The organism is Arthrobacter sp. LAPM80 (assembly GCF_046736435.1).
In the GTDB taxonomy this organism is placed as follows: Bacteria; Actinomycetota; Actinomycetes; order Actinomycetales; family Micrococcaceae; genus Specibacter.
Genome location: NZ_JBCHVD010000001.1, coordinates 114,941 through 172,611, shown reverse-complemented (window position 1 = coordinate 172,611; position 57,671 = coordinate 114,941). Strand labels below are relative to the sequence as shown.

The following is a 57,671-nucleotide window of genomic DNA, read 5'->3' as shown; positions in this document are numbered from 1 at the left end:
CCAGCGCCTCAAGAGCACGCCTATCAATACCGCGTTGAGGGCCCCGATCATGGCAAAAAAAACCCTGGCCGCGCCGATACCTGCAGTATCTGAAAAAAGCTGCCCAATAAAGGCAAACGGCACCATCAGCAGTGCTATCCCAGGAGGGTGAACCAGGACGAAATCCCTGTACGGCAGAAGGCCCGCCAAGAGATTCACCCCGGAGGCATAGTGAACACCATCGTCGTACCCGCGAAACCCGCCGAGGGTTCCCGACGTCAAGAGCGGAATTAGCCTGAAGAGGAAAGCAACTATGCCCACTGCCGCAAGCACGATTGTCATGCTCTTTACTGACCTCGGGTTCTTGTGAAGCTTTCGGGTATTCCTTCTTGATTTTGGCTCAAGACTTGAATCGCTCATGAATATCTACTTGCCCGACGAGAGTTCTTTGGCGACTTGCTGGGCACGGGCCAGCCACGTATTGGCATGCCGGATTTCTAGGGCCTGGTTTTTCACCTGTGAAACTTTTTGCGGCTGCTCGGCTAAATCATCAAGTAGCTCAGTGAGCGCCTTCTCCTTGAAAGGAACAACCCAGCCGTTTCCGTTCTTCTCCACGAACTCAGCCACATTTGTTCCGCTATTGACAATGACAGGCTTGCCGAATCCGATGTACTCAGCGAATTTGATGGGGGCGGCAAAGGACCGGTAGATGCTTGGCTCAATAAATAGCATGCAAATGTTGGCCTTGGCATAGTAAGGGATCAACTCACGACCATGCTTGTGTACGATTTGAATTCGCTCATTCAAAAGAGGCTGATAGTCGGCGGCTACCTGCTGCCATTCTTCTTCCCTTGTACAAATGGTTAGAAGGGCGTTCCTAGAGGCAGCTACAGCTTTGACGCAGTCTTGCATGTTGTAGTAGCCGCCCAGCCCGCCAACATAAAAGAGGTTGACCTGATCGGACTCCGTGGCCGGGACATCCGCGATCTCACCGCCAGGTGGCAATGCCGCATGACGAGACGCGGGAAAGTGAGGAACAAACTTTCCCATGCCCAGCGATGGCAGATAAAGCCGATCAACGGCGGTTTTGTACCGCAGCAGGTCAAGGTTGTATAGCGCCCTCGTTACCGTGTGAACCAGAACGTTTAGCCGCTCTTTGTACTCCGGGAAACGCCAATAGATGTCCCGGTAGAACAGGCCAACCTTGATCCCGTGCCTCCGGCAATAGCGCATAAATGAGATGTCCATTAGCGGATGGTGCGGCAAATGATCTTTGTCAGTCAACGCCGTCGGCATTGTGTGACTCTCCGAATAAACAAAATCAAAGCTCTCGCCGCCTGCAATGCGGGCCTTGAGCTTCTTGATCAAGACACGGCGTTGCTTGGACTCGCCCGAAACTAGCTCAACGTCATAACCGCTGTCCTTGAACGCCTGGAGCATGCGCATGGGACGAACTCCGCTTCCGGTCTTGGCGTCCGGGTTGAGTGGATAGGGTACGTGGTAGATCATGCTGGCCATGGCTGCAAGGCTTTCTAGTTTGTGGTTGGGTGCTGTCTTGCGGGTTTCCTGCGTAGATGCCGCCGTGCGTAGGCGGCTGAGGATCAAACGCCCAGTATTGTTTGGTCCGGTTCTGGCTGTCGGTCGTATCGATACCCAACCCATAGCGCGAGCATTGTGAAGATGATCAAGATTCCGGCCATCGCGAACGCGACGATGGTCAAGTTCGCCACGATGTCACCGCTTAGGAAGTACAGCAGGGACAACGGAACTGCGGTGTAGAAAATGGCGTGAATCAGCATCAGATGCTGCGTTTCTGTGACAACGAATATTGTCGAAATCGGTGACGTAATCAGACTCATGAAAAGCCACGGAACCAGTGCCCTAGCAATGAGTCCGGCCTCGGCCCATTCTGCGCCAAGGACAACAGGGAATGCCCAGGGCGACAACCAGTAGATGAGTGCAAAGGGAACGACGCCCAGAATGGCAGAACGGAACACCGAAGACTTGGCAAAGGCAAACATTGTTCCGCGTTCCATGACTGCAAGGCGTTGGAAGAAGACTTGCGCCAGGGCCCCATTGATCAGGCCAAGAGGTACTTCCAGGAGTTTCCATGCCATGAAGAACTGACCCAGCAGCGGGCCGGAATAGACGATTGCAATAATGATGTTGATGCCGTTGGTCCGCACTGCGTCGACAAGCGCGTTTGGGCCGTTGAGCAACGGCATCCTACGGTAGCGGCCAAAGAGCCCGCGTATAGTCTTGTGGGATTCATCGAGTCCCTGACGCACGTCCCGGCCTTTATGCCGGAGAGTGAGAAGTGCTGCGGTCTGCCCGATGAGCGTGCCAAGAATGAGACCGGCAACACCACCAATCTTGCCCAGGGCCAGCAACAGCTGGGCAATTGCAGTTCCGCCACTCTGCAAGACACGGTTAATGCCGATGGCCTTGTAGTCGCTGCGACGATTGAGCCAATACGTTAACGCACTGATTTCTGCCAGCGTGAAGATGCTCAATCCAACGAGCCACAGCCACGGAGCCAATTCAGGCTTGCCCATGGCATCGGCTATCAGGGGTGCACCGATTCCGCACACGAGTGTTGCGGTGATACTCACCGCAAGGATGAGCCGGGAAACGCCCTTCTTGAGGACCTTCGCGTCTGCGTCGCTCTTGGGCAGCATGATGGCCATGTCATAACGCAGGGCTGCGATGACAGTCACCGTTGCAACGATCGAGGAATAGAGCGAAAACAACCCATAAGCCTCGGGCGAGTACAACCGTGACAGAACCGGTGTCAGCAACAGCATCAGGAGCTGAGCTGCGGCGGTTCCAGTGAGAAGTGTGACTATGTGCCGCAGAAACTCACTTCTTCGCCATCTGGCAATTCGACCAGCACCATCATTTGTCACGGACTAATCGGTTTCCCGTGGCTAGCTATGACCTCGGCGGCGGCAAGCTTTCCCGAAGCCTGCAGCGATGCGTTGTTGGCAACCCAGCTGCTCCGCTGTGCTCGGCTCTGGTCTGGATCGCGCAAGAGCTTGAGCATCGCCTCAGCCACGGCACTCGCAGTGTACTGCGTGGCGATGCCTAGTTCATTGTCATGAACCACTGCGGCACCATCGCCTTGACCGGCGAAAATGACGGGGGTTCCGCAGCCAGCCGCTGCGTAGATCTTCGTGGGCTTTGCAAAGTCATAGCCCTGCTCAGGTTTGATACTTACAAGAGCCCCTGTTGCACCCCTGATCCAAGCAGCAGCCTGTGCGGGTGGAACAACGCCACCAAAATGTACTTTGCCTGGCACCGTTGCTTCCGCTAGTTCTTTCAGATGCGGCTCATCTGTGCCTTGGCCAAAGAAGTGGATTTCAGTTTCAGGATACTCAGTCAGCACTTTCCCTAGCGCTTCAATGAATATTCCGGCGCCTTGCCATTCACTCATCGTCCCCGTGTAAATGAAGTAGGGGTTCTCAGCATGGGCTGTGGCCCCGCTGGGTCCAAAGACGGATGTATCGACACCGTTGCCAACAACATGAATCCGTTCATAGGGCACACCAAATTTGGCGACCTGTTCAGCCACCGGTTCAGACACGGCAACAACCGCCGTTGCCCGGCGCAGCACGAATCCTTCGACGGCACCTAAAACGTTTTTAACGATCGAGGAGACGTCCATGGCAGATAATGCTTCACTCCAGATGTCGGCCGCATAGTACACAAAAGGGCGGCGACACAGTGCAGATGAAAGCGCCACAACAACGCCAGTTGTTGGCGGCGGCTCGGAAACAACAACATCTGCCCGGGTAAGCAACAGCCTGAAAAACAATGGAATATCAAAGCTGAGGTACTGAACATAGCCGCGCACGTATCCGCTCGCATCACGAAGAACAGGCCAGCGGCTCACCTTGTAGACGGGCTTAAAGACAGGTGCCTCTGGTGGAAGCTTGGTTGTCAGCACCGTGACTTGCGCGCCTTGTTGAACGAGCCCATCGACAAGTGCCTTCAAACGGAATGCTGCGGCCCCCACTTCTGGCGCAAAAAGTCTCGTTGCAACAACGACCTGTATCGGTTTCTCCTTTGCCACTAGGCTGGCATCCTTACAACCTTGCCAAGTCTGGCCGATTCGAGCACGGCCTCAGCCACGATGAGTGTGTCCTGGCCTTCGGCCATGGTGACAACGTCATTGCCTTTCCCTAGGACTGCATCCCTGAACGCTTCGTGTTCAGTCCGCAAGGGCTCGGGTTTAGAGATTGCCAGTCGGGTGACATTGCCTTCGGAGACTCCCCTGAAGGCTCCGATGGAATCCCATTCAGTTGCGACGGTGCCGTTCTCGAAGAAAGTCAGGTCCGCAGTCACAGTGTCTGCCACGAATGCGCCCTTCTCACCCGTGACGACTGTCAGGCGTTCCTTCATGGGGGAAAGCCAGTTCACCAAGTGGTTAGTGATAACACCGTTGGCGAGCTTTCCTGTGGCCGAAACCATGTCCTCATGCGGTCGCCCGCTACGAGTTGTGGTCTGGGCGAAGACCGACTCGTAGCGGCTTTGAGCCAGCCACGCAGTGAGGTCGATGTCGTGCGTACCAAGGTCCTTGACCACGCCAACGTCGGCAATACGGGAGGGGAACGGCCCCTGCCTGCGTGTGGCGATTTGGTAGACCTCACCCAGTTCGCCGTCGGCAATGCGCTTTCGCAACGACTGGAGAGCTGGATTGAAGCGTTCTATGTGCCCAACCGCACCCACCAGGCCCTTGGCCGCGAATGCTTCAACGAGACGCTGGCCGGCAGGTGCGCTGGCTGCGATTGGCTTCTCCACGAGCGTGTGGATGCCAGCGTCGGCTAAGGCAAGTCCGACTTCTTCATGCATGCCTGTGGGTACGGCCGCAACGGCCATATCTATGCCCGCTGCAATTAGTTCTTCAACGGTGTGCAGAACGTTGAGTTCCCTAGCGACACCATGAGGATCCCCGTAGGCGTCTGCCACTGCCACCAAGTCCAGGCCGTCAACTTCACGGATGACGCGGGCGTGATGGCGTCCCATCATGCCCAGGCCGATAAGGCCAACGCGCAGATTCGCCATGTTTAGGCACCTGCCTTGACGATGGTGTTGACTGCGCTCACGATGCGCTCAAGATCGTTCTGCGTCAGCGACGGATGAACCGGCAACGAGAGGACTTCCTTGGCGGCAATTTCAGTGTTGGGCAAATCCTCGGTCCGGTTAAAGGACGGCAGGCGGTGGTTGGGGACGGGGTAGTAAACCCCTGAGCCAATGTTGAACTCCGAACGCAGGCGCGCATGCAGCTCGTCGCGGCCCTCAGCTACACGAATGGTGTACTGGTGATAGACATGCTCGGCTCCTGCGGCAACCTTGGGCGTTCCCACGCCTTCTAAGTTGGCGGTCAGGAAGGCTGCATTGTCTTGGCGCTGTTTGGTCCAGCCCATGACCTTTGTCAGCTGGACACGACCAATGGCTGCATGCAGGTCCGTCATGCGGTTGTTGAAGCCCACCAATTCATTTTGGTACTGGGTCTCCATGCCCTGGTTGCGCAGCAGACGCAGGTTTCGCTCAACCGTGGCGTCGCCAGTGGACACCATGCCACCCTCACCCGAGGTCATGTTTTTGGTGGGGTACAGGCTGAACATGGCGAACTTTCCAAAAGTTCCAACCTTCTTGCCATTGAAAGATGCACCATGGGCTTGAGCAGCATCCTCATAGAGGTCAATGCCGTGTTTGTCAGCAAGTACGGCGAATTCCTCGGCGGCAAAGGGGTGCCCATAAAGGTGTACGGGCATGATGCCCTTGGTCTTTTCAGTAATGAGCGATTCCACATGCGCAACGTCGAGATTGTAGTAGTCAAGCTCAATGTCGGCAAAGACGGGGGTAGCGCCAGTCAAGGCAACGGAGTTGCCGGTGGCGGCGAAAGTGAAGGACGGCACGATGATCTCGTCCCCGGGGCCAACCCCTGACGCCAACAGGCCCAGGTGCAGACCTGAGGTGCCCGAGTTAACGGCTACGCTTGCGCGCCCGTCAAGGAGGACCTGGGAGAATTCCGTCTCAAAGTCGGCCACCTGCTTACCCTGCGCCAACATGCCTGTGGCCATGACGGCGTCGACCGCTGCGCGCTCCTCGTCGCCGATGATGGGCTTAGCTGCGGGAATGAAGTCCTGGCTCATGCGTTGTCCTCTACCTCTTTCAAGGAGTCTGAATCTCCAACATACTTGGCACCGGTTTCCGGGCATACCCAGAAACCATCCACCTTTTTCAACGGGAACCCTGCTTTGCCCACCCATCCCAGACGCCGGGCGGGTACGCCCGCCATCAGGGCAAAGGGTGCAACATCTTTTGTCACCACGGAGCCGGCCGCAATGGTGGCCCAGCGTCCGATTGTCAGCGGGGCAATGCACACTGCGCGCGCTCCGACTGATGCGCCTTCTTCGATGGTCACACCAACCGGGGACCAGTCCGCGGCGCTCTTTAGTGAGCCGTCAGGGCTCACGGCACGCGGATAGGTGTCATTCGTCAGCACAACTGCCGGGCCAATGAAAACACCTTTGCCCAGTACGGCAGGCTCATAAACGAGAGCGTAGTTTTGGATCTTGGTGTTTTCACCGATTTGCACATCCGGACCAACATAAGCCCCACGGCCAACCACGCAATTAGCACCAAGCTTGGCGCCCTCGCGGACTTGAGCTAGATGCCAAATTTTGGTGCCCTCGCCAAGTGTCGCAGTCTCCGCGACATCGGCACTGGCTGCAATGCTACTCATGCTGTGTTTTCCTCTCGATGTACACTGATTCCAAAAGTTGCGGGTGCCTGTGCCATTATCTCAGTCATTTCACGCCACCCTGCGCAGGCGATGAGCGGGGCCTCTTGGATGCGGTGATTGACTCATAGATCTCTGAAAACTTGCTCGCTACCGCGGAGCTCCCCAGATTATCCCCTAGCGTGGCGGAAATTTCCTCGGGCGAAACGTCCGCAAAGATCTCCAACGCTTGTTCCACTCCATCGGCAAAATCAGCGGCTGCATTTCCGCTAACAAGCACACTGTTCTTAGCGCTCAGGAAATCCCTCACCGCTGGCAGGTCAGTAACAACTGCAGGGACGCCTTGTGCCACGGCTTCTGCAGCGGCCATGCAAAATGTCTCGTGTGCTGAGGGAAGGATAAACACGTCGGTCTTGCGCATCTGGCTGGTGACTTCCTCCGGTGCCACCATGCCTGTGATGGAAAAGTGCTCTCCCAGCCCGAGTCTTCCTGCTTGAGCTTGAAGATCGTTGCGCAACGGCCCGTCGCCCACCCAGGTCAAGGACGCATCAATGCCCTTCCCTCGAAGAACACCCAGCGCATCAAGGGCAAGCTCTGGACGCTTGCCTTCAATAAGACCGCCGACGCCCACGAGGCGTACACCGCCGTCGAGCCTTCCAGAACGCGCTGCCAAAGGCGGCTGTCCCTGAACCACATTCGGCACGACGTGCACGGCGCCCTTTCGTGCGAAGACCTGCAATTGCCTCGACTGCGCCTGGCTGACGGCCGTCACCGCTTGTGGCAATTTGAGTATGTACCTCAACCACGCCACCGCCGCCCATGCCTTGGACACGCTGGCTGGATCGGCCATGCCGCTCCAGTGCTCGGTGTGCACCCATGGGGTCCGAGCAAAAGCACTGACAGGGGTAGCTAGGGCGGCCGCGCTGAACGCCATGGTGTGCAGGACATCAGCATCGCGCAGGGCACGAGTCAGCAGCCTTGCGACAGCTAAGTACCTCCACGGTTTCGTCGGCGAAAACGGAACACTGGTCACAGTGACCCCGCCGTACTGTTCCGAAACGACCTTCCCCCGGCCACCGAGCCGGACATGGATGACTTGCACCTCATGGCGGGCAGCGATGGCCTGGACATGGCTCAGATTAAAGGGCGCCTGATGAGGTGCCGCGGCATCGGGGAACCACGTGGCTAGGACGAGGACTCGCACGCTCGTATCAGGCCTTTCCGATGACGCGGTAGGTTACGCCAGCCCAGGTCTCGGCCGAGCTTACGCGGCGGCCGTCAATAAACGCCTTGACGCCCGGAAGGTCAGCCGGGGACAGCTCACGGTATTCGGCATGATCCGCCTGCACCACTGCAGCATCAACGGGCTCACCCAAGTGGTAGGGCAGGAGTCCGAGCTTGCTTAGTTCAGCATCCGTGTACATGGGGTCGTGGACAAGGGCAGTGCCACCGCGACGGTTGATGGACTCAACCGCGTCGAAAACGCCTGAGAACGCTGTCTCCTTCACTCCCCCACGGTAGGCTGCACCGAGTACGACGACGCGTGCCCCGCTGAGGTCCCCGAAGGCACCTTCAAGTAGTCCGATCGTGTAATCGGGCATGTCGGCATTGGCCGCACGTGCGGCGCGGACAACCGTGGCATCAGGATCGTTCCACAGGTACAGGCGCGGGTAGACGGGGATGCAGTGCCCGCCGACGGCGATGCCTGGCTGGTGGATGTGACTGAACGGCTGGGAGTTTGAGGCCGCAATGACTTGGTAAATATCGATGCCTGTTTTGGCGGCGAAGCGGGCGAACTGATTGGCGAGGCCAATATTGACGTCGCGGTAAGTGGTTTCAGCCAGCTTGGCCAGCTCTGAGGCCTCCGCCGAACCTAGATCCCAGACTCCGTTGCCACGCTCCAGATCGGGGCGCTCGTCAAAGTCCAAGACGGCTTCGTAAAATTCAATGGCCTTGGCAGCGCCAGCCTCAGAAAGCCCGCCCACAAGTTTGGGGTATTTGCGCAGATCCTCGAAAACACGGCCTGTTAGGACACGCTCGGGTGAGAAGACTAGGTGGAAGTCCTTGCCCTCGATCAGGCCAGAGCCAGCCTCCAGTGCCGGCTTCCAACGGGTGCGGGTGGTCCCGACAGGCAAGGTGGTCTCATAGGCCACCAAGGTGTTGGGGGTCAGGTGGCGGGCCAACTCGGCCGTTGCCGTGTCCATCCAACCGAAATCGGGCTTGGCCTGGGAGTCAACAAACAACGGGACAACCAGCACTACGGCGTCGGCACCCGGGACCGCATCAGCATAGTTGGTCGTCGCACGGAGCTTTCCGGCCGGCACCAGCCCGGCTAGCTTCTCTTGCAGGTGTGCTTCGCCCGGGAACGGCTCCTTGGCAGCGTTGACAAGGTCAACCACGCCCTGGTTGACGTCGACACCAACCACTTCGTGCCCCTTGGAAGCGAATTGAACTGCCAGCGGCAGGCCGATCTTGCCAAGTGCAATAACAGCAATCTTCACGTTGTTTTTAGCCTAATCTCTAGATTTTTCCGGGCTGCGAAAAGGCCTGCCCGACAAGTGTGCTGGCTCTTAGAATATCCAGCTTTAGTGGTTCGCAGGCTCATCGTAAGGTCAGCGCCGCCTGGTAAGCGGTTTAAGTTGTGCACGCTGGGTCCTCGGGCCGCAGGCTGCTCGTGTGGCGTGAGTGTATAGGAGGACGGCTACAGACACCCGTCAATCTTGTAGAGCTTGGACGGACCTACTTGGTCCAAGAGAGTGAGTCCTGGCATTTTCGCCAAGTCATCAGAACTGGGGAACGGCATACCCAAAAGGCTGACTTGGCGGCTGCCAAAGTCGAAGAGGTAGAAGGCATCAAGCTTCCGGATTGCATCGCAAATGCCAGGGTTCTCACCGAGTTCGGTGAAGTGATCCAGAAGTATCCGTACCTCGGGGCTTTGGAAAGACGATATAGCCGGGAGAATCACCCTCCTGCCTTCTAAAGCATAGAAGAGCGACGCTCCCGTCGCCGGCTGGGCTATGACTGTTGCGTCATTCGGGACAATATCAACTGCACGCTGGAGCAGCGCCAGCTCATCGGGTGAAAGTAGCATTGATTCAGCAGACATAGCGTAATCGCTCGTGGTCTTCGCCTGAATGTTTCTTAGCTGATCATTCTGGGCGCTCACACCGATGAGTACCCCCGCGACGACTGCCACTGCCATCAAGGCGGCCGCAATCGGCTTCAGGGCGAGAACAGAAGGAGGGATCCACGCCATAACCAGATCGTAAATCCACACGATACCAATGACTACAAGGGGCAAGACAACCACAGGGAGCATCATCCCCAGCCGATAGCTGTCGTTGAAGAAGACTCCAGTAATCGCTTGGCGCAGCGGTCCCACAGGGAAACTTGATACGACCACGAAGAACATGATCGCCACGGCATAGATTCCCAAGAGCCACAGCTGGTTCCGCCTAAAGCAAACAGCAACGACACCAAGGAGGGTAAGGATAAAGATTGGGAGCGAAAAAGTGATGAGGAGCGGTGCCGTGGCTAGGGCTTCACGCAACGCTGTGGAAATGGTGAGTGTGGGTGGCCAACTCGAACCCCACAGGCTAGGGCGGATACGATCCCACGCCAAAACGAACAGCACCAGGTAGGCCAGAACTCCTAGAACCGCCAGGCCCAATCGTCCTGCCGGAAGTTTGCCGCGGCGGGCCATTGTGAAACAGCGGATCAGCCAGAACAACACCATGGGGACTGCGAACGCAGCAAGTGCCATCGGTATGTTGGGGTGTGCCAGTGCCAACCCTGGGATTCCCACCGCAAGGATCACCGCTGATAGGAGCCGGCTAGGACGCGGGGGTACGGAGATGTTGAGGATGTCAGCGACCATTCCCACAAACGCAGGCAGGAGTGCGATCGCAAGAAAGTTGGGGTAGAGAACTCCCCAGTCCACTGCAAGATACGGGAATGCTCCAAAGGAACCCGCCATGATGCCTGTCATGAGCAGAATCGCTGGTCGCGTTCCACCGACACGGGTTGCCAGATACATTGCCGAAATGGTCCAGACCAAGGCTCCAATCACCACGTTCACCGCGTTGACGGCGACCGGTATCGGAACACTTGTGATCTGCGCTGTCAAGGCAACCAAGTTATGCCAGGCGAAGGGATATGTCCCGGATGGGCCGTTCTGCACCATGCTGCCGACCACCAAGGATGATCCATTGCCGGAGTCGAGAATGGCCCGCACAGCGCTCAGATGGTAGACATTGTCATAAGTCTGGGAGATGTTCTCCGGGCTGCCGAACATTCTCACGAACCGCACAGAAATGACGGCTCCGCCGAAAGCCATGCCGCCAAGGGCCGCTGCAAGGATCGCGGTTGACGAGCTGCCCCATTTGGCTGTGGTTTTCTTGCGCCGGCGCGTCAGCATGAAGTATCGAACACACCACGCGAGCACGGAGACACTCAGGGTCAGCCCGGCCAGGACCAACGGATTCCAGCGAACGTGAACTGCAGCTGCGGCAATCGGGCCAACCACGGCGAGTGACACCGACAAGGGAGCCGCCGCTGCCGCCCATGTAAGACCCCGGACACCAAAAGCTCTCGCGAGTATCGCACCAGGGACAAAGATCACTACGGCGGCAACCAAAAATGTTGGTACCGTTTCAAGCCAAGTCATTTAACTACCGTCTTCTCCAAGGAACCTCTGAGCTCCTGATCTTTCGTCTCCTATCGGTACCTCACCGCAGGACCTAGACATGCCGCCGGACGCGCGGCACGTCTAAAAACACTACGGGAAGCCTATCGGCAAGAACTCATTGCCTGTCCGGATGCGGGGAAGATCACGATCAAATCATCAGAAACCGCAAATCCTGCCGGTCTACTCGCTGGCGTAACCGTTCGGGTTGTCCTTCTGCCAGCGCCAATGGTCAGCGCACATTTGAGCCAAGTTGCGATGTGCTGACCAGCCCAAATCGGCTAGGGCGGCCGAGGGATCTGCATAGCTGACGGCGGCGTCGCCGGGGCGGCGGGCGGCGAATTCGAACGGGATGGGCTTTCCCGCGGCATCACCGAAAGCCTGGATGACTTCAAGCACGGAGGACCCATTGCCTGTTCCCAGGTTCCAGGTGAAAACGCCTTCATGGCTTGTCAGGTACGACAGTGCAGCGAGGTGACCTGCGGCGAGATCCATGACATGGATGTAATCGCGCACACCCGTGCCATCCGGTGTGGGGTAGTCATTGCCGAAAACCATGACCTTTTCACGACGTCCAACGGCTACCTGCGCCACAAAGGGCAGCAAGTTGTTGGGAATGCCTGTGGGGTCCTCGCCGATGCGCCCGGATTCGTGCGCGCCCACAGGGTTGAAGTAGCGCAGCAGAGCCACCCGCCAGGTGGGATCGGCCGCACCGAGGTCGCTCAGGATATCCTCGATCTGCTCCTTGGTGCGCCCGTAGGGGTTGGTCGCGTCGAGCGGCATTTTTTCAATCAGCGGCACTTCTTCGCTGGCACCGTAAACGGTTGCCGAGGAGCTGAAGACGAGCGAACGGACGCCGTGCCTGTCCATGGAAGCCAGCAGGTTCAGGGTGCCCACAATGTTGTTCTGGTAGTAGCGCAGAGGTTCGGCCACCGACTCCCCCACGGCTTTTAGGCCGGCAAAGTGGATGACAGAGTCAAAGGCCGAGGCGGCGAACAGCGCGTCCAAGCCGGCGGCGTCGAGTAAGTCGAGCTCAACAAACTTGGGTCGCCTTCCTGTCAGCTCTTCAACACGCTTCAATGACTCCGCTGAGGAGTTTGCCAGGTTGTCAAGAACGACGACGTCGTGCCCGGCTTCCAGCAGGCAAAGCACCATGTGCGAGCCGATATATCCGGCACCGCCTGTGACCAAAACTTTCATGGCATCCATTTCTACTTGTCCAAGTACTCGCGCAAGCGCTCGGCTGCGGAGGCGGGGGTGAATCCCGTGGCCTTGATTTTATTCAGGTCCAGGGTGCTGTGCAGGGGCCGGGGTGCTGCGTCCTTGCCCTTGAAGTATTCTTCCGTGCTGACGCCGGTGACAGCGTCTCGGCTGTGGCCTGTGAGTTCGTAGACGTCCGCGGCAATGTCCGCCCAGGTTTGGGGTTCACCGTCGTTACTGAGGTTGTATACACCGAAGTTAGCGCCTGTTTCGATGAGGTGTTGGATGCCTTCGGCAATGTCTTCGGTGAAGCTCAACCGGCCCACCTGGTCATTGACCACGGCCGGGGCGATGCCGCGCCCGGCCAAGGACGCCATGGTGTGCACGAAGTTGTTCCCCTCCCCGATGACCCAGCTGGTGCGCACGATATAGTGGCGCGGCACGGTGGCCACGATTGCGTCTCCGGCAGCCTTCGACTGGCCATACACTCCCAGCGGGCTCAGAGCCTCGTCCTCGTCGTGGAGCTCAAGGGTGCCATCGAAGACGTAGTCGCTGGAGACATGCACCAGGGTGATCCCGTGCGCTGCGGCAACCTTGGCAAGGTTCGCCACCGCGGTGACGTTGATGGCCCACGCCGACTTGCGCCCTTCAGGTGTTTCGGCAGTGTCCACGGCGGTGTAAGCGGCCGCGTTGATGATCGTGGAGTAGTTCTTCCAGTTCCTGCCCCTGTAGGACGCTTCGGCGGTCAGGTCAAAGCACTTCCGGGTCACGAATTCCACGGTTTCGTTGCCGCAGTAGCTCGCACGCAGTGCCTTGCCCAACTGTCCGTCGGCACCCAGGACCAGGATCTTCTTTGCAGGCATGGGCGTGACGTCGGCCAGGCGTGGGTGGGCCTTGTCCTTATCGGAGAGTTCGGCCTGTTCCAACGGGATGGGCCAGGCAATCGCTGCGCTCTCATCGGCGAGGTTCAAGAAGGTGTACTGGCCCTGCGCGTCCGCTGACCAGTGGTCGTTCACAAGGTATGTGTACGCGGTGGTGTCTTCCAAGGTTTGGAAGGCATTTCCCACGCCCCGGGGAATGAAGATCGCTTGGGACGGGTCAAGCTCGGCCGTGAAGACAGCACCGAAGGATTCACCCTCGCGCAGGTCAACCCAGGCACCGAAGATCTTGCCGCTGGCCACGGAAATGAACTTGTCCCACGGCTCAGCATGGATCCCACGGGTGGTGCCGGCTTTTTCGTTGAAGGAGATATTGTTCTGCACCGGGGCGAAATCGGGCAGCCCCAGCGCCAGCATCTTCTCGCGCTGCCAGTTTTCCTTGAACCAGCCCCTGTTGTCGCCGTGGACGGGAAGATCGTACAGGACCACACCGGGAATCGGGGTGGTCGTTGCCCTGAGTGTTTTGGAGAACTCGATAGTCATTCCTACTGGCCCTGTTCCTTGTACTTCGCTTCGGTCGCAGCCTTCTGCGGACGCCACCAGGCCTGGTTCTCTCGGTACCACTTGATGGTGTCCTCAATGCCCGCGTCGAAGTTCGCGAACGACGGACGCCAGCCCAGTTCCATGCGCAACTTATCCGATTCGATCGCGTAGCGCAGGTCATGGCCGGGACGGTCAATAACATGGTCGTACGCGTCGGCGGGCAATCCCATGTGTGTGAGGATCAGCTCAACAACGTCCTTATTGTTCTTCTCCCCGTCGGCACCAATCAGGTACGTCTCGCCGATGCGGCCCTTTTCCAGGATCGCCAGCACGGCAGAAGAGTGATCGTTCGCGTGGATCCAGTCGCGCACGTTCTCGCCCTTGCCGTACAACTTGGGACGGATGCCATCGATCACATTGGTGATCTGGCGCGGTATGAACTTCTCCACGTGCTGGTAAGGGCCGTAGTTATTGGAGCAGTTGCTGATGGTGGCCTGCAAGCCGAAGGAACGCACCCAGGCACGCACCAGCAAATCCGAGCTGGCCTTCGTCGAGGAGTACGGGCTCGAGGGTGCGTAGGGGGTGGATTCGGTGAACCGCTGCGGATCATCGAGTTCCAAGTCCCCATAGACCTCATCCGTGGAGATGTGATGGAAACGCCTATTGTGCTTCCGGGCAGCCTCGATCAACGTGTAGGTGCCGATGATGTTCGTATCCAGGAACGGGCGCGGGTCATGCAACGAATTGTCGTTGTGCGACTCAGCCGCGTAATGAACGACAGCATCAGTGGCGCCCACCAGTGAATCAACAAGTGCGGCGTCGCAAATATCTCCTTGGACAAAGGTGAAGCGATCGGCAGGCAACCCCTCCAGGGAAGCCATATTGCCGGCATACGTTAACTTATCCAGAACCGTCACATGCATGTCGGTGTTTTCAAGGACGTAATGGACAAAGTTGGAACCAATGAACCCGGCACCACCGGTTACAAGGAGATTTCGCATATTTCCAGCATAAGGGCAACCATGACAGGCGCTCGGCATCTGCATAGGCCTTGGCAAGGGAGCCAGCGGAAGGAAGGACCGCGTGCATGCGGCAACGGGAGACAGTTGCGCAAGGACAGTGCAGACCCGCCAAGTTGTACAAGTTCACTCATCTGCGCAAATCTGCTCCCAGAAATGGCGCAGACAGGTGGTGTAGTCTTGTCACGCATCATATGGAGGATCACTTTGAAGAAAATCTGGACAAGTAGTGTCCTTTTTATTGCCGGAGCATTTCTAGTTTCCGGGTGTACCATCGCAGACACCAGCAGTCAGGCCTCAGTCGATGCTTCTCCTCCAGCCTCACCAGTTGACGTTTCGTATCCGAAACCCGCAGCTGCTGTCGACACTGAGTTGACAATCACCATACTCGATGGCAATGCCATGGAAGTCTCAACCCGCGAACTGTACTGCACTGGCGTAACTGCCGTAGCTGGCACGAATTTTGTTGGCGGTGATGCTGCATGCGCTGTTGTCCAGGACTCACAGAGCATTCTCCACTCGGAACCGAAACCCGAAGATTCGAAAGTGTGCACGGGTACGGGCAACCAAAATATTGCTGACGTTTTCGGCATCTCCAACGGCAAGCACGTCCGTGTTTCCTTCATGCGAAACAACGTATGCAACGTCAAAACGTGGGATAAAGTCACGCCCCTCATTGGCACAGGGGCCTAGTGTCACCCTTGAAATCTAGTCGCCGAGGTGGACTATCCGCAGTTGGACTGTCCTCCATTGTTGCGGCATTGAGCGGGTATCTGGTCCTCTTTGTTTCATCACACACTTTGTCCACGGCAGACAACGCCAACTTCCTGGCGTTCTGGGGTGTGATTCTCGGACTTTTCGGAGCTTTGACAGGGCTCATGGCCGAGGCCACACGCGCTGTGAAGTCACGGGCAATGAATGCCTATCATTCCCATGAACGTGGCGCACCCGTGCTGGCGATGTCAATCATAATGGGATTAGTTATTGCCCTCTTGGTAACTTCGAGCAGCCCTTGGTGGATGCCCACACTCATACCCTATGCCCACCCCTTCTTGTGGATTGCCATCGGGCTGGCCGTCCTCCTGTATGCCGGTCATGTTGGACTGGCAGGTGCAACCTCGGGCGCCGAGGAATGGACAACTTACTCTGTGCTCTCAGGCACTGAGGCGATTATCCGGCTTGCCACGACTGCCTTAGCAGCCCTAGTTTTCGGCAGTCTTGCCGGGATCGAGTTTGCGGTCCTGAGCGGAACCTTGGTCTGGCTCTTTTTTGCCGTGTTTTCCAGAGCAGGGCGTGTAGCTGTCGGCGCAAGAGCAGATGTTGGGGTACGCCGTTACCTCATCCAGTGCTCTCTCGCCATCGCCACGGCCGCTGCATCGGCGGTTCTGATCACTGGTTTCCCGGCAGTGATTAAGTTTGTAGCCGAGCCCTCCGATTTCGCCAAAGCAGCCCCCCTGCTATTGGCAATTTCTCTGACTCGCGCGCCAATAATGATTCCACTGCAGGCCTTTCAGGGCGTCGTCATGACAGCTCTCATCAACTCATCTCGCCCGGCCTACCAAGTGCTGGCAAAGCCGTTGGCCGTCATCATGCTCTTGGGCGTCATCGGTTCCGCTGCGGCAGCCCTCGTTGGGCCGAGCCTCATGCTCATTTTTGGAGCCGATTACTCTGTATCAGGATGGATCCTTGGTGCCCTTACCCTCGATGCGGCTCTGTTGGCCGTTTTGACCCTAACTGGGACATCGGCAATGGCTCTGGGCCGTCACAAGCTCTATTTAGCGGGTTGGATTATCGCCACAGTCGCCGCTGCCACAATGCTCCTGCTGCCCCTACCATTGGAAGCAACGGTGATCCTGAGTCTCTCCGTTGGACCAATAGTCGGCGCCCTCATCCACGCCGTTGGAATAGCCACCACCGGCAAGCCTAGTATTCCTGTCTTATCAACCACGGAGACGACTGAAGCGCTGTGAAAAACCCTCAATTTTCCATCATTATGCCGTCATTTAATGTAGCGGAGACTCTCCAACGCGCGATCGATAGCGTCCTGCATCAGTCCAATGGCGATTTCGAGCTCATCGTTGTCAATGATGCATCCACTGACAACTCGTTGGCGATAGCCCAAATGATGCTGGAGCGAAGCAATGATACGAGGATTCGAATCATTGACTTGCCAGCCAACATTGGCCTCTCAGGTGTTCGAAATGTTGGTTTGGACGCCGCGACAGGCACCTTTGTCACTTTCCTCGACGCGGACGACGAGTTCATTCCGAATTTTTTGGAAGAACATCTAAAAAATCTAGACGACGAAGTGGATATCTCCATCGGCGGGCATATTGTGATCCGTACGGACGGCAGTGAGATGCCACGACACAGTGAATTTGTTGGTGAATTATCAGGCGTTGACGCTATGAAAGCTGCCATGGTAGACAAGATTTTCCCCTTTACCTGGGATAAGGTCTACCGCAGGTCCATCTTCGAGGGGGTCAGGTACCCCCTGGGCTCGACCCGTTTCGAGGATATGACTGTCAATATTATTTTGTACCCCCGTGCGCGAAAAGTTCGGAGCATTCAGACTCCGTTGCATCGCTACTACATCTCGACTGGATCCCTGACGTGGGGCCGTATCCCTACCGAGGACGACACAGGCCTGGCTCTGGCAGACTTGGAAGAACTGCTGCCTAAGAAGTACAGGACAGGAAACTACGGGCGGTTCTACGCCTCGATGCGCGTTCTGATCACCATGATCGTGGCACAGAGTGCCATCATGAAACTTAAGAACCAGCCGGCCGCCCGCACAACAGTTGATGATTGCAGACGATCCCTGAGACTGCCATTAATTCTCAAAGCAGCTACTGTGAAACCCAAGTTTGCTGCCGCCGCAGTGTTGCTAAAAGTGGCCCCAAACACATTTGCAAAGATCTACCTTCGGCATTCAGCCAACAGTTATGGTCTGAACTAGACCAAGCCCTACTTGCACCGCCAGCTTTGCACTCGTGACCTCATTCCCTTGAACTTGATTGGTATAGATTAGAAGCCATGACCCCTCCACTTCCACAACGCGTACTCGTGATCATGCCCGCTTGGAACGAGGGTCTAGCTGTAGGCAACACTGTCCGCGAAGTACTTGCCCGTCCGGAAAAATACGACATCCTCGTTGTTGATGATGGATCTACGGACGACACGGCCTTGGTCGCTGCCGATGCTGGGGCCACGGTGCTCCGACTGCCGTTCAATTTGGGTGTTGGTGGAGCCATGCGTGCCGGTTTCAAGTACGCCAGCCGCAACGACTATGACGCTGTCATTCAGGTCGACGCTGACGGTCAACATGATCCCAAGGACATCGCCATCGTCCTTGACGGGCTCAAGAACGCCGATATCTCCATCGGTGCACGATTCGCCGATAGGGGCAACTACACCGTCAGCGGTCCTCGAAAGTGGGCCATGGTATTCCTGGCAAAGACGATCTCCAGCCTTGCCACGACACGATTGACAGATGTCACCTCAGGCTTCCGTGCCGCCAATAGGCGCGGCATTGCGCAGTACCTAGATCACTATCCTGCGGAGTATCTCGGCGACACGATCGACTCCTTGGTGGTTGCCATCAGGTCGGGCTGCAGAGTGACCCAGGTTCCGGTGGAAATGCGGGCCAGGCAGGCAGGGACGCCCAGTCACAACCCGCTCAAGGCGGCCATCTATCTGGGCCGAAGTTTCTTTGCCTTGTGCTTTGCGCTCACCAGAAAGCCGTCACGGCTGGCCACTATCGATTCAGAAGTAGGGTGAATTTGACAATGTCTATTCTCGTCGCATTCATACTCTCCCTTGGCCTGGTCCTGATCGTTCTCGATTTGCTGCGCAGAAAAAAGATCCGTGAGAAGTACGCAACGCTGTGGCTAGTTGTTGGCCTGGCCATGCTCGTCTTGGCTGCATTTCCGCGTTTGCTCGAGTTTGTTGCCCAGGCATTGAACGTGCAAGTGCCCTCGAATTTGCTCTTTGCCATGAGCATCGTCTTGGCTTTGGGAGTTTGCCTGCACCTTTCATGGGAAATTTCGGTCGTGGAAGACGAAACTCGTGTCCTTGCAGAGGAAGCCGCAATCCTTCGAGCCCAGATTGAAAGCCTCGAGCTCAGAGTCGATGCGCTTAGCACTCAGTCGGTTCAGTTGCCCACACACGATTCACCCCAAAACGAAGAATAGGCCTATCAGGCTTCCCCTAGTTGAAGGGGAGAAAGAGACTCACCACAATGCCATTGGACATTTTTATCCCCTACTGGGGAGACCCCGGCTACATGAAGGAAACAGTCAATAGCGTTTTGGCGCAAAATAGCGACGACTGGTTGCTGACTGTGGTGGATGACGCCTATCCGGACATGGAAATACAAGAATTCGTAACCGGTTTGAACGACGACCGAATCAAGTACATCCGCAAAGAGGTGAACGCCGGTATCACTGAGAACTACCGCACCTGCGTCGGACTTGCCACAGAAGAAGTCATGGTCATCCTTGGCTGTGACGATGTATTGCTGCCTAATTACGTGGAAACGATTTCTGCCGCACACAAGCGCTTCCCTAGCGCTGCAGTGATTCAGCCCGGCGTTCAGGTCATTGATGAGAACAGCGCCGTTGTTAACACGGTTGTTGACACCATAAAGCAACGCGTGGTGCGCCCCCATGGCAACGGCCCGCAGCTGCTTTCAGGCGAATACATTGCTACAAACCTCATGCATGGCGACTGGCTCTACTGGCCTGCTTTAGCATTCCGGACAGATCGCATGAAGGCTGTCGACTTCCGTGATGGCTTCCCCATCATCCAAGATCTGGCCCTGATCATGGATATGATCTACGCCGGTGACCAGTTGCTCATCGAACCCACTGTCTGCTTCGCGTACCGCAGGCACTCGAACAGCGCATCGTCATCCAAATTGACTGATGGTTCCCGCTTTGTAGGTGAACGCGACTACTTCGCTGTGGCGGCGAGCCAAGCACGCGAAATTGGGTGGACTAAGGCCGAACGTGCCGCAAAGCTTCGTCTTACCTCAAGGGCGCACGCTCTCGTGTTGGTCCCCAAGGCGCTCCGTACAGGTGACACGAAGGCGGCTGGCATCTTGGCACGGCACGCCTTCTGGTCTTAGCACCGACTTTCTCCTATTGGCTTCGTAATCTCTTCAAGAAAGAAACTTACAATGCAAAATTCCCCCGAAAAGCGGATGGAAACCGTCCTTGTCACCGGCGGTGCAGGATTCATTGGATGCGCCATTTCTGAATCCTTACTCCGGTCATTCAACAGAGTTGTGGTGGTTGACAATCTCCATCCTCAGATCCATGAATCAGGTGAACGTCCCTTAGGTTTGGCCGACGGCGTCGAACTCATCGAAGCAGACATCACTGACTCCGCAACGTGGGATCGTGTACTCCCCGAGGTGAATCCCGATGTTGTCATCCACTTGGCAGCCGAGACTGGAACTGGACAGTCCCTCGAAGAGGCTACGCGCCACACACACGTCAATGTTGTGGGCACCTCACAGCTTCTTGACGGATTCATCCGGAACAAGACGCTCCCCCGCCGCATTGTCCTTAGCTCTAGCAGAGCTGTGTACGGCGAGGGTGCCTGGCGCAAGGAAGACGGGAAGCTTTTCTACCCAGGTCAGCGAACCAGCGAAACATTGGACAAGGCTGAATGGGATTTCGCGGGAGCCGAACCGACTGCCATGAACGCTGCTGAAGTATTCCCAGCGCCAGTTAGTGTTTACGGTGCTACTAAGCTTGCTCAGGAGAACATCCTCCAGGCTTGGGCAAAGTCTTACGGCGTGGAGACTGCAATCCTGCGCCTCCAGAACGTCTACGGACCGGGACAGTCCCTAATCAACCCCTACACGGGAATCATGAGCCTGTTCTGCCGCATGGCCATGGGTGGGCGTTCCATCCCTCTCTATGAGGACGGCAATGTCCGCCGCGACTTCATCCTCATTGACGACGTGGCTTCGGCGATCGTCGCAGGCGCGGTCTCTGCGCAAACCCACCCAACCCCGTTGGATATCGGCTCCGGGGAGTTCCAGACAATTGGGACAGCAGCTGAAACCATCGCAGCCCGCTACGCGGCTCCCGCGCCGCATGTAACTGGCCAGTACCGCCAGGGGGATGTCCGTCATGCATGGGCCGATATCAGCGCAGCCAAGAGCGTTCTTGGCTGGGCACCGCGATACAACCTCGAGCAGGGAATCGTGCGTCTTGCTGACTGGATTGATGTTCAGCCGGATGTGAAGCCCGCATAGGCAGCCACATAGCCAACGAAAGGCCCCGCAACACCAGATGGTGTGCGGGGCTTTCACTTGCCCTGCGGGGGCCTCTGCGTGGCTGACGCGCACTATCTGTAGCGGGCAGTGGACTTACTTTGCCATGTCCCAGCCAGTCGCGTCACGGAGAGCCTCCTCAAAGATCGGTGTCATGGTGTGCATATAGGTTCGAGTGACGTGGTTGTCATCTTTGTACACAATGACGTTTCCGATAACGGCGGGGCACACAGTCGCATCACAGAAGTAGTCCGTGAGGTCCAGAAACTTGGTGTCCGGAAGGCTCGTCGCAATTGCGTCTGTAGGCGAGACTTCGGAATACAAATCGGCTTTCTTCGCACCGCAGCCGACAAAGTCAGTGGGCGATACCTCAAGGCAATCAGGCACAACCTGCGGCATGCGCGGGGTGTCCCGCAGAGCCACGACCTTGATTCCGGCACGGTTCAACCGTTCAGCCGTATCTATCCACGACTGGTCAAGTTGTTCGGTGACCTCACCGAGGACATTGGTGCGCGTACTTGTCGTCACTACAACGTCAGGTTTCATCTCAAGAACCTGTGCCAAGGTCGCTACATTGAAGGCTGCACAACTCTCTGAGATTCCTGCCGACACGTCCTCCCCCAAGGGGCAGTAACCTTTAGTCAGCGACGTGACATTCCAATGGTTCTTGGCAGCGATCTCTAGAATCGGGGTATTGAGAACATGCGCATGTGAACTACCGAGGATGACGATTGATTTCGATCCGTCGGTGATTCCGTTGTTGCATAAATTGAGAAGCTCTTGACCATCCAAATGGCAATCGCCGCCAATAAATTTGGGCCAATCATCAGGAAGAGCTGTCTTCAGGGGCAGCAATACGGCATCCTTTGCCGCGTCATCCACAAAACCAGGTAATAGTGCCGCCGCCCCGGGGTTATTCTTGGCTGCTTGAGAATTTGCTGCCGCGGCGTCGGCATTCATTTTCCCCTGCCACGCGAACAACGGTGCGGCAACAACTGAGATACAGACAAGAATGACGATCACTGCCCTGCGGCTCTTCTGCGCAATCCACTTATTGCGTCGCAGTGGTGCGTCAATGTACTTAGTGGCCAACAAGGCAGCAGCGATTGAGGAAGCGATTATTATAAGCCCGGATACCGGACCGGCGCTCTCTCTCCCCGACGCAACGAGGTAGACAACCAGCATGGGCCAGTGGAAAAGGTACAGGGCATAGGAGCTGTCTCCTAGTTTTACCAGTGGCGGCCAGCTCAGGAACCTGTCGGCTCCGCTCTTGCTGTCTGTCGATCCAGCAACAATGACACAAGCTGCTGCAAGGGTGGGCCACAAAGCCATGTAGCCGGGGAACTGCTGGCCGACCTGCAAAATAATGCCGCACGACAGCATTGCTACGACGCCCAGCCACCCCAGAATAATGCGCGTAGCTCTATTGAACTTGAAGTAGGGCAAGAGCAAGGCAAGCAGCGAGCCGAGGGCAAATTCCCAAAGGCGTGTACGCGTATCGAAATAGGCAAAGGCCTGACTGTTCGCGGTGGTGATGATGGAGAACGTCAAGGATCCAAGGAAAATGGCCCCGAACATCATGATGAGCAAACCCCTGACCCGGAGTCTGTAGCGGTGTACAAGGAATGCCGCGAGAGCAAAAATTAGGGGCCACAGTATGAAGATCTGCCCTTGGATGGACAGGGACCAGAAGTGTTGGAGGGGGCTAGCCACACTGTGCTGGGTGGCGTAGTAGTCAACAGATTCTGATGCTAGGAACCAGTTCTGGTAGTAGAAAAGGGATGCCCACGTTTGCCCAAATATGCTGCCCCATCGCGTTTCAGGGAGGAAAACGCGTGCCGCTACTAGCGTGGCCAGCAAAGTGAGCGCAATCAGCGGAAGTAGTCGTTTGAAAAGGTGAGCCCAATGCTTGAACAGTTCAAGGGGGCGGCTAGCCTCCAATTTTCGAGTGAACTGACCAGTCAATAGGAATGCTGAGATGAGCAAAAAGACATCAACGCCACCGGAAATCCGATCAAACCATACATGGTAGGTAACCACCATGAGCACCGCCAAGGCACGCAATCCCTGTACTTCGGGAAGGAACTTTCGTCCAGAGGTGCTCGAGTCCGGCCGTCGCCTCGACGCAACGTCCCTCTCCTTGGATTTGAGCGTTTCCATGGTGCTTTGAGTCATAAATTGATACCTCTGGATTATTTCGTTGCCGCACAGCGGCACTGATCCCCCTCTTCAACTCTATCAATTCGTTATCAAATGTTCATCTAAAGGGACAAGTCTCACACACGACGCACGGACGAGCGCAGCTCATTGTGCCATGCAGTATCCGCGCCTCCACGTGACTTGTGCCTCGAGTCAACTTGTGCGGCTAGTCAAAGCGCAATTTTGATGTGGAAGAGCTTAACCAATCTCTGCCAAGACTAGGTCTAAGGCTTCCTGGTTCTCCGGATCGACCACTATCTGCGCTTTGGGATCCTCCTCGCGAATGGCCAGCACCACCGGCCGCAAGCTATCGATGCCATGGCTAAGGGGGAACATATTCAGGGAGAGGTTCCAGGAATGTTCTGAGTAGCTAGCTCGCAATGAGTCAAACCACTGTTGCGCCAAGATGGGATCGACTTCACCGGGATTAGTGGTCAAGTACATCACAGGGCCTACTAAGCCCTCGCTGTCCCTGACAGCTTGAAGAAGTCGGCCGCCGGCCATGGACCCCTCCTTGAGGGAAGTTTCCTGCCTGGCCGTCGTGATTCCAGACTCTGCCGATGCTGGCATTCCCATCTCCTGGAGCGGGAAAATGAATCCGAAAAATTGAGTGAGTCCCAATGATGCCACAACACTTGCTGCGATCATCTTCTTCGGATTTTTGGTTGGCGCTCTATCACTCGTCTCTTGCCGGCGGCCTAGGAGACCGGCCGTGGCCAATGCAATGCCCAGCAGCACCAGCAGTGAAAGCGCGATGGAGAACTTAATCATGTAGTAGCTCAGGGTGCCATTCTTCACTACTTGGGCAATTCCCATGCCAACGGCAACAATCACTCCCACCCAAATTGCGCTCAGGCTCCAATTGATTCTGCGAACGTCATCGTGGAGCCCTCCGTTCCTGCCTATGAGAACTATCCCCGCGCAACCAAGAATGCCGAGTAGGGCAAGGAGCAAGCCGAAATCCAAAGGAGGAACGCCGCCTGTGGCATAGAGAATCGAATCCGCTTTGACAGTCAAAAGTTGACCGGCAGCAGTAACTGCGGAGAAGGTAACAAGCACAAGCATCAGGAGCGCAATGAGGATGTCCCGTGGGCTCATCTTCCAACGTCCCTTGGGCGTGACTAGCAGTACGGCCAGGACGCTTGGAATCAGGAAAACGCCGAGCAGTACCCAGTTTTGCATTACGGCTGAAACACACGCACCAACCGCAAATAGCGGAATGGGATCCAAAACGCGTGTCATTGACTGGCCTAGAACGATTGCTGCTGCAACCATGGCCGCGGTGAACAGGAAATTTGAGAATCCATGCATTGATGCCAAGGCGCCAAACCCGAACAGCCAGCCGCTCGCCACGAAGACTGCAATGGGGAAGCCCACGACTGGGGACCGGCGCAAGGAGGGCAGCGAGCAAACGGCTGAGATGACAAGTACAACAATCAAGATATTCATGATCGCTGAGAAATTGGAAAAAGTAACGACCTCGGCCTTCCACACATCCGGGGGCGTGCTGCGTGCCATTTCCGAAAGCAAGACCATCACGCTGTGGAAGCCCTGCGGATAATCGGAAAGTGCCCACCTGCTAGCGTCGGACGACTGTCCGGCAAGAGGCAGGACCGTTCCGTGAATGCGCTGCATGTGGAAGATGTTGAAATGTGAGGCGTTGTCCCACGACATCAGAAGCAATGCCATCGCATCCTCCACCCGACGGACCGTCAGGGCCTGCAAGTTCACGAAGACGCCACCCACAGCAGCGAGAAGCGGCGCCATATCCAGTGCACGGAATTCAGGCAGCATGCGGCGAATGCCGCCGGGTGTTGATGCCATCCACACAGCAGAAAATACGACTGCTGCCGCCAGTATCGCAAGCAGTCCGGTGGATCGGCTGCTTTGCGGCCAATCGACGGGTATCCACCAAAGGAGCGGCACAAATCCAAAGACAACCGAGAGCGTCCATAGAATCCGCCCAGAAAAATGTTTGGATACGGGAACGAGAACTAGCAGGGCTCCGAATACGACTAGGACCCAGCTCCCGTAGAGCATTCCAGCGAGGCGAAGTGTCACGGTGAGCGCAAAAGCCAACAGCGCCAAGATGGCAGCCGCAAGCAGTACCCCTCGGCCAGGTGGCGCGTTGACATGCTTGGGCCTACTGGCGGCATTCGCGCTAGGCGCTGCCTCAGCCAACAACGGGACCAGCCTTCACCTTTGCAGACTCCACGCTGGCGACGCTGGCGGCTGCATCACTTATCGGTGTAGGTGCTGCGTTTTCGACAGCAGGCACCTTCTTGGTCCGTGAACCTCGAACTCGACGCATGATGGGGCGCTCCACCCAGAGCCAACTCGCCGTTGCGAAGGGAACAGTCAGTACGGCCGCTGCCACGCTGAACCACAAAATTCCCCAATGTTGGGTACCGAAAACTGCGAGCAATTGCTGGACAGCAAAAGCATAAATGTAGACACCGTAGGAGATGTCATTCTTGGCGATCAGCAGGGGCTGCTTCAGCACCGTGGAGAGCCAAAGAATGCCGTAGGCCACAAACAATGCTGAAGCCTGAACACCCCACGTTGGGATGGCTGATGAGATGACAAAGGCTATCAGTAGCGACAGGATTCCAGGCAGCCAGTGGAACCCGATCTTGTCCTTCCATACGAAAAGTACTGAACCAGCAAAAAAGAATGGGAGAAGTCCCAGGAGCAGGACGACATCAAAGTTGTCATTCGTGAGCCGATTAATCGTCCCAACATTGGCTTGGGCAATGACAGTCAAGAGGAACGCAATGGTCAGCGGCCAACGTGACCGCCGAACAATGGCGAAGATACCCAGTGCGGCGATGATGAGGTAGCAAATAAATTCGTAGTAGAGACTCCAGAGGGAGCCATTCCAAGCACCTGCATAAGGAACATTCAGCGGAGTCCCGGCGATATCGTAAAAACGCATCTCCAAGAACGCGTTTGAGATAAGGAAGTTCAGCGGTGAGTGAGGGGAGGTGAAGTAGCCGTTCAGAGTTCCGTGCGCAACGAGATAGCCAATGGGCGCAAAGAAGAATGCAATGCTCAGAAGGCAAACCCAGAACGCAGGCATGATTCTAGCCACTCGGTTCACCAGATAGGGTCCGAGCCCATTTGACCACCGACTGGATGTGATCAAGTAGCCGCTGATGCCAAAGAATCCCGCAACAGCCCAGCCACCGACCGTTTCGCCAGAAAAGGCCAGCTCTCCCGGCGCCCCTGTCAACGGCCAACTGTGGTGAACGAGGACAGCGAACGCTAGAATCAACCTTATAAGGTTTAGGCTGTTATTGCGCGGGTTGAGAGCCTTGCCGAACCACATCTTCGTCGCGGCATTGCTCACCACTGTGTTGCTGCTCAATGAGTACCTAATCTTCCAACGTGTGACCTAGGGAACGGCAGTGTCAAGTTATCGGTTTCATTTGTTGACCCGACGCTTGCCGCGTCAAACTCGGCCGGGCTCCGCGTTTGCGTTCTGCCATCGCTTGCGGCAATGATTGCTTTATGCGCGGAATTATCCTTGCGGGCGGAACTGGCTCGAGACTGCATCCAATTACACATGGTATCAGCAAGCAACTGGTGCCGGTCTATGACAAACCCATGATTTACTACCCGCTATCGACGCTGATTCTTGCGGGAATCCGCGATATCTTGGTCGTGACAACACCACATGATGCTGAGCAATTCAGGCGTCTGCTTGGTGATGGGTCCCAATTTGGCGTATCAATTAGCTACGTCAAACAGGAATCCCCCGACGGACTGGCCCAAGCCTTCATCCTTGGCGAAGATCACATCGGCGGCGACACAGTTGCTCTTGTGCTTGGTGACAACATTTTCTACGGTCCAGGTATGGGGACCCAACTACGCCGACATGCGGACGTAGATGGCGGTGCTGTTTTCGGGTACTGGGTGAAGGATCCCAAGTCCTATGGTGTCGTGGAGTTCGATGGCGCTGGGACGGCGATATCCCTCGAGGAAAAGCCTGCGAATCCGAAGAGCCACTATGCGGTTCCTGGTCTGTACTTCTACGACAATGACGTGGTGGAAATTTCTAAGGGACTGGAGCCTTCGCCTAGAGGCGAACTTGAGATTACCGACGTCAACCGTCACTACCTGGAACAAGGCAAACTGCAGGTGGAGATTCTGCCTCGAGGCACGGCCTGGTTGGATACTGGGACTTTTGAAGATCTCAACAATGCGTCGAATTTCATTCGCACAGTTGAAAGCCGACAGGGCCTGAAGATCGGGGCCCCCGAGGAAATCGCCTGGCGACAAGGTTTCCTGACGGACGACGACCTTCGTCAGCGCGCCGAACCACTGTTGAAGAGTGGATATGGCTCCTACCTACTTTCCCTCCTGGAAGCCTAGCCCCCCACTCAATGAGAAACGCCCCGGTCACTTGACCGGGGCGTTTCTCATTTGCGGAACTCTTTTCAAGGATTGGAGTACGGCGCTACCAGCACGCGGTGACCTTGAAGAGCTTGGCTTGAGTCCCTTCATGATCCACGAGTTCAAGTGTCTTGGAAGGCGCTAGGTCCATAACCCCGCCGTAGCCAGGCATTGTTCCTGTGACAGTCCTTGTTCCGAAATCGAGCACATACTTGATGTTCAAGCGCCGGACGGAGTCACAAACCCAAGGAAATTCTCCCGCTGATTTCAGTCCGGCATTGACGATATCCACATCTTCGCCATGAGTTGTGAGGATGTGCGGTTGGAGGACATTCCTACCCGAAAAAGCGTAGGCGAGAGCTGCACCGCTGCTCGGCAATCCAACGATGACAGCACCCGGTTCTACATGCTGGTCAAGACGATTCAACAGTGCAGTTTCAGCAGTTGACAGAAGTCCAGCAGTGGCCGTCGACATGTAAGTAAAATGCGCCTTTTTGACGGCCCATGTCACCACGCCGAACTGTGTGGCGAATACGAGAACGAGCACGCCTGCTACGTACACCGGCCACCGTTTCCGGGGCCGAACGGGTGCTGTGGTTGCAGCGGTGAGCGCATTCTTACGACGGTTTGCGTACATCTTTCGATGAGCTGCGTCCCACAGATATGTGGCGCCTATGACTGCCGGACCCAGCATGGCAACAGGCAGGAGTGCTGCAAGACGGTAACTGTCGTAGTACCAGACACCTGTCAGGAACCAGCGCGGGCTGAAGTCAAGACCAGCCGCGTAGAAGAACAAGATCCCGGCCACAAGAAAAGTTCCAAGAACCCAAAGTTGCTTGCGGGTAATCCACAGTCTGAAGAGCCCAATCACCATGCAAATGGCGATGACAGCAGCCGCAGGACGCCCCATGGCCCCACCAAGGAACAATTCGCCAATGGCCTGAGCCGGGCTTTCCACCGCGCCCCAGGAAGCCGCCCCTACGGGGGGCCGGAACTTGCGCCATACAACTGCCAAGACGACGACAGAGACCACTGCGATGCCTACGAGCACCAGGAGGCCACGGCGTCGCTCTGGGGTATTTAGCGGCAGCAACTGGGCAGCCCTGTTCCACCCAAGGAAGATGACCGCAGGGAGTACAAAGACCAGCAACGCCATCAGCGTGCTTGGGTGTGCAACCGCGACGGCGGGCACAGAAACGATGACGAGGAGCCAAGCGACCGGCGTACTGGGGCGGTAACCCTTGGCAACACCCAAGGCACTAAACGCTAGTCCCATGGCTGCCGGAAGGAGCGCGATGGAGAGCAAGTTGGGGTAGAGAACTCCCCAGTCGATCATCAGAAGGGGGTAGCCAGTAAAGGCGGGAACGAAGATCATGGCCATGACAGTGGCGACAACTCGCTGGCCCACGAGCCGCTGGACCAGGTACAAACAGCCCAAAGGCCAGACGATGGCGCCGATAGCGATATTTGTAACGTTTACGGCAACAGGAATGCTCACCCCTGTCGCTAGAGCGACAAGGCTTGTCATTGCGTGCCAGGCGGAAGGATACGCACTAATTCCTGTGAATGCACCTAGGTTCAATGGCGAAGCGTTTCCGGACTCCATGGCCCAACGCACAGCGTTGAGGTGGAAAACGTTGTCAAAGGTCTGAGAGATATTCTCGGGTGTGATGAATGCGGTGCCCATTTGCACAGCGATTAGCACGCCGGCACCCAGCAATCCTGCAACAGAGGCAATAACTACTGACCTACGCTGTGGCTTCCATACCGGATCAGGCCATTTTCGTCCCAAGGCAATCTTGACTCCGAACGCGACAGCCGAGACAACCAGGACACCGATTCCGTAGGAAAGGGGCGTCCATCTAACGTGAACAATCGGCAGAACCAGGGACAGCACACTGGCTAGGGCGACGCTGAACAGCGGTGCCAGCAGCAGGGCGGACAGCCCACGGACCCGCACCGCAAAGGAGAAAACAAGACCAGGCACAACAAAGACTGCCCCCGCCAGCAATATCAAAGGTACAGCTTCCAACCAGGTCACTCAAGCACCGCTTCCTTGCAACAATAACGACTGCCGAACTCCATGCCCAGCAGCCAAAAAACTAATAATGAAACTAATTGTGGCCGACTACGCGGCCTCAGACCGCCTGCGCAGTTCCTTGACCACCGCGTGGACCTCGCCATCCATGACAACCTTGCCGTGTTCCAGTAGAACACCGCGCTCACAGACGGTGGACACAAGATCCAGGTCATGGCTGACCACAAAGAGGGTCTTGCCGGCAGCGGCCAATTCCTTGATCTTCTTGATGCACTTGCGCTGGAACGGCTCGTCACCGACAGCCAGAATCTCATCGATCAAGAACACTTCGGGGTCCGTATGCACAGCAATTGAAAACGCGAGCTTCAGGTACATTCCAGAGGAGTAGAACTTCACTTCGGTATCGATGAACTCGCCAATTTCAGAGAACTCAACGATTGAATCGAACATGGTATCAATCTGCTTCTCCGTCATGCCCAAAATGGCACCGTTGAGGTAGACGTTGTCACGTCCACTCAAGTCATGGTGGAAGCCGGCACCAACTTCGATGAGCCCGGCCACCCTGCCGCGGGTCTGGACGGTCCCGCCGTCAGGCTGCAGAACCCCTGAAATCAGTTTCAGGAGCGTTGACTTACCGGATCCATTCAGGCCCAGCAGCGCAACGGTCTCACCCTGAGCAACGTCAAGGGAGATGTCCTGCAAAGCGTCAAAGCGCTTGGACAGATCACCCTTGCGGCCCTTGACGAGCCACACAACCGACTCCTTCATGGAGCGGGTGTTGCGCAGCACGAACATCTTTCGCAAGTTGCGGCAGGTGATGGCGATATTGTCTGCGACGGTCTCAGCGACGGGCATTCTAGAGCTCCTGGGCAAAATGGACAGCGAGACGGCGGAAGATGAGCTGGCCTCCGAGCAGGACTGCCAGAGAAATCAACAATGAAATAGGCAACCAGAAGACAATCAGGTTGGGTGGCAATTCCACCATGCCAACCCGGTCAGCACCCAGGGTGGGGTACCAGAATGCCCAGTGGAAGATCTCCACCGCTACCGTCATCGGATTCAACTGATAGATCCAGAACCATGAACCAAGTGCGTCCCGTGCCATGGTCCAGACGTACAGCACAGGGGACGCCCAGGTGACAACCATCAAGATCATGTCAACGATGTTTTCCGAGTCACGGAAGTAGACATTGACAGCGCCGAAGAGCAGTCCCAGTCCAGCGGCAAGAATGGCAACAACAATAAATGCCGCAATAGCAGCCAATAGTTGGAAGGCGGACGGTTGCCACCCCACCAGCAGGGCAGCACCAATCAAGATGACCACCTGCGGAAGAAAATGCGCCGCTGAAACCCAAATAGTGGAGACCGGGAAAAGTTCACGCGGCAGATAAATCTTGCGGATCAGGTCCCTGTTTTCCACAATTGAACGGGTGGAATTTCCCAACGCCTCAGTGAAAAAGTTGACCAGAACAATGCCAGAGAACAGGTAGATCGCGTAGTTTGGTGTTGCTTTTTGCAGGTTTAGGAAGATGCCCAGCGCCACGAAATAAATCATGAACTGCATGAGCGGCTTCACATACGACCACAAAAGACCGAGCACGGATCCGCGGTAGCGAACCTTGATTTCCTTGCGGACCAGCAGTTTGAGCAGGAATCTATTCGAGTAGACCCCCAGCAAACCACGCCCTTGTCCAGGGGTGGTCAGCTCATTTTTAACAACTGTCATTTACCGGCCATCCGCTGAATGCTCATCGAAGGTCTTCTTCCACGTTTCCATGGAGGTAATCTCCTTCACGGCACTCCTATAGCGCTCGGCCAGTTCGTCCCATTCCTTGACAAGGCGGACGTGCAGGCGTGCAGATTCTGCCAGCATGGAGCGCAGCATCTTCGGGTCGCGGCGGTACCAGGACATGCCTGTGCCTTCGGCGTTGGTGACCACCACCGAATCGTAGTGGGCCAGCCTGAACCAACGGCTGTCCCGGTGCGCCAAAACACCCTGCGGGCGCACTGCTGCTTCAGCGCCGGGGGTCTTGATGAGCTGACGCGCAACGGTTTTCAAGCCCCAGGAGACAAGATCCTTCTTCAACGGCATGCCGATGGCTTCCCCACCCATGGGCCCACGGCCCAACATGGGCGCCGGGAAGTCATCAACGTTTTCCTCCAGCTGCGCATCAGCGTACTGGGCGCGCAAGGCGTTGATCTCGGGGAGCTTGGTGGCAAGAACATCGTGCAGCTGCTCGGGGCCCTTGAAAATGTCCTTGAGCGCTTCCAGCCTGCCGTGCTCGGTGAAGTACTGCATGGATACCAAGTGTTTGACGTCTGCCTGCACAGACTCGCGCAGGACACGGCCACCCTTGGGGTAGGGGCTGTAGATCAGCGTGGTGATCAGGCGGTTGCGTTCGTGGAAGTAAGATTGCCAGCCCACCGTGTCGTCTTTGTCCAGCCAAGACACATGCCAGACAGCGGCGCCGGGAAGGGACACCGTGGCGAACCCCGCCGCCCGCGCTCGCAAGCCATACTCGGCGTCGTCCCACTTAATAAACAGGGGCAGGGACAGGCCAATTTCCTTGATCACGGCGGTAGGGATCATGCACATCCACCAGCCGTTGTAGTCAACATCGACGCGGCGGTGCAACCACGACGTCTGGCGCAGGTTGGCAACACTGAAGTCGTGGCGCATGTCCATGTCGGCGTGCGGTATGGCTGGAACTATGCGGTGCGGATCCACGACTTCACCAAAAGTGTGCAGGACGCTGCGATTGTGCAGGTCAAACATGTGCCCGCCCACGATGGTGGGATTCTTGCAATGATCGGCGAAGGCCAGCATGCGCAGGATGCTTTCCGGCTCAACCACGACGTCGTCATCGAGCAGGAGGGCGTAGTCGCTGCCGTTTTCCACAGCCTCATACATGCCGCGGGCAAAGCCACCGGAACCGCCCAGGTTTCCCTGGTCGATGATGCGAAGCTTTCCTCCCAAGGCGGCGCTGACCTCGGCAAAGCCGGCTTCGTCGCGCACCTTCTTGGAACCTTGGTCGACAATCAGGATTTCCTTGACGTTCTCGAGCGCGTCAAGGTTGTCAGCTAGGATGCGGGCGTTGTTCAGGCAGTAGTCGGGCTTGTTCATGGTGGTGATTTCAAGCGTCACCTGACCTGCCGGGCGCGGTTCCTCCAAGAGGGTCCACTGGGCTTCAACGAGGCTCATGCCGTCGTGGCCTGCGGCCAGGTCAAACCAGTACCAGCCGCCGTCGCCGAAGGGTACCAGTGACAGTTCGAAGACCGTGGTGGTGTCCCCATGGACACTGGCGCTTTCCACGTGCTGCGCCGATCCCCGGGAGTTGGACTTGCTGACCGTGACCGTACCGCCGCCTGTCGTGACGACCTCCAGACGGATGTTGCGCACATCGGTCCAGCGGCGCCAGTAACTGGCCGGGAAAGCGTTGAAGTAGGTGCCGAAGGAGATCTGCTCACCGGCACGAACGGTCATGGACCGGCGGGAGAGAATGTCGTCGAAGTGGACGCTGGCGCCGCCGGAGCTAAAAAGCTGGAGCTTGTCTTCGGGCAGCTTGGGGCTGCGGGCAAGTTCATCGTTTTCACGCAGGCGGATGCCACTGGCCGTGCCGGAATCCACATACAGGGGAACCGTGTCCACCTGGGAGTCCGTGGGCAGGATGACCCGCTGTAGGGTGCGTCGCCGCCGGGACTCTTGTGTCGCCGTCGTGCTTTCCAATTCTTCAGCCACGCTCACGCGTCAACCCCTCCGCTTTGCAGCTTCGCACCACCGGTGAAGTGCGGTTTGATCTTGTTGTCGTACATGCTCAGCGCCGAACCGATCGCCATGTGCATGTCCAGGTACTTGTAGGTGCCCAGGCGGCCGCCGAACAACACGTTGTTTTCGCCGTTGGCCAGGTCGCGGTAGGCGAGCAGTTTTTTACGGTCATCGCTGGTGTTGACCGGGTAGTACGGCTCGTCGCCCTTCTCGGCAAAGCGGCTGAATTCACGCATGATGACAGTGGCGTCCTTGGTGTAGTCTCGCTCGGGGTGGAAGTGGCGGAACTCGTGGATGCGCGTGAACTTCTGCTCCTCATCCGGGTAGTTCATGACTGAGCATCCTTGGAAGTCCTCAATCGGCAGTACTTCCTGCTCCAAGTCGATCGTGCGCCAGGAGAGGTCGCCCTCGGCGTAGTCAAAGTAGCGGTCAACCGGGCCCGTGTAGATGACGGGAACCTGGCCGGTGACAGCCTTGCGCGAGTATTCGCCGTCGTCAAAAAAGTCAGTGTTCAGGACCACTTCGATGTTCGGGTGGTCAGCCATCCGCTCAATCCAGGCGGTGTAACCGTCAACCGGCAGACCCTCGTAGGTGTCGTTGAAGTAGCGGTTGTCGTAGTTGTAGCGAACTGGCAGGCGGGAAATGATCGACGCCGGCAGGTCCTTGGGGTCCGTCTGCCACTGCTTGCCTGTGTAGTGCTTGATGAACGCCTCGTAGAGGGGGCGGCCAATGAGCTGGATGCCCTTGTCGTTCAGGTTGCTCGGGTCGGTCCCGGCCAACTCGCCTGCCTGCTCCTGGATCAGCGCGCGCGCCTCACCCGGGCCCATGGCCGAGCGGAAGAATTGGTTGATGGTGCCTAGGTTGATGGGCATCTGGTACACCTCGCCCTTGTGGGCGGTGTACACCTTGTGCTGGTAATTGGTGAACGCCGTAAAACGGTTCACGTACTCCCATACACGCTCGTTGGAGGTGTGGAAGAGGTGCGCGCCATAGCGGTGCACCTCGATGCCCGTCTGTGCCTCGTTCTCACTGTAGGCATTGCCGCCGATGTGGTGGCGGCGGTCAAGGACAGCCACCTTCAATCCCAGCTCGGTGGCGGCACGTTCTGCAATGGTCAGTCCAAAGAAACCCGAACCGACGACGACCAGGTCAGCGTTCACAAACTCTCCTGTGGTGCTTGATAGCGATAAGCGGGCACAAAAGTGCCACGGACTATCCCCCTAGGTTACCCGAACGTTATCCTTTGCCGGTTCCCACGTAGGCATCCTCACATAGTCCGGCGCCGCCGCTTCCTCCACAGGGGCAGCCCGCGATCCCCGTCCCCACAATGTACGACGCCGGAACCCGCCGCCGCTTTCAGGGTGCCTACGCTCGTGGAACAGGTTGCGGCCGATGGCTGACCGGAACTGGTTTTGTTCGGGCTTGTTTGCTTTTGTTCGGGAGGCGCGATGTTGTTGGAGATTACCGTGGTGGCCGGGCCCGGCGCCATTCCATTTCCCCCGGCGGAGCTCACCGTCACGTGGCCGCAAGGCCCCCAGGCGAAAGGCTGTACGGGCCGGTCCCTGCAGCGCGCGCTCGAACGGCACTGGCCCGGGTGTCTGTTCACCGTTGGCGGCGATATGCTCGCGGGCCTGCAGCCGGGGATCGCACCCCTGGTCAACGGTGCGGTTGTGGTCAGCTGGCCCGCCGTCTCAGGCGCAACTGATGCTGCCGTCAGTTCGGGCGCGGGCACCGTCTCCGCCTCCGATGCGCGCCAGTCACCGAGCACCGTCGGCCTGACGGTTCCGGCAAGGGGCATCGCCGCCGTCCTTTCCGTATGTTCCGGGCCGGGCGCGGGAGCCGTCTTTGCCTTGCATCGGGGCAGTTTCACCTTCGGTCGCGGACGATGCCAGTTATCGGTAGCCGACCCTTCCCTCTCCAGACACCACGGCACCGTGCATGTGGGGCCCCGCAACATCATGTTGGCCACGGCCCCCGGATCAAGTGGCTTCACCTTGCGCCGCACCGACGGCTCCCCGACTGCGAGCGCAGTCCCCGTCAAGGGGACGGTGGTTCTTGAAGTGGGCTGCGTGGTTGCTTGCGGCAGCACTGCCTTTGAACTGCGTGTCCCGGATGCGGGCTTGGCTTCGCCCGCTGCGTACTCCTTGCCGGATGGCGGCCCATGGCTTCTCGATCCGGCAGCATTGGAACCTTTGGTGGTGAAGAACCCTGCAGGGGCTGCGCGTAACCGTGTGGCCATGCTGGTTGCAGGCCTTTTTCCATTGGTGGTGGGTGTTGTGCTGGCATTGGTGACGGGTTCGTGGATGTTTCTGGCGTTCTCTGCCATGGGCGCCTTGACCGTGCTGGTGCCGGTCCTGGGTGGTTCCAGGCGGCGCAGGATCTTCCACACCGAGGTGGAGCGCGCCGCACGGCAGGACGCCGCTCGCCGGTCCCGTTTGTTCCCTGACGCCGGTTCATTGGTGTTGGCCTCCGGGGTCTGCGGGTCGGCGCAGGGTGCTTCACCGCCCCGGGCCAGACCGCCCGGGACGGCAGTTGCCCTGCGCATCGGTTCCGCAGCCCAGCCCGCAGCTGTTGCCGTGTCACCTGACGATCCTGCGTTTCCCGCACCGGTTGTTCAGCATCTTCCTCTATGCATTCCGCTGGGTACGGCTCCTGTCACTATCACCGGCCCGGCGACTGCTGTGGTGTCAATGCTGAACCATGCCTTGATGCAACTTGATGCGGCCTCCGTGCCGGTGGTGCTGTTGGGCCCCGCCGATGCCATTCCCCTCGCGGCAAGGTTCCTGCCCCTCACATGGCTGGCCACGTCGGTTCCTAACGCCAATTCGGTGTTGGCTGAACTTTGCCGGGACGCACCGGGCGGAAGCCCTCCCGCAGTCCTTGTTGCGGTCAATGTCAAGGTGGGGCCCTTGCTGGCATCCATACCCGGCCTGCGTGTCGCCTGCTTTGACGTTCCTGCTCCCGACGCCTCGGGCATCACCTCGGCAGGCTCCGTGCCATCAGCCGCTGAGGGTTCCGTGGCGGAGGGCGCAGTTGCCCTGCGGTCCGAGGGCAACAACGTTGTGGGCACCCATGACGGTCATGACTTCATTCCTGACGGTGTGCCGCCTGCAGTGTTCGATGCCTATGCACGCCGTCGGGCCTGGACCGCCGGGAAATCCGTTGGAGACGGCGCATCGGCGTCTTTGGAACAGTGGTCCCTAGCGGCGAACATCTTGCCCCGTCCCGGGCAGTGCTCGGTTGGCGCCGTGATGCGTGCATGGGCGGTCACCGCCGGCGGACCCCTTTCCCCTGTTCCGTTGGGCCAGTCGGGCGCAGGTCCGCTCATGTTTGATTTCCTGCGCGACGGCCCGCACCTGCTGGTCGGCGGAACGACGGGATCTGGCAAGTCCGAACTGTTGCGCACCCTTGTGGGCAGCCTTGCACTCGCCCACTCCCCCGCGGACCTGCAATTTGTTTTCCTCGATTTCAAGGGCGGCGCCGGACTGGCCGTGTTGGGGAAACTGCCCCATACAACCTCGCTCATCACCGACCTGGGTGGGCACGGGATGGACCGTGCCCTGGCATCGCTGCGTGCCGAAATCCGCCGCCGTGAGGCTGCGCTGGCCTCCGTGGAGGCAGCCGATAGCCGTGCGTACCGGGCCGCGGTGCAGGGCAACGATGCCGCCACCGACCCTGGACGCCACACGATGGCGCACCTGGTAGTGGTGATTGACGAGTTCAGGGTGCTGGTTGACCAGTTCCCCGACGCCATGGCCGAGCTAATGCGCATCGCCGCAGTGGGCCGGTCCCTGGGCATCCACCTCGTCATGGCAACGCAACGGCCGCAGGGTGCAGTCAATGCCGATATCCGGGCCAACGTCACCAGTTCGATCTGTCTGCGGGTCCAGTCTGTGTTCGACTCAACAGATGTCATTGGCACCGGGGCGGCCGCGGGCATTGGCCCGGACACGCCAGGCCGAGCCTACATCTGCAGGGCTGGCGGGGCGCCGGAGGAGTTCCAAAGCGCCACCTTGGGCCGCCCTGGAGCTGCCGGAGGGTTGTTGCCCACCGTTGAGCCCACCCGAGACCGGCTCTCGGCGTCCCCTCTTGCGCTTGGCGCCACGGACACCGAATGCGACGTCCCGGCCGTGGCGGGGCTGCTGGCGTCGGCCTGGCAGGAAGTGGTTTCATCGGGTGCCCGGCAGGACAGGCCCGGATCCCGGCACCCGGGGCCTTGCCCGGCGCCGGCCGTTGTGGCTCCGGAGCTGCCGGCAGCAATCGAGTTTCCCGAACGCGCCGGTTTGGCAGACGCCGTCGAACGTGGTGTGGCGCTGGGGTTGGTGGACGTTCCGCAGCTCCAGAAGCTTGAACCATTGCTGTGGCACCCGCAGCTGCAGTCGCACCTTGCGTTCATTGGCACATCATCGGAGACTGCCAATGCCGTGTCGCTCGTGGCCGGACAGCTTCTTTCGGCACGCGCACAGTCTGCCGATGCCGATACTTGTCCCTGGCTGTTGTACCTGCTCGACGGGGACGGTTCACTTGGCTGCTGGGCGGACAGTCAATGGGTGGGGAGCTGCATCACCCCCCATGATCTGCGGACGGCCGCGCACCTGGTGCGGCGCCTGGGCCAGGCGGCACTGACCTGCCCCGACACCTTTGTCCTGTGCATCTCGGATTGGGGCCACTGGGTGACCGCCCTCCGGTCGAGCCCGTGGCACGAGGCAGAGAACGGCATCTCCGAGCTGCTCCGATTCAGTCCGACAAATGTCGTCGTGGTTCTCGGCGGCGGCCGGGAGCTTGTGACATCACAGTTCATGGCGTCCATTCCCAACCGGCTGTACCTCACGTGTGGCAGCAGCTCGGAATCGACCATGCTGTGGCCCCGGCTGCCCCGCTTTACTCCCTTTCCGGGCCGGGCGGCCATTGCCGGGCCGGTCAACGAAGCGGTCGGGTACGGCGCGCAGGCCGAACCTGAGCTGCACATTGCGCAGCTGGGCCGGGCACCCGCTGCCGTGATCCCCGGCGACGCCCGGATCACGGGCACAGCTGGAACCGCGGGCAAAGCAGTGTCAGGCGGACGAGGGGGCCCCACCTTGTCCGTCTCTCCCCTGCCGCGGTCGCTGACGATGGCGGAAATGCTGGGGGTGGTTGCCGGGCAGCACGGCCCGCCGGGGCACATTGTCACAGAGGCTGACGCCCCACGCCCTGCCCGAGGGCTGCACGGTGCAGGACCACCCAGCCGCCACGCAATCCACCTTGCACTCGGACTCGGCGGCGACGGCCGCCACGTGGTGGGGCTTGCCCTGGCCCCTGGGACTGTGCTGCCTGTCATCGGCGGGCCGGGGTCGGGGAAGTCGAGTTTTCTCGCTGCGTTGGCACTGCTGAACGGCAGCTCCATGGCGGGGGCAGCCGGGGCTGCGGAACCGGACGCCCTGTACAGGATGGCCCCAGCTGGTGAACCGGACATTGCAGTGCAAGATGCCGGGATCCTGATGTTCGACGATGCCGCTTCCCTTCCACCAACGGAGTTGCAGGCGGCAACGCAGGCCCTGGCATTGGGCACCTCACTGGTCGCCGCGTTCCCCTACCCGGGTCCGGCATTGTCGGCGCTGCCCCTGGAATGGGGGCTCAGGACGGCCCAGCAGGGCGTTGTGCTCATGCCGCAACGCCCGGGAGATGCAGATCTCTTCGGCGTGCGGCTCGACACTGTCGGCGCTGAGCCGCCGGGACGCGCCGTGCTGATCGAGCACGGGCGGCACACGTGGTTTCAGTTCCCGTTCATGGAGGTGGTGTCATGAGTCAGCAACGAGCCACAGGCCGGGAGGAAGCGGCGGGTTGGCAGGACTACAGGACGGTGTGTTCGGCGCCTGTGCGCTGGGAAAAGGCCACAACCCTGGGCGTAAAGAGGTAGTAGGAGGCAGTCACCGCGGGCAGCAACAGAACCAGGCCCATCAGGATGTTCCCGTCAAGCAGCGCCGGGACGGAGATGGCAACCATCAACAGCTGCCAGACAAATGCTGCCGACCTCGTCCACCGCATGCCCTTGTAGGCATTGACGGACACAGCGGCCAGGCCCGCGGCCAGCCCGGCAAGCAGCACGATCAAGAACACGCCGCTGGCAACGGAGATCATGGGCTGGGTAAAGGCCAAGAGAATGGACCAGACGGCAACGAGCCCCAGCGCCAGGGCTTCCAGCCCCACGACGGCAGCGACAACATAAACGCCAACGGGGCGCCCATTTCCGTCGTCCGGGGAGGGTGTTTTGGCCGCGCCGGAGTCCACGGAATCGGGCATGTCGGCGGGGTTTTTGGGATCGCTTTGCACATCAGCACCCTATCGGAGTTTGCTGAGGGGCGCCTATGTGATGGTGAACTATTGTGATGCATCGCTCATGGTTATAAGCTAATATTTCCATCCTTACCCCTTGTTTACGCTGAGTTAACATGACACGCTTAAGTCAATGACCTAAAGGGGCCCAGAAGGGCCTTTTCTTATGTGGCCTAAAGTGAATTTTTTCACAAGATGCCTGCCGTTCTAAAAGGAGTGAGTGATCAGCATGGACTGGCGTAGTCGCGCAGCCTGCCTCGACAAGGACCCGGAACTGTTTTTCCCCGTGGGAAACACCGGCCCTGCCTTGTTGCAAATCGAGGAAGCGAAGAGCGTATGCCGTCGCTGCCCCGTGATTGACACCTGCTTGAAGTGGGCTATTGAATCAGGACAGGACGCAGGAGTTTGGGGCGGCTTGAGTGAGGACGAACGCCGCGCCATGAAGCGCCGCGCAGCCCGCGCCCGCCGCGCCAGCTAATTCGAGCACTTTCAAAACTGGCCCGCAGTAAACGACAAAAGACACGTGAAAACGTGAATTTCGCCGTTTACTGCGGGCCAGTTTTTAATGCCTGCTGATCAGCGCCATTTGCAACTCCACCACTGTGCCACCGCCCTCGCGCGGCGACCAGTCGATGGTGCCGTCCAGTTCGCTCTGGACAAGGGTCCGCACAATCTGCAGGCCCAGCCCCTCGGCGACGTGCCCCTGCGGCAGCCCCACGCCGTCGTCGGCTATCCTCACCGTCAGTGCGTCGTCGCCGGAGTTGTTCTTGTACCGATCCGCCGACAGCCACACAGTCCCTTCCCTGTCCTGCAGGCCATGTTCGACGGCGTTTGTCACCAGTTCGTTGATCACCAGTGCCAGTGGGGTTGCGAAATCGCTGGGCAGTTCCCCAAAGGCGCCCTCACGTTCGGTGCGGACCCGTTTGGACGGTGAGGCCACCTCGGCCGACAGCCTGAACTGCCTGTCAATCAATTCGTCAAAGTCAACGTTCTGGGCAAGGCCCTGGGACAAGGTTTCATGCACCAGGGCGATCGTTGCCACGCGGCGCATCGCCTGCTCGAGTCCCTGCTTGGCTTCCTCACTGTGCATGCGGCGCGACTGCATGCGCAACAGTGCGGCCACCGTCTGCAGGTTGTTCTTCACCCGGTGGTGGATCTCACGGATGGTGGCGTCCTTTGTCACCAGCTCCTGTTCCCGGCGGCGGAGCTCGGACACGTCGCGGCACAACACCAGGGCACCAAAACGCTCGGTCCCGTCGCGCAGCGGAATGGCGCGCAGCGACAGGCTCACCCCGCGGGATTCAATTTCCGTGCGCCACGGCATCCGCCCCGTGACAACCAGCGGCAGTGACTCATCGACCATGCGGCGGTCCTTGAGCAGCTCGGTCGTGACCTCGGCCAGGGACCGCCCTTCCAGGGATTCGCCGTCGCCGAGCCTGCGGAACGCTGATACACCGTTGGGGCTGGCGTACTGCACAATGCCGTCAACATCCAGGCGCAGCAGGCCGTCGCCCACGCGAGGGGCGCCGCGTCGGGAACCCGTGGGCGAGGCGAAGTCGGGCCACAGGCCCAAGGTACCCATTTTCAGCAGGTCGTAGGCGCACTGGCGGTAGGTCAGTTCAAGGCGCGAGGGCATGCGTGAACTGGAGAGGTCCATGTGGCTGGTGATGACGGCCAGGGTACGGCCGTTGCGCACCATGGGGATGGCCTCGACCCGCATGGCCACGTCGACGTTCCAGATCTTTGTCTCGTGGGAGCGCTCAATGTTCTGGCTCTTCCACGCCGTCGCCACCAGGGGTTCAAGCTCCGGCTGGATGCGCTCCCCCACAAAGTCCGCGTGGAACATGGTGTGGGACGTTGACGGACGCACATGCGCAATCGCCACATGGCCCTGCCCATCGCTGCTCGGGAACCACAGGACCAGGTCGGCGAAGGAGAGGTCGGCAATCATCTGCCAGTCACCCACCAGCAGGTGCAGCCATTCGGCGTCGCCCGGATTCAGGTTAGGACTTTCCCTGATCATGTCGCCAAATATTGCCATGCCGGCTCCTCAAAAGAATGGTGGCGGTGCCCGCTGAAACCCAGCGGGCACCGCACAACTAGTTGCAGTTTTTCATGCCGCAACCGCACAAATTACGCTGGCGCGTCAACGCCGCACTATTGAACGCAAGAGCCTCAATGCTACCGACAACGACGCCATGTCATCTTGTTCAAGCTCGTTGACCTCGGCAAACATCTTCACCGCCCGGCCCAGCTGTTCCTGGTTTTGGGCTTCCCATGCCTGGATCCGGTCCATGGCGGGCTCGCCTACGCCGGTGCTGTCCATGACGTTTCGGGTCATGTCGGCCGTGGTTGCATACAGGTCATCACGCAATGCCGCGCGGGCCAGTGCCTGCCACCTGTCGTTGCGCGGCAACGCCGTGATGCGTTCCAGCAGTGCGTCCACACCGTAGCGGTTGTACAGCGCGTAGTACACGCCGGCCACTGCGACCTGCGGTTCCTCCAGCGATTCGCTGACAATTGCCACATCCAGCAGCGGGAAGGTTTCGAAGAGTTCGGCCCAGCGGCGTCCCAGCTCCGCGGGCATGTGGAAGGATGTGGCACGGTCGTACCACGTCCGCACCCTTTCCTCATCGACGCCCTGGAAGAAGTCGCCCATGTGTGTGCCTAGGGAGCCGACAACCGGCTTGAACCGGTTCACGACATCCTCGATGCTTTCCTTGCCAATGCCTTCATTGACCAGCCAGCGGACGGCCCGGTCCAGCAGGCGGCGCATATCCAGCTGGACAGTGCACCACTGCTCGGTCGGGAAGTATGGCGGCAGCTGCCCCAATGCCTTGGTCATGGAGTCAAAATCGAAGATTTCATGCAGCGCCACAAATGCCTTGGCGATGACAACATCACTGGCGGAGGATTCCTCCATGGTCCGGAAGGCAAAGGTGATGCCGCCGAGGTTGACCATGTCGTTGGCCACTACCGTTGCAATGATTTCCTTGCGCAGCGGATGGGTGTCCAGTTCAGCGTCAAAGCGCTCGGCCACTTCCTTCGGGAAGTAGCGGCGCAGCGTTGCCTTGAACCAGGGGTCGTTGGCCAGGTCGCTGGTGCTCAGGGACTTGGCCAGTTCCATCTTCGCGTAGGCAAGCAGGACAGCCAGCTCCGGCGACGTCAGTCCCTGCCCGGCAGCCACGCGTTCCTGCAACTCTGCGTTGGTGGGCAGCCCCTCAAGTTTCCTATCAAGGTCGGCGTGCTCCTCGAGCCAGTCCATGAATCGCTCATAGCTGGGGCTCCACTCGGCAACCCGTTGGCGGTCGTTGAGCAGCACCACATTTTGCTCAATGTTGGTCTCCAGCACCAGGTGCCCGATCTCATCCGTCATGGACATCAGGAAGTCGGAACGCTCCGCGGGATCAAGTTTGCCGGCGGCAACCATGCGGTCCAGGAAGATCTTGATGTTGACCTCATGGTCGGAGCAGTCCACCCCGGCAGAGTTGTCAATGGCGTCGCTGTTGAGGATGACGCCGTGCAGGGCCGCCTCCACGCGGCCTAGCTGGGTCATGCCAAGGTTTCCACCTTCGCCGATGACCTTCACCCGCAAGTCCGCGCCGTCGACACGGATGGCGTCGTTGGCCTTGTCACCGACCGAAGCGTTGCTTTCTCCGCTTGCCTTGATGTAGGTTCCGATGCCGCCGTTGTACAGCAGGTCTGTGGGTGCCAGCAACACGGCGCGCAGCAGTTCAGGCGGACTCATTTTCACTGTGCCTTCGGGCAGGCCAAGCGCGGCAACAACTTCAGCTGAAATGGGGATCGACTTCAGCGAGCGGGAGAACACGCCGCCACCTTCGCTGATGAGCTCCTTGTTGTAGTCCTGCCACGAGGACCGCGGCAGCTCGTACAGGCGCTGACGTTCCTCGAAGGACGGGCCGGCAACAGGGTTCGGGTCAAGGAAGATGTCCCTGTGGTCAAACGCCGCAACCAGGCGCGCGTGGCGGGTCCGCAGCAGGCCGTTGCCAAAGACGTCGCCCGACATGTCGCCGACGCCAACCACAGTGAACTCCTGGGTCTGGGTGTCGACGTCGAACTCGCTGAAGTGGCGCTTCACAGACTCCCAGGCTCCGCGCGCGGTAATGCCCATTTCCTTATGGTCATAGCCCACAGAGCCGCCCGAGGCGAAAGCGTCCCCGAGCCAGAATCCGTAGTCGGCGGAGATGGCGTTGGCGGTGTCGGAGAAGGATGCCGTGCCCTTATCGGCCGCAACCACCAGGTAGGTGTCGTCGCCGTCGTGGCGCACCACGTTCTCAGGCGGCACCACCACTTCGCCGTTGGGCGTGGCGACCAGATTGTCGGTCACGTCAAGCAGGCCTCGAATGAACGTCTTGTAGCTTTCCTTGCCCTCGGCCATCCAGGCACCGCGGTCAATGGCCGGGTTGGGGAGCGCCTTGGCGAAGAAGCCGCCCTTGGCGCCCGTGGGGACGATGACGGCGTTCTTGACCGTCTGCGCCTTCACCAGGCCGAGCACCTCGGTGCGGAAGTCCTCACGTCGGTCGGACCAGCGCAGCCCGCCGCGGGCCACCTTGCCGAAGCGCAGGTGGGTGCCCTCGACGCGCGGTGAGTACACCCAGATTTCGAACATGGGCTTGGGCGCGGGAAGACCGTTGATGGTGGACGGGTCCAGTTTGAGGCTCAGGTAGTCGCGGCCGCGGTAGAAGTTGGTGCGCAGCGTTGAATCGACCAGGTTGGCGAAGGTGCGCAGGATCCTGTCGGCGTCAAGCGTGGGGACGTTTTCCAGTGCGGCATTGAGGCGTTCATGCACCTCCGCCTGCATCCCGGCGCGGGCGGCGTCGTCAATTGCTGGGTTGAAGCGTGCCTCAAACAGTTCGACGAGCCCGCGGGTCACGGCAACGTTTTGCAAAAGCGTGGTGGCGATGAAGCCAAAGGAGTTCGTGTTGCCCATCTGGCGCAGGTACTTGGCGTAGGCACGCAAGATGGTGATCTGGCGCCATGCCATGCCCTCGGTCAACACCAGGCGGTCGAAGTGGTCAGACTCGCTGCGCCCCGTGATGGCGGCACCGAATGCCTCGGCGAGCAGCCCGGCGGTTGCCAGTGGGTCGACCCCTGCCGGGTACTTCAGGCCCAGGTCATACAGGAAGAAGTCACGCTTGTCGGCGGTCTCAATCTCAAAGGGGCGCTCGTCGATGACTTCCAGGCCCAGGTTGTGGAAGAACGGCAGGATGGTGCTCAGGGTCTGCGGATGCGCCATGTACAGTTTGACGCGTGCGTCCTCGGCCGCCTCCTCAGGGTCGCGGTGGACCGGCAGGTAGACGTGCATGCCCGGGGCGCACTTGTCGGGGCTCATGCCTTCGGCTGCAACTGCCTTGTAGCTGGCGTCGAATTCCTCAAAACGGGCGATGTCGGCCAGCGCCTCCTCAACCTCGAAAGCCACCCGGTAGCTGGTGGGGAAGGCTTCGGACCATTTGGCCACGAGGCGTTCGGCGTCGTCGGGGGACTTTGAATCGCGCAGCACCTGGGCAATGCCTTCGGGCCAGGAGCGGGCCGCACGCACCAGGCGCTGCTCCAGTTCGGCCACTTGCAGGTCGGCAGGCACCAGGTAGGCCTTGGGCAGGCGGATGCGGAAGAACAGGCGGGCGAGCGCCGATTCACTCATGCGCGCCTCAAAGTCAATGGAGACGGCGTCGAAGGTGCGGGTGAGTTCGTCCTCGATGCGGTGGCGGACGTTGGTCGTGTAACGGTCGCGCGGGATGTAGACCAGGGCCGACATGAAGCGGCCGTAGATGTCCGGGCGCAGGAACAAGCGTGTACGACGGCGTTCGGCCAGCCTCAGGATGCCCTCGGCAATCTCGATCAGGTCCGAAACCTCGATCTGGAACAGCTCATCGCGCGGGTAGGTCTCAAGGACGGCGAAGAGATCCTTGCCCGAGTGCGAGTTGGGCGGGAAGCCAAAGTGGCGCAGCACGGCGTCGACCTTTTCGCGCACGACGGGAATGTTGCGCACCGATCCGGTGTAGACGGCGGAGGAGAACAAGCCGATGAAGCGCTGCTCGCCGTTGACGTTGCCCTGGGAATCAAAGGACTTGACACCGATGTAGTCAAGGTAGGCGCCGCGGTGGACGGTGGAGCGCGAGTTCGCCTTGGTGATGACAAGGACCCGCTTTTCGCGGGCCTTGCGCTGGCCGGTTGAGGTCAGGTGCTGCACCGTCGGGTGGCTTGAGCCGTCCCGCAGGAGGCCAAGTCCGCTACCTTCGCGGTTGACGAGGACGTCCTCGCCGTCGCGCTTGTGCAGGTCGTATTCACGGTAGCCAAGGAAGGTGAAGTTGTCGGCCTCCATCCAGTGCAGCAGGTCTTCGGCTTCGCGCAGGTCCACGAGTGATTCCCCGGCGAGCACCGTGGCCAGGATTTCGGCTCGGCTCAGCGCCTTTTCGCGCATGGCGGGCCAATCTTCAACGGAGGCCCTGACATTGCCGAGAACCCTGTCAAGCCCAGCCAGCAGCTCGGTTTTGGCGTCCTCACCAATCTTGGGAATTTCAATGGCAATCCATGATTCCAGGAAGGAGGCGTTCTCGCCGTCGCCGAGAAGGTGGGCGATGTTCGGCATGGCCGAGGTGTCTCCGCTGGCAACCCCTGCATGCGAGGGAACCTTTGTCACCTGGGTCATGGTGTTGCTCACCTTGTCGCGGGACACCACGAACACGGGGTGGGTGACGAGGTGGATGGCAAGGTCCTGCCGGACAAGTTCGGCGCTGACCGAGTCCACAAGGAAGGGCATGTCATCGGTGGTGATGTAGACCACGCTGGCGTCGCGCTCGTCGAGGACCTCCACATTGGCCTGGCCGGGGGTGCGCTGTGCTGCGAGGTCCTGGTGCGCAAACGCCCTGGCGTTCAACAGCTCCGGATCGTAGAGAGCGGCGTCCTCTTCGGATAGTTGCACAAAGTAGTCCGCAAGGAACGACTGGCCGCCAAACTGCTTTTGATCCTGCACAGGCACGTTGCCGGGTGAGTGCGATGACATGAAATAACGCCTCCGTGGAAGAGATGAGGCCGCTTCCTTGCGGCCGTACACCTGAGCCTAGCCGCGAATTTCAACCCTTGCTGTGGCGTTTGTTACAGCACCTTTTGCATTCCGTTGGTCAGCTGCACAACTCATGGCGCGGATGCCGCGGCTCAGCGCGGAATCGGCCGCGATCTCCAGCAGGAGCCGCCCCTCGAGCAGTGCCCTGTCCGTCAGTTCCGGGTCCCAGGGCAGGAAGTGGCTGATGCCCCGGGCCGGCCCAAACCGCTCCCAGGCCTGCGCCAGGGACTTTTCCGGCCGCCCGCCCACCGCCCTGCGCCGTACCTTGTTGACAACCACCCGTACGTCGGCCGCCGGGCAGGCGCTTCCCAGCTCGTGCAGTCCCCTGATCAGCCGGGGAATGCCGACGGGGTCGCCGTTGCCCACCGCATAGACGATGTCCGCCTGCGCCAGGACCATCAGCGTTGCCGCATTGCGCCGCGGGGCCACTGTGTCATAGCTGAGTTCCTCGTCGCTCTCCAGTGCGAACCCGCAGTCCACGACGACCAGGTCCGCCATGCCCCGCGCCAGGTCCAGGACACGTTCGACGGCGGCCGCCCGCAACTCCGGCCACCGGTCCGCCCGCGTCAGTCCTGTCAGCAACGAAAAGGTGCCGCCGGAAAACACCACCTGGGTGGCGGTTTTGGCCAACTGCGCGGCACTGAATCCGCCCTGGTCGGCGGCCCTGCAGGCCTGCGCAAACGACGCCGACTCATCCAGCAGCCCCAGAACCGCTGCAATGCTCGCGCCATAGCTGTCGGCATCGATCAATAAGACAGAGCGCCCGGCTGCCGCCTGCTCGGCAGCGAGGTTGACGGCAAGTGTTGTCCGCCCCGGCGAACCAATGGGCCCCCACACGGCGACGAGGGTGCCGGGTGGGGCTCCGGCCTCGGCTCGGGGGCCGGCGCTGTTGGCTGCTCGGGCAGGACCGGCGACACGGTGGCCCTCTGATGCAGGCGACGTTCCGTGGCTGCGCCCGAGGTGCAGGCCCCGCGCCATCCTGCCAGCCAGCCCGAGGGGCTTCGGTGCGGTGGCGGGACCTGCTCCCTTGCCGAGGCCCGCTTCGAGGGCAACGTCCCTGCGGGCTGCATCCGGGCCGGCATGGAAACTCACGGCGCTGCCCACCCCGGCACGTGAATCCCCCGTAATTGCGGCATCCGTGATTGGCGCAGTTCCGTCAGCGCCGACCTCGGATGTAGCCGTCGGGTTCTCACCTGCATCACCGCCGGTGGCCACGTCCACCGCGGACGGTGGGGGTCCGGCGTCGTGCGTCAGGGCAGGGGCGTCCGCTGCGGCTGGGACGGCGTAGCCTGCCGACCCCGGATGCCGCCTGCCCTCAACGGCGGCACGGATGGCGTCACCGAGCAACCCGGCAGTGACCTGCTCCGACACGGCGCAGGCGCCTATGCTGCGTAGGCGCCGGGCCTCCTCGGCGGATGCCGCGACAGCCACGACGCTGACCCCCACGGCCGCGAGCCGGTCAACAAGGGTGGCCGTCAGCTCTTCGGCAAAGGCGGCAACCACTGCCACCTGGGCAAGACCGCTTTGGCAGGCCGCGAGAAGTTCTGCCAGTTCGGGGCACCGCCGCACAATGTGCACCTGGCCGGGCCGCCGGGCGAGTTCGTCAATGACAGCCGCCGCCGTGTCCCCCACCGAAACAACCGTCACGGGCTTCAAGGGGCCGCCCCGGGATTCCACACCACCGAAATCTTTGCCTTGTTGGCCACGGCACCAAGGAATTTGGGCATTTGCGCATCACCGAGCAAGACCATCAGCTGCGTCTTCTTGCCGGAACCGAGCGAGGAGGTGCCTGTGTTTAGCGCTGCCACTTCGGCCCCTGGGAGCATGAGGACTGGTATTTGGAAGCCGTTGCTCTGATCGGGCAACGCGACCCAGACATCCACAAAAGTGCCCGCAAGCACTTCCTTGGGCAGGGGTTCCTCGATGGTGATCGGGACGGGCTTGCGGTCAAGGGCATCCGTTGGCCCAATGCTGGAGCGGGAGACAAGCTCCCCCTTGGGCACCATGCGCACGGCCACGGCTTTTTCGGGGAGGGCCGCCCTGGGGTTGAGGTACTTGTCATCCACCTCGCCCAGCTGGACCTGGACGATGGTGAAGGAGTCAGTTGTGATCCTCTGGCCGACAACCAGGGCCTCCTTGGCTGCATACATGGACACCGTCCGCCCGGCGTTTCCCACCAGCGCCACGACTCCGGCCACTGAGGCAAGGACCATGAGAATGCCGATCAGGAGGCGGGGGTCCTTCCACGACGGCTTCCTGAGCCGGGGTGCCGCTCCGTGCGGTTCAGTCACCATAGTTCCTCCCCTGTGGAAACCCGCCGCCACGTGGTGCAGGACGGTGTTTTTCACCGCGGCCCTGGTTGCAACCAGTGTGGGCAGCCTTGCGAGAAATTGCTGCCGTCTACCATTTCTACCGTCGATCGGCCCGCGGTGAAACCCCTGCGGGGAAATTCTCGCGAATCTGTGGACAAGTCAGGCGGCTGCCGGTTTCGCACCCGGACCCTTCGCCGGGGCTGTGGATATCGATGTCGAACCTCGTCAAACGGGCTCAAAAGGGGGACAATGGGCTTATGCCCCGTTTCCTGACATTGGCCGACGTTGCCGAACAACTGCAAATATCAGCAGCAGCGTGCTACGCGCTGGTCCACAGCGGCGAACTTCCTGCCTTTCAAATTGGCGGCCGCGGCCAGTGGCGCGTGGATGAAGCCAAGTTTGAGCAGTTCATCGAAGACCGCCATGCCGCCGCCCGCGCCATGCTTGCCGCCGAAAATCCCACGCCCGCAGGCTGAGACCCCGCCTGCCCAGCCCATGTGTCTGCCCTGCCACCCGGGCCGGTGCCGGCTCAGAATTCGTTGTCGGGCGAAGACGCGATCGACACCAGCGCCTCGATGGGGACCACAATGCTTCCCTGGGTGTTCCCGCGGTCACGGCTCACGCCGTCGGCCAATTGCATCAGTTGCACGTAATCCGCACCCACCTGGTCAAGCACCCCACGCACGATGGACGGCCGCCCGCTGTCCAGTTCAATGACAACCGAAGACCTGTTGCGGGTGAGAATGCGCAGCGCGGCGGCCAAGGTGAAGGAAATTTTCGACGGCGCACCGGCCCGCCCCTGACCCGTTCCCTGCATGCGCAGGATCTTTGCCAGGGGCAGCAGGACCGACCTGCCGTCCTCGTGCAGCAACACCCATTGGGGCTCGACCTTGCGCATCTCACCGTGAAATGCCGTTCCGTTGCGCATGACCACCGAAAGCCTGCTGCCCACGGCGCCGCGCAACACCTCGGCGAGCGTCAGCTGTGAGGCCTCAACCCGCGCCAACTCGTTGATCTGGCGCTCCAGGTCCTGCTGGGTGGCCGCGTGCAGTTGGGCTTCCAAATCACCGAAGAGCAGTTCCCATCGCATGGCGTCACGCTAGGCCCGGCCGGCCCTCCCGTCAACCACACGCAGGCGGCAGAGGCATTGAGTGCGCTGTCCACAATCTTGCCCGGGGCTATGGACACATCATGTCAGAGGGTTCAAAATGAGCTATACAACATCAAATGTTGTCAAACGATGTTAAAACAGTTCAAAGGGGAGTTAAGGTGAAGCGGCAAATCCTTGCGGACATGGCCATGACAGTGGCAATCCTCTTTCTCGGCGCGTCACTGGTGTACAGCGGCGGCTCATTGCTGCGGCTCCGCATGGGCGGCACTGGAGCAGCCGCGCCGCTGGGCCTGCCGGAATTGCTGGGGGTGGGATGCGCCGGCGCTGGCATTGCACTTTTGTGTTGGTGGCTGGCCGCCCTGGCCTGCGCGTTCATTTCCGGCGTCGCAACATCGCGGGGAGCACCACGGCTCGCGGCCGTCACCGGCGCGTTCTCCCCGGCGTTCATGCGCCGGGTTGTCATTGCGGTGCTGGGCGCGAACCTGCTGGCAGCACCGATGGCCAATGCTGCGCAGGCCCCGGGCATCGACCCCCTGTGGCATCCCGAAACCGTGGCAACCGCACCGGCCACCCCTAGCGGCGATGGCGCAGTCCATGATGCGCTGTCATCCGCCGCGGCCACCCCGGTTGAACCCCGGTGGGTCCCCCACACGGCCGAAACGGATCCCGACCTCCTGGCCCGCCCGTCCACCCGGCCCGGCGCAGGTGCAAGCCCAAGCACAAGCCGCACCGATGCAGGCGGCGCCGGGGAAACCGATGTGGTGGTCAAGGGCGGCGACAGCCTGTGGAGCATCGTTGCCGCAGCGCTGGGGCCCTATTCGAGCGACCTGGACGTGGCCCTGGCGTGGCCCGGCTGGTACACGGCGAACCGCGAGACCATCGGCCCCGATCCGAATATCATCCTGCCCGGCCAGGTGCTGCATGCACCGTCGGGACGATAGCAGCCCTGATTGTCAATTCCGAAGCGGACTGCCCCAGGAGCAGTTTCGCACAGTGCAAGGGAGCACCCCATGAGTACAGTAGCGACCTCCGAAGAAACCCGGCCCGCCCTGTTGGTGGCCAGGCCCGTTCCGCAGCCGGCTACCCACCCGGATGGGGGCGGAGGGATCGTGGTAAAAATGCCCCGCCGCGAGGAGCCTCCGGACCCCGGGAAGGATCGGCGGGCACCAATCCCGGCTCCGGTCGGAAGCCTTGACCCTGAAGGCGCCGAACGGGCCGTGGTGGGCGCGATGTCAGCCAAGATTGCCCAGGCTGCCCTGGAAGTGCTCAGCGGGGTCAGGTCGGTGCAGCAGCTCGGCCGCTGGCTGGACACGAGGTGCCTGAGTGCCCTGACAACCCGCGCACGCCTCCATGCCCAGGCATACAGGGCGCAGGTGCGCCGCCACAGCGATGAGGCGGTTGGCGGCAATGTGCAAACGCTCCACCACCAGCCGATCGTGCACTCCGTCCACTGCAGCCCGGTGTCGCCAGGGGTCTTTGAAACGTCGGTGGTGATTGCCGATAAGACGCGCTTTCGGGCCATAGCCATGCGCTTTGAACTGCACGGTGGACTGTGGAAGGTCACGGCCCTGCAGATCGGTTAGCCCCCGACGAAAAAAGCCGCCGCTTGCGTTTAAAGCCACCGCTCCAAGGGTGGCTTTAAACGCAAGCGGCGGCTTATTTGACGCGGGCCGCTGACCTCAGAGGTCAGCGCTTTTTCTTTTTCTTGCTTCCGGTCTTGCTTGCCGGGCGCTTGGCCGACGGCGGGAGGCCGTCTCCGCTGCGGCGTTCAATGTGTGTTTCAGCCTCGCCCTGGGCATCAGGGGCCGTGAACTGCAGCTGGGCCGGACGGGCCGGGGCTTCCAGGCCGGGGGCCGTGATGTGCGGGGCGTGCTCGTCAGCGCCGCCGCCGGAGACGCGGTCCATCAGCGCCGAGGGCGCGTCGGCAACCACGCCAACAGCGGTCTCCGGCGCGTTTTCGACCTGGACCTCGAGGTTGAACAGGAAGCCGACGCTCTCCTCGCGGATGCCTGCCATCATGGACTGGAACATCTCGAAGCCTTCGCGCTGGTACTCGACCAGAGGGTCGCGCTGGGCCATGGCGCGCAGGCCGATGCCTTCCTTGAGGTAGTCCATCTCGTAGAGGTGTTCCTGCCACTTGCGGCCAACCACCGACAGCACAACGCGGCGTTCAAGCTCGCGCATAGTGGCCGAGCCCAGGGCAGCTTCGCGTTCCTGGTAGGCAACCCTGGCGTCGGAGAGCAGTTCGGCCTTGAGCGTTTCTGCCGTGATGCGGCCTTCACCGCCCGCCTCTTCGGCAATCTCATCGACCGTCACTGTGACGGGGTAGATGGTGCGCAGGTTGGTCCAAAGGGTATTGAAGTCCCAATCGCCTGCGTGCCCGTTACTCAAGGTCGCGTCAATGATCTCGTTGACGGTGTCCTCCAGGAAGTGCTGGACCTTTTCGTGCAGGTCATCGCCTTCGAGGATGCGGCGGCGGTCGCTGTAGATGGCTTCACGCTGGCGGTTCAGGACGTCGTCGTACTTCAGGACGTTCTTGCGCTGTTCGGCGTTGCGGCCTTCAACCTGGCCCTGCGCCGAAGCGATAGCCTTGGAAACAAGCTTGGATTCAAGTGCAACATCGTCAGGCATGGATGAACGTGACATGAGGCGCTCAGCGGCACCTGAGTTGAACAGGCGCATCAGGTCATCTGTCAGCGACAGGTAGAAGCGGGACTCGCCAGGGTCGCCCTGGCGGCCTGAACGGCCTCGCAGCTGGTTGTCGATGCGCCGTGATTCGTGGCGCTCGGTGCCCAGGACGTACAGGCCACCGGCCTCGAGGACAGCCTCATGCTCGTCCTTGACTGCCAGCTTCGCAGCTTCGAAGGCGTCGTGCCAGGCTGCCTCGTACTCCTCAGGGGTCTCCTCAGGATCGAGCCCGCGCGCAGCCAGCTCGGCGACGGCGTTGAACTCGGCGTTGCCGCCGAGCATGATGTCGGTACCGCGGCCGGCCATGTTGGTGGCAACGGTGACGGCGCCGCGGCGGCCTGCCTGGGCGACAATGGCGGCTTCGCGGGCGTGGTTCTTTGCGTTCAGGACCTCGTGCTTGACGCCTGCCTGTGCCAACTTCTTGGACAGGTATTCGCTCTTCTCAACGCTGGTGGTGCCCACCAGGACCGGCTGGCCGGTCTCGTGGCGCTCGGCAATGTCGGCAACGACGGCGTCGAACTTCACGACCTCGTTCTTGTAGACGAGGTCCGACTGGTCCACGCGCTGCATGGACTTGTTCGTCGGGATCGGAACAACACCCAGCGAGTAGGTGCCCATGAATTCGGCAGCCTCGGTCTCGGCCGTACCTGTCATGCCGGAAAGCTTGTCGTACAGGCGGAAGTAGTTCTGCAGGGTCACCGTGGCCAAGGTCTGGTTCTCAGCCTTGATCTCCACGCCTTCCTTGGCTTCAATGGCCTGGTGCATGCCCTCGTTGTAGCGGCGGCCGGCCAGAATACGGCCGGTGTGCTCGTCAACGATCAGGACTTCGCCGTCCATGATGACGTAGTCCTTGTCGCGCTTGAACAGTTCCTTGGCCTTGATGGCGTTGTTCAGGAACCCGATCAGCGGGGTGTTGGCGGACTCGTACAGGTTTGAAATGCCGAGGTAGTCCTCAACCTTTTCAATGCCCTCTTCCAGGACACCGACTGTGCGCTTCTTCTCGTCGACCTCGTAGTCCTCGTCGGCGTTCAGGCGCAGCACGACCTTGGCGAACTCGCCGTACCAGCGGTTGGCGTCGCCCGAGGCTGGACCGGAAATGATCAACGGGGTACGGGCCTCATCGATCAGGATCGAGTCAACTTCATCGACGATCGCAAAGTTGTGGCCGCGCTGGACCAGCTCATCCTTGCTCCACGCCATGTTGTCGCGCAGGTAGTCAAAGCCAAACTCGTTGTTTGTGCCGTAGGTAATATCTGCCGCGTACTGGGCGCGGCGCGTGCCGGGGTCCTGGTTGGAAATGATGCAGCCGCTGCTCTGGCCAAGGAAGCGGAACACCCGTCCCATCAAATCCGACTGGTATTCGGCCAGGTAGTCGTTGACCGTGACAACGTGGACACCCTTGCCGGAGAGCGAGTTCAGGAACGCTGGGGCTGTCGCCACCAGGGTCTTGCCCTCACCGGTCTTCATTTCAGCAATGTTGCCAAGGTGCAGCGCGGCACCGCCCATGAGCTGGACACGGAAATGGCGCAGTCCCAGGGTGCGCGAGGATGCCTCACGCACGGCGGCAAAGGCCTCCGGGAGCAGGTCATCCAGCGTCTCGCCATCCTTGTGGCGGGCTTTGAGCTTGTCTGTTTCCTCGCGCAGCTCGGCGTCGGTGAAGGTCTGAAAAGAGTCCTCCATCGAATCAATGGCGTCCGCAAGGACATTGAGTCGTTTAAGCGTCTTGCGATCGCCCGTGCGAAGGACCCGCTCAAGAAGTGATGGCACGAAATTGCTCCCAATCTATTGCACCTAAAAGTGGCGTGTTCAGTCTACGTGAGAAGACGCACAGCTCGCCGCCAGTTTCCGCAGATTCCCCAGATGGGGTGGCGCCGGCGCCGGCCGGGTCAGGCCAGGGCCGCGGCCAGCGCCGCTGCAAGATCTCCATGGGCAAGCACGACCACCTCGCCAAGTCCCAGCCAAACGGCCATGTGCGCCAGTTCCCCGGCAAGTTCGACGGCGGTGCGCGCCGGTGCGCCTGGCTCGGCAAAGGCGCCACGCACCTCAAGCCTGCCGCCTTGCCTGTCGGCCTTGAGGTCCACGCGGGCGACGATGTTCTCGCCCAGCAGAAACGGCAGCACGTAATATCCGAACTTTCGCTTCTGGGCCGGCGTATAGATCTCAAGCCTGTAGTGGAAACCGAACAGCTGCTCCAGCCGGCGGCGCTCAAACACCAGTGAATCGAAGGGGCTCAGCAAGGCTCGTGCCTGTGCCGTGCGGGGCACCGTTGCCTTGACGTGGACGTACACATCGGCGTCCCAGCCGCTGACAGTGACAGGCTCCAGCTCGCCCTTGCGCACAAGGGCCGCCACGGCGCCGGCACTTTCCTTCACGGGCAGGCGGAAATAGTCGGCAAAACACCTGACGGTGCCAATGCCATGGGCCTGTGCGGCCGCTGCAATGAGACGTTCCATGGCCTCGGCCTTGTTCGGGTTTTCCTCGCAGGCCGCACGGACGGCGGCAGGAAGGACCTTGCCCACCAGGGAATACCTGCGTTCAAACTGGTCGTTGCGGGACGCTGCGCTGACCACCCCCTGCTCAAAAAGCCCTTCAAGAGTTCGCTTGACGGCACTCCAGTTCCAGCCCCAGTCGTCCCTGTTGTTGTGTTCCTCGTGCCCGATGCGCCCCTTGACCTCGCGGGCCGTCAGCGGCCGGCTGCCAGCGAGCAGTTCAAGGATCTGCGCCTCAAGGGTGTCCCGCACCCCCGGTTCGAGGCTGTCAGCGCCCACCCAGGTGCGGTTCTGCCAGACCCGCAGGTCGTGGAAGTGGACGGGCCTGATGAAGCTGGCCTCGTGCGCCCAGTACTCCATCATTTTTCGTGGCGCCGCGCCGGCCATCCGGGAAAGGATGTTGGGGTCGTAGTTCCCCAGCCGGGAGAAGAACGGCAGAAAGTGGCTGCGGGAAATGATGTTGACGGAGTCGATTTGGACCAACTGCAGCTGCGCAAAAGTCCGGCCCACGGCCCGTGCGGTGACGGGTTCCGTGGACCGGACTCTTGCCAATCCCTGGGAATTGAGTGCGAGGCGGCGGGCCTGGTTCAGGCTTAGCCGTGCTTGCATTCGGTGGTTCCCTTAGGTCTTGGTGTTGCGCTTGGGTTCGCCAACCGCGGATCAGACCCTGACGGGCTCATCCGGCGACCGGTAGGCGGAGATCTCCTCTGCACCGTCTGCGTTCTCATCCAGGGATATGACACCGTAGGTCCAGCCCTTGCGGCGGTAGACCACAGAGGGGATGCCGGTTGCGGAATCGACGAACAAGTAGAAGTCGTGTCCGACCATTTCCATGTTGTCCACTGCGTCATCGAGGGACAACGCGGTGGCGGGGAAGACCTTCCGGCGGATCAGAACCGGTGAGTCGCCGGCGGGGATGTCGTTTTCGATGTCGTAGGGCGACTTCTCCTCGACAACGTCAGGGGTGGTCTGTGCGTAAATCGGTTCGGAACTGCTGACGGGAGCCAGCGATCCGGTTGCCTCGTTCACGGCGACCGGGGCGTGCCGGCCATGGTGGACCTTCTTCTTGTCCTTTGCCCTGCGGAGCCGTTCGAGCAGCTTCCCGTAGGCCAGATCAAAAGCAGCAAACTTGTCCGTTGCGGCAGCTTCTGCACGGATCACTGGACCCCGACCCACAACCGTCAACTCCACCGTGAGCGGAGCCTCTGCAGTGCGGGCCTTGCTCTCCTTGGAAACCTTCACATCAACACGCTGGACCTTGTTCGCCAGCTGTTCGATCTTCGTGAGCTTCTCGCCGGCATATTCGCGGAATCGGTCCGAAACGCTCAAGTTGCGACCGGTGATCATGAACTCCATGGTGCCCTCCAAATATTTCGGTGACACAGCGGCTGGCTAGCTATTGGCGCTACAATCCAGGCCGCCGACGGGCGGTTTCCTCTTGGTAGAGGTACCCGTTTACTCACGTTAGTTCACCGCATCGGTTTATTCATCTTTTGCTAAAAAAAACTTTCAGCGCGTCTCTCCACGGCTGGATTTTTCTGACTGCCATCGGGTGCACGGGCGGCGGCCAGCACCACCGCACATTGCACCTGAAAGCCCGACTTCTCCAGGGTTTTTGTGGCTTCCTGCAGGGTTGAGCCCGTGGTGAGGACATCGTCGACAAGCACAACCGAACGGCCTGCCAGGTTCGCTGACGGCCGAAATTCAAGGACTGAGTTTCGTCGGATCCGCATCGTGTTACGGACGTTTTGCCGCCGCGCCGAGCGGCCCAATCCCTTCTGGTGGCGCCGGCGCCATGGCAGCGTGACCCTGATGCCCAAAAGTGGTGCGATGACGACCCCGGCCGGCAGCCTGCCTTCGCCCACAAGTGAGCGCAGAACCATCGCGACGGGGTCGTAGCCGCGGCGGCGCCAACCGTTGCCGGTGCTCGGAATCGGCAC

Annotated in this window: 44 protein-coding genes (2 of these 44 running past the window's edge); 13 read left to right on the top strand and 31 right to left on the bottom strand. The window is 59.8% G+C overall.

The window, feature by feature from the left end:
- The 13 genes from AAGW05_RS00730 to rfbB all read right to left on the bottom strand — a co-directional run.
- Positions 1-399: the start of an ArnT family glycosyltransferase gene (locus tag AAGW05_RS00730; RefSeq protein WP_411802548.1), read on the bottom strand. It extends 1,152 nt beyond the left edge of the window; only the first 399 of its 1,551 coding nucleotides appear in the window; it begins with the start codon at positions 397-399; its stop codon lies off the left edge, out of view.
- 6 nt (positions 400-405) lie between these two features.
- Positions 406-1,584 (bottom strand): glycosyltransferase, encoded by a 1,179-nt coding sequence (locus AAGW05_RS00725; RefSeq protein ID WP_411802547.1) that lies wholly within the window; start codon positions 1,582-1,584, stop codon positions 406-408.
- Entirely contained in the window at positions 1,581-2,885 is a 1,305-nt protein-coding gene (locus AAGW05_RS00720; RefSeq protein WP_411802546.1) for an oligosaccharide flippase family protein, read from the bottom strand. The genes AAGW05_RS00725 and AAGW05_RS00720 overlap by 4 nt, the downstream gene beginning before the upstream one ends.
- A complete protein-coding gene (locus AAGW05_RS00715; protein ID WP_411802545.1) occupies positions 2,882-4,051 on the bottom strand; it encodes a glycosyltransferase family 4 protein in 1,170 nt (389 codons plus the stop codon). Before AAGW05_RS00715 ends, AAGW05_RS00720 begins: the two co-directional genes overlap by 4 nt.
- Positions 4,051-5,043: a Gfo/Idh/MocA family oxidoreductase gene (locus tag AAGW05_RS00710; protein ID WP_411802544.1), complete on the bottom strand. Its 993-nt coding sequence runs from the start codon at positions 5,041-5,043 to the stop codon at positions 4,051-4,053. Before AAGW05_RS00710 ends, AAGW05_RS00715 begins: the two co-directional genes overlap by 1 nt.
- Before the next feature lie 2 nt (positions 5,044-5,045).
- Entirely contained in the window at positions 5,046-6,137 is a 1,092-nt protein-coding gene (locus AAGW05_RS00705) for a DegT/DnrJ/EryC1/StrS family aminotransferase (RefSeq protein ID WP_411802543.1), read from the bottom strand.
- A complete protein-coding gene (locus AAGW05_RS00700; RefSeq protein ID WP_411802542.1) occupies positions 6,134-6,730 on the bottom strand; it encodes an acyltransferase in 597 nt (198 codons plus the stop codon). Before AAGW05_RS00700 ends, AAGW05_RS00705 begins: the two co-directional genes overlap by 4 nt.
- 64 nt (positions 6,731-6,794) lie before the next feature.
- Positions 6,795-7,931, bottom strand: a complete 1,137-nt coding sequence (locus tag AAGW05_RS00695) for a glycosyltransferase (RefSeq protein WP_411802541.1) — start codon at positions 7,929-7,931, stop codon at positions 6,795-6,797.
- A 7-nt stretch (positions 7,932-7,938) separates the two neighbouring features.
- Entirely contained in the window at positions 7,939-9,228 is a 1,290-nt protein-coding gene (locus tag AAGW05_RS00690) for a nucleotide sugar dehydrogenase (protein ID WP_411802540.1), read from the bottom strand.
- A 200-nt stretch (positions 9,229-9,428) separates the two neighbouring features.
- Positions 9,429-11,393, bottom strand: a complete 1,965-nt coding sequence (locus tag AAGW05_RS00685; RefSeq protein ID WP_411802539.1) for a DUF6541 family protein — start codon at positions 11,391-11,393, stop codon at positions 9,429-9,431.
- Between the two features lie 201 nt (positions 11,394-11,594).
- On the bottom strand, positions 11,595-12,611 hold the full coding sequence (galE, locus tag AAGW05_RS00680) for a UDP-glucose 4-epimerase GalE (protein WP_411802538.1): 1,017 nt from the start codon (positions 12,609-12,611) through the stop codon (positions 11,595-11,597).
- An 11-nt stretch (positions 12,612-12,622) separates the two neighbouring features.
- Positions 12,623-14,032 (bottom strand): sugar nucleotide-binding protein, encoded by a 1,410-nt coding sequence (locus AAGW05_RS00675; RefSeq protein ID WP_411802537.1) that lies wholly within the window; start codon positions 14,030-14,032, stop codon positions 12,623-12,625.
- Between the two features lie 2 nt (positions 14,033-14,034).
- Positions 14,035-15,033 (bottom strand): dTDP-glucose 4,6-dehydratase, encoded by a 999-nt coding sequence (rfbB, locus tag AAGW05_RS00670; protein ID WP_411802536.1) that lies wholly within the window; start codon positions 15,031-15,033, stop codon positions 14,035-14,037.
- Between the two features lie 225 nt (positions 15,034-15,258).
- Between rfbB and AAGW05_RS00665 the strand changes: the two genes are divergently transcribed.
- From AAGW05_RS00665 to AAGW05_RS00635, 7 genes are all read left to right on the top strand, one after another.
- Positions 15,259-15,744, top strand: coding sequence for a hypothetical protein (locus AAGW05_RS00665; RefSeq protein WP_411802535.1), 486 nt, complete (start codon positions 15,259-15,261; stop codon positions 15,742-15,744).
- 68 nt (positions 15,745-15,812) lie between these two features.
- Entirely contained in the window at positions 15,813-17,021 is a 1,209-nt protein-coding gene (locus AAGW05_RS00660; protein ID WP_411802534.1) for a hypothetical protein, read from the top strand.
- Positions 17,018-18,010, top strand: a complete 993-nt coding sequence (locus tag AAGW05_RS00655) for a glycosyltransferase family 2 protein (protein WP_411802533.1) — start codon at positions 17,018-17,020, stop codon at positions 18,008-18,010. Before AAGW05_RS00660 ends, AAGW05_RS00655 begins: the two co-directional genes overlap by 4 nt.
- A gap of 77 nt (positions 18,011-18,087) precedes the next feature.
- Positions 18,088-18,831, top strand: coding sequence for a glycosyltransferase family 2 protein (locus tag AAGW05_RS00650; RefSeq protein WP_411802532.1), 744 nt, complete (start codon positions 18,088-18,090; stop codon positions 18,829-18,831).
- Positions 18,832-18,839: 8 nt separating this feature from the next.
- Positions 18,840-19,244 (top strand): DUF2304 domain-containing protein, encoded by a 405-nt coding sequence (locus AAGW05_RS00645; RefSeq protein ID WP_411802531.1) that lies wholly within the window; start codon positions 18,840-18,842, stop codon positions 19,242-19,244.
- A 47-nt stretch (positions 19,245-19,291) separates the two neighbouring features.
- On the top strand, positions 19,292-20,179 hold the full coding sequence (locus tag AAGW05_RS00640; RefSeq protein WP_411802530.1) for a glycosyltransferase: 888 nt from the start codon (positions 19,292-19,294) through the stop codon (positions 20,177-20,179).
- A gap of 51 nt (positions 20,180-20,230) precedes the next feature.
- Complete coding sequence (locus AAGW05_RS00635) at positions 20,231-21,319, top strand: NAD-dependent epimerase/dehydratase family protein (protein WP_411802529.1); 1,089 nt, start codon at positions 20,231-20,233, stop codon at positions 21,317-21,319.
- Positions 21,320-21,433: 114 nt separating this feature from the next.
- Here the strand turns inward: AAGW05_RS00635 and AAGW05_RS00630 are convergent, their stop codons facing one another.
- The 3 genes from AAGW05_RS00630 to AAGW05_RS00620 form a co-directional block, all read right to left on the bottom strand.
- Positions 21,434-23,512: an acyltransferase family protein gene (locus tag AAGW05_RS00630; RefSeq protein WP_411802528.1), complete on the bottom strand. Its 2,079-nt coding sequence runs from the start codon at positions 23,510-23,512 to the stop codon at positions 21,434-21,436.
- 222 nt (positions 23,513-23,734) lie between these two features.
- A complete protein-coding gene (locus tag AAGW05_RS00625) occupies positions 23,735-25,360 on the bottom strand; it encodes a hypothetical protein (RefSeq protein WP_411802527.1) in 1,626 nt (541 codons plus the stop codon).
- 349 nt (positions 25,361-25,709) lie between these two features.
- Entirely contained in the window at positions 25,710-26,903 is a 1,194-nt protein-coding gene (locus AAGW05_RS00620) for an acyltransferase family protein (RefSeq protein WP_411802526.1), read from the bottom strand.
- 143 nt (positions 26,904-27,046) lie between these two features.
- On the opposite strand from AAGW05_RS00620, the gene rfbA reads away from it, so the two are divergent.
- A complete protein-coding gene (gene rfbA, locus AAGW05_RS00615) occupies positions 27,047-27,910 on the top strand; it encodes a glucose-1-phosphate thymidylyltransferase RfbA (protein WP_411802525.1) in 864 nt (287 codons plus the stop codon).
- 85 nt (positions 27,911-27,995) lie between these two features.
- Here the strand turns inward: rfbA and AAGW05_RS00610 are convergent, their stop codons facing one another.
- The 5 genes from AAGW05_RS00610 to glf all read right to left on the bottom strand — a co-directional run bounded on the left by AAGW05_RS00610 (position 27,996) and on the right by glf (position 34,895).
- Positions 27,996-29,972: a DUF6541 family protein gene (locus tag AAGW05_RS00610; protein ID WP_411802524.1), complete on the bottom strand. Its 1,977-nt coding sequence runs from the start codon at positions 29,970-29,972 to the stop codon at positions 27,996-27,998.
- A gap of 87 nt (positions 29,973-30,059) precedes the next feature.
- Entirely contained in the window at positions 30,060-30,824 is a 765-nt protein-coding gene (locus AAGW05_RS00605) for an ABC transporter ATP-binding protein (RefSeq protein ID WP_411802523.1), read from the bottom strand.
- A gap of 1 nt (position 30,825) precedes the next feature.
- On the bottom strand, positions 30,826-31,695 hold the full coding sequence (locus tag AAGW05_RS00600) for an ABC transporter permease (protein ID WP_411802522.1): 870 nt from the start codon (positions 31,693-31,695) through the stop codon (positions 30,826-30,828).
- Complete coding sequence (locus AAGW05_RS00595) at positions 31,696-33,714, bottom strand: glycosyltransferase (RefSeq protein ID WP_411802521.1); 2,019 nt, start codon at positions 33,712-33,714, stop codon at positions 31,696-31,698.
- Positions 33,711-34,895: a UDP-galactopyranose mutase gene (gene glf / locus AAGW05_RS00590; protein WP_411802520.1), complete on the bottom strand. Its 1,185-nt coding sequence runs from the start codon at positions 34,893-34,895 to the stop codon at positions 33,711-33,713. Before glf ends, AAGW05_RS00595 begins: the two co-directional genes overlap by 4 nt.
- 288 nt (positions 34,896-35,183) lie before the next feature.
- On the opposite strand from glf, the gene AAGW05_RS00585 reads away from it, so the two are divergent.
- Positions 35,184-39,518 (top strand): FtsK/SpoIIIE domain-containing protein, encoded by a 4,335-nt coding sequence (locus AAGW05_RS00585; RefSeq protein WP_411802519.1) that lies wholly within the window; start codon positions 35,184-35,186, stop codon positions 39,516-39,518.
- A gap of 46 nt (positions 39,519-39,564) precedes the next feature.
- Here AAGW05_RS00585 and AAGW05_RS00580 read toward each other — a convergent pair whose 3' ends face one another.
- Positions 39,565-40,044: a hypothetical protein gene (locus AAGW05_RS00580; protein WP_411802518.1), complete on the bottom strand. Its 480-nt coding sequence runs from the start codon at positions 40,042-40,044 to the stop codon at positions 39,565-39,567.
- A 232-nt stretch (positions 40,045-40,276) separates the two neighbouring features.
- Here AAGW05_RS00580 and AAGW05_RS00575 point away from each other — a divergent pair, with 232 nt between their 5' ends.
- Positions 40,277-40,525 carry a WhiB family transcriptional regulator gene (locus AAGW05_RS00575; protein ID WP_038469266.1) on the top strand — a complete coding sequence of 83 codons (249 nt, stop codon included), beginning with the start codon at positions 40,277-40,279 and terminating at the stop codon, positions 40,523-40,525.
- A gap of 84 nt (positions 40,526-40,609) precedes the next feature.
- Here AAGW05_RS00575 and AAGW05_RS00570 read toward each other — a convergent pair whose 3' ends face one another.
- From AAGW05_RS00570 to AAGW05_RS00555, 4 genes are all read right to left on the bottom strand, one after another.
- Positions 40,610-42,088, bottom strand: a complete 1,479-nt coding sequence (locus AAGW05_RS00570; protein ID WP_411802517.1) for a sensor histidine kinase — start codon at positions 42,086-42,088, stop codon at positions 40,610-40,612.
- Between the two features lie 105 nt (positions 42,089-42,193).
- Positions 42,194-47,071, bottom strand: coding sequence for an NAD-glutamate dehydrogenase (locus AAGW05_RS00565; protein WP_411802516.1), 4,878 nt, complete (start codon positions 47,069-47,071; stop codon positions 42,194-42,196).
- Positions 47,072-47,128: 57 nt separating this feature from the next.
- Positions 47,129-48,808: a CpaE family protein gene (locus AAGW05_RS00560; protein ID WP_411802515.1), complete on the bottom strand. Its 1,680-nt coding sequence runs from the start codon at positions 48,806-48,808 to the stop codon at positions 47,129-47,131.
- Positions 48,784-49,425: a hypothetical protein gene (locus AAGW05_RS00555; protein WP_411802514.1), complete on the bottom strand. Its 642-nt coding sequence runs from the start codon at positions 49,423-49,425 to the stop codon at positions 48,784-48,786. Before AAGW05_RS00555 ends, AAGW05_RS00560 begins: the two co-directional genes overlap by 25 nt.
- A gap of 275 nt (positions 49,426-49,700) precedes the next feature.
- Between AAGW05_RS00555 and AAGW05_RS00550 the strand changes: the two genes are divergently transcribed.
- The gene (locus AAGW05_RS00550) at positions 49,701-49,919 is read left to right on the top strand and encodes a helix-turn-helix domain-containing protein (protein WP_411802513.1); all 219 of its coding nucleotides are present in this window, start codon (positions 49,701-49,703) and stop codon (positions 49,917-49,919) included.
- Positions 49,920-49,972: 53 nt separating this feature from the next.
- On the opposite strand, the gene AAGW05_RS00545 is transcribed toward AAGW05_RS00550, so the two are convergent.
- Complete coding sequence (locus tag AAGW05_RS00545) at positions 49,973-50,533, bottom strand: hypothetical protein (protein WP_411802512.1); 561 nt, start codon at positions 50,531-50,533, stop codon at positions 49,973-49,975.
- A 179-nt stretch (positions 50,534-50,712) separates the two neighbouring features.
- Between AAGW05_RS00545 and AAGW05_RS00540 the strand changes: the two genes are divergently transcribed.
- Positions 50,713-51,495, top strand: coding sequence for a LysM peptidoglycan-binding domain-containing protein (locus AAGW05_RS00540; protein WP_411802511.1), 783 nt, complete (start codon positions 50,713-50,715; stop codon positions 51,493-51,495).
- A 69-nt stretch (positions 51,496-51,564) separates the two neighbouring features.
- Positions 51,565-52,137, top strand: coding sequence for an Rv3235 family protein (locus AAGW05_RS00535; RefSeq protein ID WP_411802510.1), 573 nt, complete (start codon positions 51,565-51,567; stop codon positions 52,135-52,137).
- A 103-nt stretch (positions 52,138-52,240) separates the two neighbouring features.
- Here AAGW05_RS00535 and secA read toward each other — a convergent pair whose 3' ends face one another.
- From secA to AAGW05_RS00515, 4 genes are all read right to left on the bottom strand, one after another.
- The gene (secA, locus tag AAGW05_RS00530) at positions 52,241-55,009 is read right to left on the bottom strand and encodes a preprotein translocase subunit SecA (RefSeq protein ID WP_411802509.1); all 2,769 of its coding nucleotides are present in this window, start codon (positions 55,007-55,009) and stop codon (positions 52,241-52,243) included.
- A 119-nt stretch (positions 55,010-55,128) separates the two neighbouring features.
- Positions 55,129-56,340, bottom strand: a complete 1,212-nt coding sequence (locus AAGW05_RS00525) for a winged helix-turn-helix domain-containing protein (protein ID WP_411802508.1) — start codon at positions 56,338-56,340, stop codon at positions 55,129-55,131.
- Between the two features lie 51 nt (positions 56,341-56,391).
- A complete protein-coding gene (hpf, locus tag AAGW05_RS00520; RefSeq protein WP_411802507.1) occupies positions 56,392-57,087 on the bottom strand; it encodes a ribosome hibernation-promoting factor, HPF/YfiA family in 696 nt (231 codons plus the stop codon).
- Between the two features lie 140 nt (positions 57,088-57,227).
- On the bottom strand, positions 57,228-57,671 hold the final stretch of the coding sequence (locus tag AAGW05_RS00515; RefSeq protein ID WP_411802506.1) for a ComF family protein. 531 nt of this gene lie beyond the right edge of the window; only the last 444 of its 975 coding nucleotides appear in the window; its start codon lies off the right edge, out of view; the stop codon is at positions 57,228-57,230.

What these genes read in the sequence shown, in the direction of transcription:
- AAGW05_RS00710 (WP_411802544.1), bottom strand. Translation starts at nt 5,043, where the DNA reads ATGGCGAATCTGCGCGTTGGCCTTATCGGCCTGGGCATGATGGGACGC.
- AAGW05_RS00705 (WP_411802543.1), bottom strand. Translation starts at nt 6,137, where the DNA reads ATGAGCCAGGACTTCATTCCCGCAGCTAAGCCCATCATCGGCGACGAG.
- AAGW05_RS00700 (WP_411802542.1), bottom strand. Translation starts at nt 6,730, where the DNA reads ATGAGTAGCATTGCAGCCAGTGCCGATGTCGCGGAGACTGCGACACTT.
- AAGW05_RS00685 (WP_411802539.1), bottom strand. Translation starts at nt 11,393, where the DNA reads ATGACTTGGCTTGAAACGGTACCAACATTTTTGGTTGCCGCCGTAGTG.
- galE (WP_411802538.1), bottom strand. Translation starts at nt 12,611, where the DNA reads ATGAAAGTTTTGGTCACAGGCGGTGCCGGATATATCGGCTCGCACATG.
- AAGW05_RS00675 (WP_411802537.1), bottom strand. Translation starts at nt 14,032, where the DNA reads ATGACTATCGAGTTCTCCAAAACACTCAGGGCAACGACCACCCCGATT.
- rfbB (WP_411802536.1), bottom strand. Translation starts at nt 15,033, where the DNA reads ATGCGAAATCTCCTTGTAACCGGTGGTGCCGGGTTCATTGGTTCCAAC.
- AAGW05_RS00650 (WP_411802532.1), top strand. Translation starts at nt 18,088, where the DNA reads ATGACCCCTCCACTTCCACAACGCGTACTCGTGATCATGCCCGCTTGG.
- AAGW05_RS00645 (WP_411802531.1), top strand. Translation starts at nt 18,840, where the DNA reads ATGTCTATTCTCGTCGCATTCATACTCTCCCTTGGCCTGGTCCTGATC.
- AAGW05_RS00640 (WP_411802530.1), top strand. Translation starts at nt 19,292, where the DNA reads ATGCCATTGGACATTTTTATCCCCTACTGGGGAGACCCCGGCTACATG.
- AAGW05_RS00635 (WP_411802529.1), top strand. Translation starts at nt 20,231, where the DNA reads ATGCAAAATTCCCCCGAAAAGCGGATGGAAACCGTCCTTGTCACCGGC.
- AAGW05_RS00630 (WP_411802528.1), bottom strand. Translation starts at nt 23,512, where the DNA reads ATGACTCAAAGCACCATGGAAACGCTCAAATCCAAGGAGAGGGACGTT.
- AAGW05_RS00625 (WP_411802527.1), bottom strand. Translation starts at nt 25,360, where the DNA reads ATGGCATCAACACCCGGCGGCATTCGCCGCATGCTGCCTGAATTCCGT.
- rfbA (WP_411802525.1), top strand. Translation starts at nt 27,047, where the DNA reads ATGCGCGGAATTATCCTTGCGGGCGGAACTGGCTCGAGACTGCATCCA.
- AAGW05_RS00605 (WP_411802523.1), bottom strand. Translation starts at nt 30,824, where the DNA reads ATGCCCGTCGCTGAGACCGTCGCAGACAATATCGCCATCACCTGCCGC.
- AAGW05_RS00600 (WP_411802522.1), bottom strand. Translation starts at nt 31,695, where the DNA reads ATGACAGTTGTTAAAAATGAGCTGACCACCCCTGGACAAGGGCGTGGT.
- AAGW05_RS00585 (WP_411802519.1), top strand. Translation starts at nt 35,184, where the DNA reads ATGTTGTTGGAGATTACCGTGGTGGCCGGGCCCGGCGCCATTCCATTT.
- AAGW05_RS00575 (WP_038469266.1), top strand. Translation starts at nt 40,277, where the DNA reads ATGGACTGGCGTAGTCGCGCAGCCTGCCTCGACAAGGACCCGGAACTG.
- AAGW05_RS00570 (WP_411802517.1), bottom strand. Translation starts at nt 42,088, where the DNA reads ATGGCAATATTTGGCGACATGATCAGGGAAAGTCCTAACCTGAATCCG.
- AAGW05_RS00565 (WP_411802516.1), bottom strand. Translation starts at nt 47,071, where the DNA reads ATGTCATCGCACTCACCCGGCAACGTGCCTGTGCAGGATCAAAAGCAG.
- AAGW05_RS00555 (WP_411802514.1), bottom strand. Translation starts at nt 49,425, where the DNA reads ATGGTGACTGAACCGCACGGAGCGGCACCCCGGCTCAGGAAGCCGTCG.
- AAGW05_RS00550 (WP_411802513.1), top strand. Translation starts at nt 49,701, where the DNA reads ATGCCCCGTTTCCTGACATTGGCCGACGTTGCCGAACAACTGCAAATA.
- AAGW05_RS00545 (WP_411802512.1), bottom strand. Translation starts at nt 50,533, where the DNA reads ATGCGATGGGAACTGCTCTTCGGTGATTTGGAAGCCCAACTGCACGCG.
- AAGW05_RS00535 (WP_411802510.1), top strand. Translation starts at nt 51,565, where the DNA reads ATGAGTACAGTAGCGACCTCCGAAGAAACCCGGCCCGCCCTGTTGGTG.
- AAGW05_RS00525 (WP_411802508.1), bottom strand. Translation starts at nt 56,340, where the DNA reads ATGCAAGCACGGCTAAGCCTGAACCAGGCCCGCCGCCTCGCACTCAAT.
- hpf (WP_411802507.1), bottom strand. Translation starts at nt 57,087, where the DNA reads ATGGAGTTCATGATCACCGGTCGCAACTTGAGCGTTTCGGACCGATTC.